Annotated in this window: 25 protein-coding genes and 4 pseudogenes; 11 read left to right on the plus strand and 18 right to left on the minus strand. The window is 72.8% G+C overall.

What is annotated here, in order from left to right; genetic code table 11:
- Nucleotides 1–198 precede the first annotated feature (198 nt).
- Nucleotides 199–479 (minus strand): annotated as a pseudogene (locus ACHZ99_RS30380) (IS5/IS1182 family transposase); the annotation flags it as partial.
- A 53-nt stretch (nt 480–532) separates the two neighbouring features.
- Nucleotides 533–3,820 carry a BTAD domain-containing putative transcriptional regulator gene (locus ACHZ99_RS30385; RefSeq protein ID WP_420308039.1) on the minus strand — a complete coding sequence of 1,096 codons (3,288 nt, stop codon included), beginning with the start codon at nt 3,818–3,820 and terminating at the stop codon, nt 533–535.
- 144 nt (nt 3,821–3,964) lie between these two features.
- Here ACHZ99_RS30385 and ACHZ99_RS30390 point away from each other — a divergent pair, with 144 nt between their 5' ends.
- Nucleotides 3,965–5,281 (plus strand): FAD-binding oxidoreductase, encoded by a 1,317-nt coding sequence (locus ACHZ99_RS30390; protein ID WP_420308040.1) that lies wholly within the window; start codon nt 3,965–3,967, stop codon nt 5,279–5,281.
- Nucleotides 5,282–5,588: 307 nt separating this feature from the next.
- Here the strand turns inward: ACHZ99_RS30390 and ACHZ99_RS30395 are convergent.
- From ACHZ99_RS30395 to ACHZ99_RS30415, 5 genes and pseudogenes are all read right to left on the minus strand, one after another.
- Nucleotides 5,589–5,782, minus strand: a pseudogene (locus ACHZ99_RS30395) (IS3 family transposase); the annotation flags it as partial.
- Between the two features lie 108 nt (nt 5,783–5,890).
- Entirely contained in the window at nt 5,891–6,361 is a 471-nt protein-coding gene (locus ACHZ99_RS30400) for a hypothetical protein (protein ID WP_420308041.1), read from the minus strand.
- Nucleotides 6,358–11,055: an RHS repeat-associated core domain-containing protein gene (locus tag ACHZ99_RS30405; protein ID WP_420308042.1), complete on the minus strand. Its 4,698-nt coding sequence runs from the start codon at nt 11,053–11,055 to the stop codon at nt 6,358–6,360. The genes ACHZ99_RS30400 and ACHZ99_RS30405 overlap by 4 nt, the downstream gene beginning before the upstream one ends.
- 189 nt (nt 11,056–11,244) lie before the next feature.
- Complete coding sequence (locus tag ACHZ99_RS30410; protein ID WP_420308043.1) at nt 11,245–12,072, minus strand: helix-turn-helix domain-containing protein; 828 nt, start codon at nt 12,070–12,072, stop codon at nt 11,245–11,247.
- A complete protein-coding gene (locus ACHZ99_RS30415; protein WP_420308117.1) occupies nt 12,069–12,806 on the minus strand; it encodes a peptidoglycan-binding protein in 738 nt (245 codons plus the stop codon). Before ACHZ99_RS30415 ends, ACHZ99_RS30410 begins: the two co-directional genes overlap by 4 nt.
- A gap of 303 nt (nt 12,807–13,109) precedes the next feature.
- Between ACHZ99_RS30415 and ACHZ99_RS30420 the strand changes: the two genes are divergently transcribed.
- Complete coding sequence (locus ACHZ99_RS30420) at nt 13,110–13,553, plus strand: peptidoglycan-binding domain-containing protein (protein ID WP_420308044.1); 444 nt, start codon at nt 13,110–13,112, stop codon at nt 13,551–13,553.
- Nucleotides 13,554–13,653: 100 nt separating this feature from the next.
- Here the strand turns inward: ACHZ99_RS30420 and ACHZ99_RS30425 are convergent, their stop codons facing one another.
- The 4 genes from ACHZ99_RS30425 to ACHZ99_RS30440 form a co-directional block, all read right to left on the minus strand.
- Entirely contained in the window at nt 13,654–14,277 is a 624-nt protein-coding gene (locus tag ACHZ99_RS30425; protein WP_420308045.1) for a hypothetical protein, read from the minus strand.
- Between the two features lie 175 nt (nt 14,278–14,452).
- A complete protein-coding gene (locus ACHZ99_RS30430; protein WP_420308046.1) occupies nt 14,453–15,850 on the minus strand; it encodes an FAD-dependent oxidoreductase in 1,398 nt (465 codons plus the stop codon).
- A gap of 284 nt (nt 15,851–16,134) precedes the next feature.
- Nucleotides 16,135–17,625: an MFS transporter gene (locus ACHZ99_RS30435; protein ID WP_420308047.1), complete on the minus strand. Its 1,491-nt coding sequence runs from the start codon at nt 17,623–17,625 to the stop codon at nt 16,135–16,137.
- A 204-nt stretch (nt 17,626–17,829) separates the two neighbouring features.
- Nucleotides 17,830–18,753, minus strand: coding sequence for an NADP-dependent oxidoreductase (locus ACHZ99_RS30440; protein ID WP_420308048.1), 924 nt, complete (start codon nt 18,751–18,753; stop codon nt 17,830–17,832).
- Between the two features lie 199 nt (nt 18,754–18,952).
- Between ACHZ99_RS30440 and ACHZ99_RS30445 the strand changes: the two are divergent.
- From ACHZ99_RS30445 to ACHZ99_RS30465, 5 genes and pseudogenes are all read left to right on the plus strand, one after another.
- Nucleotides 18,953–24,317: pseudogene (locus tag ACHZ99_RS30445) on the plus strand (type I polyketide synthase).
- A 47-nt stretch (nt 24,318–24,364) separates the two neighbouring features.
- Nucleotides 24,365–27,151 (plus strand): annotated as a pseudogene (locus ACHZ99_RS30450) (type I polyketide synthase); the annotation flags it as partial.
- 7 nt (nt 27,152–27,158) lie between these two features.
- Nucleotides 27,159–27,479, plus strand: coding sequence for an acyl carrier protein (locus ACHZ99_RS30455; protein ID WP_420308049.1), 321 nt, complete (start codon nt 27,159–27,161; stop codon nt 27,477–27,479).
- A gap of 11 nt (nt 27,480–27,490) precedes the next feature.
- On the plus strand, nt 27,491–28,279 hold the full coding sequence (locus ACHZ99_RS30460) for an arylamine N-acetyltransferase family protein (protein ID WP_420308050.1): 789 nt from the start codon (nt 27,491–27,493) through the stop codon (nt 28,277–28,279).
- Nucleotides 28,279–29,895, plus strand: a complete 1,617-nt coding sequence (locus ACHZ99_RS30465) for a bifunctional 3-(3-hydroxy-phenyl)propionate/3-hydroxycinnamic acid hydroxylase (RefSeq protein ID WP_420308051.1) — start codon at nt 28,279–28,281, stop codon at nt 29,893–29,895. The genes ACHZ99_RS30460 and ACHZ99_RS30465 overlap by 1 nt, the downstream gene beginning before the upstream one ends.
- A 39-nt stretch (nt 29,896–29,934) precedes the next feature.
- On the opposite strand, the gene ACHZ99_RS30470 is transcribed toward ACHZ99_RS30465, so the two are convergent.
- The 6 genes from ACHZ99_RS30470 to ACHZ99_RS30495 all read right to left on the minus strand — a co-directional run bounded on the left by ACHZ99_RS30470 (nt 29,935) and on the right by ACHZ99_RS30495 (nt 48,736).
- The gene (locus tag ACHZ99_RS30470; protein WP_420308052.1) at nt 29,935–30,333 is read right to left on the minus strand and encodes a winged helix-turn-helix transcriptional regulator; all 399 of its coding nucleotides are present in this window, start codon (nt 30,331–30,333) and stop codon (nt 29,935–29,937) included.
- A 126-nt stretch (nt 30,334–30,459) separates the two neighbouring features.
- On the minus strand, nt 30,460–30,693 hold the full coding sequence (locus ACHZ99_RS30475) for a ferredoxin (protein ID WP_420308053.1): 234 nt from the start codon (nt 30,691–30,693) through the stop codon (nt 30,460–30,462).
- Between the two features lie 2 nt (nt 30,694–30,695).
- On the minus strand, nt 30,696–31,958 hold the full coding sequence (locus ACHZ99_RS30480) for a cytochrome P450 (RefSeq protein WP_420308054.1): 1,263 nt from the start codon (nt 31,956–31,958) through the stop codon (nt 30,696–30,698).
- A gap of 39 nt (nt 31,959–31,997) precedes the next feature.
- Complete coding sequence (locus tag ACHZ99_RS30485) at nt 31,998–33,134, minus strand: acyltransferase family protein (RefSeq protein ID WP_420308055.1); 1,137 nt, start codon at nt 33,132–33,134, stop codon at nt 31,998–32,000.
- Nucleotides 33,135–33,271: 137 nt separating this feature from the next.
- Nucleotides 33,272–33,676: an SRPBCC family protein gene (locus tag ACHZ99_RS30490; protein WP_420308056.1), complete on the minus strand. Its 405-nt coding sequence runs from the start codon at nt 33,674–33,676 to the stop codon at nt 33,272–33,274.
- A 144-nt stretch (nt 33,677–33,820) separates the two neighbouring features.
- On the minus strand, nt 33,821–48,736 hold the full coding sequence (locus ACHZ99_RS30495; RefSeq protein ID WP_420308118.1) for an SDR family NAD(P)-dependent oxidoreductase: 14,916 nt from the start codon (nt 48,734–48,736) through the stop codon (nt 33,821–33,823).
- Nucleotides 48,737–48,913: 177 nt separating this feature from the next.
- On the opposite strand from ACHZ99_RS30495, the gene ACHZ99_RS30500 reads away from it, so the two are divergent.
- Entirely contained in the window at nt 48,914–50,032 is a 1,119-nt protein-coding gene (locus ACHZ99_RS30500; RefSeq protein ID WP_420308057.1) for a 3-dehydroquinate synthase family protein, read from the plus strand.
- The gene (locus tag ACHZ99_RS30505) at nt 49,977–50,411 is read left to right on the plus strand and encodes a type II 3-dehydroquinate dehydratase (RefSeq protein WP_420308058.1); all 435 of its coding nucleotides are present in this window, start codon (nt 49,977–49,979) and stop codon (nt 50,409–50,411) included. The genes ACHZ99_RS30500 and ACHZ99_RS30505 overlap by 56 nt, the downstream gene beginning before the upstream one ends.
- A 20-nt stretch (nt 50,412–50,431) precedes the next feature.
- Here the strand turns inward: ACHZ99_RS30505 and ACHZ99_RS30510 are convergent, their stop codons facing one another.
- Nucleotides 50,432–51,340, minus strand: a complete 909-nt coding sequence (locus ACHZ99_RS30510) for an ROK family protein (protein ID WP_420308059.1) — start codon at nt 51,338–51,340, stop codon at nt 50,432–50,434.
- 426 nt (nt 51,341–51,766) lie between these two features.
- Between ACHZ99_RS30510 and ACHZ99_RS30515 the strand changes: the two genes are divergently transcribed.
- A complete protein-coding gene (locus ACHZ99_RS30515; protein ID WP_420308060.1) occupies nt 51,767–54,406 on the plus strand; it encodes a BTAD domain-containing putative transcriptional regulator in 2,640 nt (879 codons plus the stop codon).
- A 360-nt stretch (nt 54,407–54,766) separates the two neighbouring features.
- Nucleotides 54,767–57,538, plus strand: coding sequence for a helix-turn-helix transcriptional regulator (locus ACHZ99_RS30520; RefSeq protein ID WP_420308061.1), 2,772 nt, complete (start codon nt 54,767–54,769; stop codon nt 57,536–57,538).
- The last annotated feature ends 133 nt before the right edge of the window (nt 57,539–57,671 follow it).

Raw genomic sequence — 57,671 nt, forward strand, 5'->3', positions numbered from 1 at the left:
CACTGTCACCCCCCGAGACCGTGTGACCTCTGCGACAATTCCGCTGCAGAGGTCGCCGATGCGGATTCCTGCCAGGAACTCCCGAGAATCCTGATCGTCCGACGCCGCCCCCATGCCGTCCAGCCTCTCATGGAGAGCCGTGCGCCGGCTCGGGGATGGTGTTGTCAGGCTGCGGCCTTGAGGATGCGCCCGCCCCCGAGTCCGGCCCAGGTTCGCAAGAGTAGTCTCGCCCAATGTACTGGGGTTCAGGCGCAGACGTAGAAGCAACCGGCCGCCGGGCTCGGTGACCATCCGGACGTTCACGCCGTGGCGCCGGTGCTTTGGGAGTAGTCGGCCCGGCCGTCGCCGACCTGGTCGCGCTCGGCGAGGGTCCCGTCCAGGAGGACGAAGTCAGGATCGTGGTTTTGCAGCGTCTTCGGCAGGCCCGGTGCACGTGCGGCGGTGGACTCGCTGATGCCGAAACCGGCAGCGGTCTTCGCCGGCTTCGCTTCGAAAGTGGGGGCGTCCGATGCCTGGGGAGCGGACGCCGGTGTCAGGGGCGCTCGTACCCGGCGGCGGGAGAGGGGCCCAGCCCGCGGTGGGCTTCGGCGGCCGCGTGGGTGTGGTGGCGGGCCAGGTCGTCGCGGCCGAGGCGGGCGGCCAGCTGGGCGAGGACGGTGTGGGTGGATCCCCAGGCTGCGGTGGACACGCCGGCGACGATGAACTGGTCGGCGTGCGGGGCCAGTTGGTTGTAGAGGTGCTGTGGGTCCGGCATGCCGAGGCGGGCCGCGACGAGTCCCCAGACGGGCAGCAGGAAGTCGGCGGCCCAGTCGTCCGCGACGTCCGTACCCCAGCGGGCGATCAGCTCGCGGGCCTGGTCGGTACGTCCGGTCTCGGCGAGGGCCAGGATGGCGACCGGGCGCAGCGGCGTCGTGTCCGGCTCCGTGGCGGCCGCCACGAGGTCGTCGATGATCTCGGCGACCCGGCCCTGGGCGCGGCGGCAGGTGTAGAGGGTGACCAGGGTCCGCCAGCGCGCGCCCCAGGGCGTAGCGGCGAATCGCGGCGTGGAGTGAGCGCCGACCAGTTCCTCTGCCTCGGCCCAGCGGCCGTCCAGGGTGGCGCGGGCGGTCTGGGCGACCTTGACGATCGACTCCAGCTCGGGGCGGGGGGCCTCCTTCAGCAACCGTCGGCAGTGGTCAAGCTGTTGTTCCCAGGCGGGCAGGTCCCCGGCGCGCAGCAGACAGGCCATCAGGAAGGCGCGGGCGATCAGCTCGGTGGAGCGAGGCAGGCCGGGCAGTGCCGCCATCTCCTGTGCGGCGCGCAGGCGTACGGCGTTGCGGCCGGGGGCGAAGCTGGCGAGCAAATAATTGCCGAGGACGCGGGCGAGCAGCACCGGGTCGTCGAGGGTTCGGGCCAGGCGAACCGCCTCGGCGGCGTGTCGTTCGCCCTCGGCGCGGCGCGGTCCGTAGTGCAGCTCGACGCCGAGCGCGCCGAGCAGAACGGCCCGGTCGCGGTCCTCGAGCGGCCCGTCGAGCAGCTCCTCGATCGCCTCGACGACCGGCAGCTTGACCGTGCCGTACGGGCGCCAGTTCCACAGCGTCGGGGCGGCGAAGGCGGTGAGGATGCCGAGCAGAGCCTGGCGGTCGCCCGATTCGCGGGCGAGGTCGAAGGCCGCGTCCAGGCCCCGGCCGGCGCCGGTGGCGTCGCCGACGGCGCGGCGGGCCTGGCCGAGCTCGGTGAGCAGCCGAGCGCGTCGCGCCGCTCCCTCGGCCGGCGGCAGTACGGACAGCGCCAGCTCCCAGAACTGCACCGCCTCCGCATAGGCCTGCTGCGCGGTGGCCTGCCGGGCTGCCTTCGAGGCGTGCGTCACCGCCTGGGACGCGCCGCCGATGCGGGCGGCCGCGGCGAAGTGCTGGGCCAGGGTGGCTGCTTCGGCCGCAGGCAGCACCGGCTCCAGGGCCTCGCCGATGCGCAGGTGCAGGCGGGCGCGGTCCAGGCGGGGCAGTCCGGCGTAGAGGGCGTCGCGTACGAGGGCGTGGCCGAAGCGGTAGTCGGGGCCGTTGGGCGGCTCGGCGATCAGGCCGGTGACGACGGCCGGTTCGAGGCCGTTCAGCACCTCCTCGATGGGCAGGCCGGTGGCGGCGGCGAGTAGGTCGGCGTCCGCTTCGGCGCCGGCCACCGCGGCGGCGCGCAGCAGCCGGGCGGTCTCCTCGGGCATGCGGGCGACGCGCCGCGCGATGACGTCCCGGACGCCGGCGGGAAGCGCGTCCGCCAGCACGTCGTCGGCGCCGTCGGCCGGCGGGCCGGCCTCGCGGCCGGCCTCGCTCTCCTGTAGCCGCAGCACCTCGCCCAGGTAGAAGGGGTTGCCGCCGGTGCGGCGCAGCAGTGGCTGTGCCAGGTCTTCCTCGGCCCCGCGGGCGCGCAGGTACCACGCCACGTCGGCCTCCGTGAACGGCTTCAGCTCCACCCGGGAAGCGCCCTCCAGGCGGGCCAGTGCGCCGAGGGTGTCGCGCAGCGGGCCGGGATGGTCGCCGGGCTCGGGGCGACGGGCGACGAGAACAAGCACCCGCCGGCGGGTGACGGCGCCGGCGACGTGGGACAGCAGCCGCAGCGAGGAGATGTCGGCCCACTGCAGGTCGTCGAGGACGATCAGCAGCGGCTCATCGGTGGCGGTCAGCGCCGATACGACGCGCTCGTACCGCTCGTACAGCGCCGCGTCCGGATCCGCCGCGGGCACCTCGTCCGTCAGCAGGGCACCGGCGGCGTCGCCCGCCGCCTCGCGCAGGACCTGGACCCAGGGCCAGAAGGCGGGTGCGGTGCCGTCGACGCAGCCGCCGCGGGCGACGGTGAAGCCACGCGCAGCGGCCCGCTCGGCCACCTCGTCGGCGTAGCGGGTCTTGCCGATGCCCGCCTCTCCGGACACCAGCAGCACGCCGCCGCCGCTCCGCCGCGCCGCGGCCAGCCGTCGGTCGGCCAGCGCCAGCTCGGCGTCCCGGGCGATGAGCCCGTCGGCGGGCCACGCCGGTGCAGCGGGGGCGGGGGCGGGCTGCGGCAGGGCCGGGAGTCGCAGCTCGGGCGCCTGGTCGAAGACCGCCTGCTCCAGTTGCCGCAGCTCGGGCCCCGGCTGCAGCCCCAGGTCGTCATCGAGCCGGGCACGCACTCGGCGCAGCGCCGCGAGCGCATCGGCCTGGCGGCCGGTGCGATACAGCGCGAGCACCAGCAGCGCCCAGCCGCGCTCGCGGTACGGCCGCAGTTCCGTCAGCGCCTCCAGGCCGGGCACACACGCGGCCGCCTCGTCGAGGGCCAGCCGGGCCTCGTACCGGTCTTCCTCCGCGGCCGCCCGCACCTCGGCCAGCCGCACGGCCGCCGGCCGGGCGAACCGCTCCTCGGCGAACTCGCCCAGCGGGTCCCCGCGCCACAGTTCCAGCGCCCGACCCAACACCCGTGCCGCCTCGGCATGATCGCTACGCGCCAGCGCCGCGCGGCCCTCGTCCGCGCCTGCGGTGAAGCGCTCCAGGTCGATCTGGCCGGGGGCGACGGCGAGCAGGTAGCCGGGCTCGCGGGTGAGCAGCAGCCGCGGCGGGGTACGCGGCGGGCGGTCCGGTTCGAGCACCTTGCGCAGGTGGGCGACGTACGCCTGCATGGTGCGGGTGGCCTGCGCAGGCGGCTCGCCGGTCCACAGCTCATCGATCAGCCGATCCAGGGACACTACCCGGCCGGGCTCCAGCGCCAGCATCGCGATCAGGGCGCGCTGCTTTCGGGTGCCCAGGTCCAGCGGCCGCCCGGCGGCGTCGGCGACCTCCACGGCCCCGAAGAGCCGGAACCGAAGGCTCACAGCCACGGCTCGCACTCCTCTCCTCACCGATCCCGTACGGCACCCGTGCGGGCCACAGCTCGCGACCTCAGCTCGATCCCAGCTCGACCCCAGACGTGCGGGCCGAAGGTTGCAGCGTCGGACAGCGGGACGGACGAGAGGGAAACAGCAATGACCATAGGAAACGATCTGCGCGCCGCCGTCAAGGGCAATATTCTCACTCAGGGTGACGAAGGCTTCGACGTTGCCCGCCGCCCGTGGAACCTCGCGGTGGACCAGCGGGTGGCGGCCGTGGTGGACGCGGCGGACGCCGCCGACGTCGCGGCCGTGGTCCGCCAGGCCCGCCTCGCCGGGCTGGCGGTGCTGGCCCAGCCCAGCGGGCACGGAGCCAGCGGGGACACCGACGGCGCAATCCTGCTGCGCACGGGCGGACTGAGCGGCGTCGAGATCCGTCCGCAGGAGCGGATGGCCCGGGTGGGCGCGGGCGTGAAGTGGGGCGAGGTCCTCACCGCAGCCGGCCCGCACGGGCTGACCGGCCTCGCCGGCAGCTCACCGGCGGTCAGCGTCACCGGCTACACCCTGGGTGGCGGGCTGAGCTGGTTCAGCCGCGCACACGGCTTCGCGGCGAACAGCGTCCACGCCTTCGACGTGGTCGACGCGGACGGCGTCCAGCGACGGGTGACCGCACAGTCGGACCCGGAGTTGTTCTGGGCGCTGCGCGGAGGCAGCGGCGAGTTCGCCGTCGTCACCGCCGTCGAGTTCGGCCTGTACCCGGCGCCCGAGCTGTACGGCGGGCGGATGGTGTGGCCGGCGTCCGCAGCGCCCGCAGTGCTTGAGGCCTACCGCGAGGTGACGGCCACCGCGCCGGACGAGCTCACCGTCTGGTACGACCTGCTGCAGTTCCCCGGCGCCCCGGCCATGGTTGCCGTCGACACCACCTACCTGGGCCCGGCCGGGGAGGCCGAGGCCCTGCTGCGCCGCTTCGACAAGATCGACGGCCGGATGAGCGACTCCCGCGGCCCGCTGCCAGTCGCCGAGCTGGGCACCATCACCGCCGAGCCGACCGACCCGGGCCCCGGCACGTCCCGCGCCGAGCTGCTGACCGAGCTGACGGACGACGTCGCCGAGGCCCTGCTGGCCGAGCCGATCGACCCGCTGCTGAGCGTGCAACTGCGCCACCTCGGCGGAGCACTGGCCGGCCTCCCGGCGAACGCCGGGGCCTGCGGGGAACTCACCGAGCAACACCTGCTCTACACCTTCGGCATCCCGGCCACACCCGAGAAGGCCGCAGCCGTCCACGAGCGGCAGCGCGACCTTGCCGCCGCCCTCACCCCGTACACCAGCGGCCGCAAGCCCTACACCTTCCTGGCCCCCGGTGAGCGGGCCGCGAACGCCTTCACCCCGGCGGCGCTGAGCCGGCTGCGCGCCCTGAAGCGCGAGCGCGACCCCCGCGGCATCTTCCGCACCAACTATCCCGTCCTGGGCTGACCCGGCTCCTGCACAACACCAGGACATCTGCAAAGGGAACCAAGAAGGATGACCACCGCCCGTCGCCATACCGGCTGGACGCTGCCCCTCCCCGGCCTTCGCCCAACTGGTCCTCCCCGAGGTCGGTTCCGCCCCCGGCTTCTCCTCCCACAGCCTGCAGTGGGTGATCAGCGGCTACGCTGTCCCCTTCGGCGACTCCCTGCTGCTCGGCGGCCGGACGAACGACCTGTTCGGTCCGCTCCGGATGTTCGCCCTCGGCCCATCCCTGTACGCCGCCCCGTCACTGGCCGGCGACCTCGCCTGGGATCCCTGGGTGCTCGTCGATGAAGCTCACGAACGTGCGTGTGACCGGTCGGGCTCGGCCGCGAAGAAAGCCGACACCGCCTTGAGGATCTTGTTCACCCGCTTCAGCTCCGCGTTTGCCTTGCGTGGCCGCTTGATCTCGGCCGACTCCTCTGTCGTCGTCCCCGGCCGGGTGCCGGCGTCGACCTGGCCGGGGCGGGCCACGTCCACGCGGCCGGCCCCTGGTGCGGGCTCGCGGCGCCGCCGCGGGCGGCGATGATCAGGTCGGCCATACGGCCGATTCTGCCGTCCAGCGGTGGGTGCCGCTCAGCCGACGATCGCCTCGACGAGCACCGGGAGGTCGCTGTCCTGCTGGATGGCGCCGATGAGGAGAGTACGGTCCCCCAGCCGCCAGGCGCTGTGGTGGAGGTAGTCGAGCCCGCCGGTCTGATCCCCCTCCGCCGGTGCCAGCCGGCCGCCGAGCGGCCCCTGCTCCACCTCCGCCGCCAGCCGGCGCGACTCCGCCTCCGCCTCCTCGTACAGGGCTTCGAGGGCCTCGAAGCCCTCGTCGTCCTCGTCCACTTCCCGCAGCCACAGCGTCACCGCGAGATGGATTCCGGGCGGATCGCCCTGGATGCCCGCTGTCAGACCGTCCTTCTGCCAGACCCGCTGAAAGGGCGCGCCCGGCCTCGCGCGCGGCACGGACCAGCCTTCCTCCTCAAGCGCCGCCGCCAGCAGCTCGCCCGTGAGCTGCGGCGCGGAGGCCAGGCGCTGGACGAGAGCGATGAGTTCGTTCATGTGCTGATCATCCCGTTCGCCGGTACGTGGAACACCTGCAGTCTGCCATCACTCATGGCGTCCGCCACCGACTGGCTGACCGAGCTGTCGGAGAACAGTTCGCGCAGGTGGTCGGCGCCCTGCGGGCTGGAGGTGGCGTAGCGGACGCCGTTGGCGCCGAGTTCGTCGTTGAGGGTCACCAGGCGCTCCGCCTGGTCGATGATGCGGTCCTGGTTGTAGTGGCGGTGCTCCGGGTTGTACTGGGACGACGACCACTGGTTCTCGTTGCCTGTCCACTTCGCCTCGACGAGGAAGTTGTCGGCGGTCGGCCCGCCGTCCACGTGCACCTGGCGGCCGTTCTGCAGCTTGAAGACCTGTTCGTAGTCGGTGTGCGTGACGAACCGCTGGTACTGGTACGAGACCCGCTTCAGCAGCTTGTCCGTCAGCCAGTCGATCCGCAGGAACTGCGGGCACATCTGCAGACCCAGCGGGTCGGACCAGGTCAGCGGGTTCGGCGCGTACGCGTAGTTGTCCGGTGCGGCGGCGAGGCCGAGGGGGTCGGGGGTGAGGAACCGGGTGCTGCGCGGGTCGTAGTAGCGGTGGCGGTTGTAGTGGAGACCGCTCTCCTGGTCCGCGTACTGGCCGGGGAAGCGCAGGGGGCAGGCGGCGGGGGCGGCGGGGTGCGGGCCGGCCGGACCGCCCCACACCGTGGCGCGGTGGCGCCAGACGACCTCGCCTTCCGGGGTGATCAGGTCGGTGGGCGCGCCGACGAGGTCGGTGGCGATGGCGTAGAAGCGCCGGTCGATCTCCTCCTGCGGCGCGTCGCGCAGCGAGCGGCGTTCGCTCTGGGCCACGGGCCGGTGGCTGCCCGGTTCGTAGTCCCAGGTGACGGAGTGGCTGCCGCCGTCGTCGGTGAGCGTCGACTGTTCCGCGAGACGGTCGCCGTCCCAGGCGAAGTCCACGCGCCGGGCCACGCTCCCGTCGGCGCCGAGGAGTTCCTTGGCGAGCCGGCGGCCCATGGGGTCGTAGCGGTAGCGCCACCGGCTGCCGCCGGGGGTGACGACCTCGGTGAGCTGGTCGTCCGCGTCCCAGGTGAACCGCCAGGTGCGGCGGGTACCGGAGAGCGTGCGGCGGGTGATGCTCGTGCAGCGCCCCTGGTCGTCGTAGTCGTAGCGGGACCTGCCGGCGTGCCGGAGGCGGTTGCCCGTGTACGTGTACGCCTCCGGCTCCGCGGCCGTGGCGGGGCCGGCGGCGCCCGCCCCGGCCGTCGTGCCCGCCGCCGCGGACGACACGTTGCCCGCGGCGTCGTAGGCGTAGTGCTCGCTCCAGCCTTCGGCGCGTACCGCCGTGATCCGTCCCTCGGCGTCCAGTTCGAGGGTGCGGGAGCCGGCGTGCAGGTCGTCCAGTCCGACGAGCCGGCCGGCGGGGTCGTAGCGGTAGTCGGTGCGGCCCACGGTGCGGAACTTCGCGAGCGGGTCGTGCGCCGCGGACTCGCCGGGGGCCGTCAGCTCGCGGCCGGTGAGCCGGTGGCTGTCGTCCCACCGCTGGCCGATGCGGAGCTTGTCGCCGAAGACCCGCTCCGTCTCGCGGCCGATCCCGTCGTACGCGAACGTGACCTCGTGTCCGTCGGCGACCAGCCGCACCGGCAGGCCGTTGTCCGCGTAGTCCCACTCGCTGACCGCCCCGGAGGGCGTGCTGCGCCGGCGCCGCCGGCCCAGTTCGTCGTACGCGTAGCCGGTGGTGCGCCCGTTGACGGTCTCGCGCAGCAGCCGCCCGGCGCCGTCCCTCTCGACCTCCAGGACGGCGTCGGCGTTCTGCGCGCGGACCAGGCGGCCGTCGCTCCCGTACGCGTACGTGGTGGCCGCGGCGCCGCTGAGCTTCTCCACGATCCGGCCGCGGGAGTCACGCCGGTACGTCGTCGTCTGCCCGGCGCCGTTGGTGCGCGCGCTCAGCCCGCCGGCGGCGTCGCGGGCGTAGCGCAGGACGCGGTCGTTGAAGTCGGACTCGGCGACGAGCCGGCCGGCGGCGTCGAAGTCGTAGGTCCAGGTGGCGCCGCGGGCGTCGGTGACGGTGGTGAGGCGCAGCTCGGTGTCGTAGGCGAAGAGCCGGCGCGCTCCGTCCGCGCCCGTCTGGGCGGCGAGCAGGTCGAAGTGCGTGTACTCGAAGCGCGTCGTGGCGCCGGTGGGGTCGGTGTGGGCGACGAGGTTGCCCTCGGCGTCCCAGTGCCAGGTCTCGGCCGTGCCGTCCGGGTGGGTGCGGGTGACGGGCTTGCCCTCCGTGGTCCAGGTGACGTGCGTTGCATGGCCGAGGGCGTCGACGGTGGCGGCGATCCGGCCGAAGGCGTCGCGGCGGCGCTCGATGGCGGCGCCGTGCTGGTCGACGGTGCGCACCGGCAGCCCGCGGGGGTCGCACTCGACGCGGGTGGTGACGCCGAGGGGGTCCGTGAGGGCGGTGAGGCCGCCGGCGTTGTCGTACGCGAAGGTGGTCGTCGCGCCGAGGGGGTCGGTGACCGAGGTGCGGTTGCCGCGCTCGTCGTAGGTGTAGCTCCAGCGGGTGCCGTCGGCGCCGTGGAGGACGAGAGGCAGGTGGATGTCGTTGAACTCGGCGGTGGCGCGGGTCTCGTCCGGGGAGACGACGGCGGTGAGGTTGCCGGCCTCGTCGTACTCGTAGCGGGTGGTGTGGCCGAGGGCGTCGGTGTGGGAGCGGAGACGGTTGCGCTCGTCGTAGGTCCAGTGGTCGGTGTTGCCGAGCGGGTCGGTGACGGAGGTGCGCTGGAGCAGCTCGTTGTGGTGGTGGACCGTGGTGTGGCCGAGGGAGTCGGTGTACGCGGTGGTCCGGGCCGTGGCGTCGTAGGCGATGGTGCAGTCGAGGAAGCCGCCGGGGCCGCTCCCGCGCACGCAGCGGTCCTCGGTGTCGTACGCGAACTCGTACCAGCTTCCGTTGCGGTCGATCCAGGCGGTGACGCGGCTGTGGTCGTCGTAGGTGTAGCGGAACGGTTCTCCCGAGGAGTTGACGACCTCGGCGAGGTTGCCTTCGGGGTCGTATCCGTACGACACGAGGACGGTGCTGTCCTCCCCCTCCCGCAGGGCGAGGGCGGTGATGTTGCCCTCCTCGTCCGTGCGGACGTCCACGTGGTAGCCACCGCTGTGCCGGATCGCCTCCGGCAGGCCGTCCGCCGCGTAGTCGAAGTCGATCCGCTGCCCGTTGCGGTCGGAGACGGCGCGTACGGGCAGCACGAGCGGGCCGCCGTCGTCCTGCGCGCCGCCGGTGGCGAAGTGCCGTGTCAGACCACTGGCCGGATCGGTGACCCGGATCTCGCCACCGGCCGTGCCGTCCCAGACGAGCGGCCAGGCCGGCCCCTCCTGCGGCAGCACGGGCACGCCGGGCCGGGGAACGGGGTACGCCAGCAGCATGCCGTCCTCGGTGGCGAGGGCGGCGCCGTCCGCGTCGATCTCCAGCCGCTGGTCGAAGGTGGAGGCCCACGACGCACCGAACCAACGGCCGTAGCGGTACGTGGACAGATGCGTCCGCGTGCACGTCAGCGCGAGCAGTCCGGGCAGGCGGACGTCGGTCTCGATCATGATCATCTCGCCGGAGACCATGTCCACCGGGTCACCGCCGGGGCACCGGCCCACGGCCGCCTTGCCCTTGGCGACGAGGTTGTCCATGCCGCTGCGCAGGCTGTTGGCGGCGCCGCGGAGCTTGTTGAGGCCCTTGGTCCCGAGGCCGCGGACCGCGGCGGCCATGCCCTTGAGGCCCCCCTTGGCGAGGGCTTTGAGGCCGCCGGCGAGCCTGCCGAGGGAGGTGAGGCCCTTCATGCCGGGGATGCAGTCGAGGGCGGCGAGGGCGACGTCCCAGAGGGAGGCTTGGCCGTTCATGTACTTGTAGAGGGTGTCGGCGAGGACGACGAGGGCGGCGGCCAGCACCACCCAGGCCAGCGGCCCGCCGATGATCAGGACGACGATGCCGAGGACGGCGACGATCACCTTGCACACGGAGACGATGGTGTCCCAGTTGTCCTTGACCCAGTCGACCGCGTTCTCCCACCACTTGCGGTTCTGGATCCCCGCGTCGGAGGCGTCCTCCAGCTTGTCCTTGGCCTCGGACGCGGCGTCCTCACGCATCTTCTTCGCGTCCGCGGCCATCTTCTTGGCCGCTTCGAGGCCGCCCTGGGCGTTGTCGACGGCCGTCTGGGCGCTGGACTGGGCCGACTTGGCGTCGGTGGCGTTGCGGGTCGCGGCCCGCACCTCGGAGTCGTCGGGCTTCTCCTTGCCCTCCGCCTCGTCGTACTTCTCCGTCTTCTCCGTCGCCCGCTCGACCCAGGAGTTCGCCGAGTCCAGACGCCCGTTGGCGGCGGTCAGGTCGTTGCGGGCCTCCCGGCCCTTGGCGAGCGCCTTGTCGGCGAGGGACTGGGCGCGTTCCAGCTTCGGCCAGTACGCGGCCAGCGCGTCGCCGGCGAGGTCGTAGGAGCGCTGAAGCTTCTTCAGGTTCTTGGGGACCTCGTCGAACTCGTCCTGGAACGCCTTCGCCGTCTTCCCAGCCCACCGCAGGAGGGCGTCCTCACCGGCCATGCCCTTGATCTGCCGCAGCGCGTCCGCGACGTCGTCGGCGAAGTCGTGCAGCTCACGGGCGAGTTGCTTGACCCGGTCCGGATCCCCCGGCGTCGGGTCCTCATCGAGGTCGAGTACGTGCCAGTCCGTCGGACGATTCCCCACTGCTCCCGACCTCCGAAGTCCCCTGCCACACAGCCCTATCGGTGCCCGGACAACGCTCATCGCTACCCACGCGTGCATGCAAAGACGACAGATGGTGGCGAACCGGTTTCAGGCAGGCGGGAGAGCAGGTTCGAGCCCGGCCGGTGAGGAGCACCGGGTGCTGCTCACCGACCGGGGTGCCCGGGCGGGTCACCCGGCCGGGGAAGCCGGACCGCCCACGCGGGCCTCGACGCACTCGCGGGCCCCGTGCCCTGCGGGGCGGAAGCACGCCCGAACGGTGCTGCCGGGGCGGGCCGCGGCCATGTCGGTGTAGATGTAGGTTTCCGTGTCGTCCCTGGTTCTGACGCGCACGCCGTGGGCCGGTCCTCCCACCCTCATCTCCAGCCGGTCGCCGATCTCCGTCCCCCAGGCACGGGCCCAGCTCGCACCGCACTTCTCGCTGTGGCGCAGTTCGACGTGGGCGCCGGTGGCGGTGCTGTGCACGCTGAGCGTTTCGGGGCCGACGCCGCAGATCAGGCGCATCGGGTCCCGCCCCTCGCAGTCGGCTCCGCGGCATCCCGGGACGGGGGACGGAGCGGAGGCGAGCGCCGGGTCGTCCTCCGCCGCACCGAATACCGGCAACGGGAGGAGCACGAGCGCCGTGGTGCCGACGGCGACGAGTGTCCAGGCCGCGGCCAGCGCCAGCATGACCCGCCCCCCTCTCCCCCACGGCCGTGGGGGAGAGGGCTCCGGCGGTGACGGCGTCCGCTCGCCGGCGCCGGGCGGACCGACCGCCGTACGTCCGCGCCAGTGCGCCTCGGCTATCTCCCACAGGCCCAGCAGGCGCCCGGCCGGTTCCCCCGCGACCGAGCAGATGTCCCGCACCGCCTGCCGGGGAGGCAGGCTCTTGCCGTTGAGATAGCGCTCCCACGAACTCTTGCTGTAGGCGGTCCGCTCCGCCAGCGCCGCCAGGCTCACACCCGTGCGCTCCTTCAGCTCCCGCATCGCCTCGACCAACGGGGCGTGTTCCGGACTCACTCGGGCGCCTCCCGCAGTGCCGCCCAGGTGTGCGGGCCCACGACACCGTCCACGACCAGGCTCTCCCGCTTCTGGATGCGCTCCACGGCACGCTGCGTCCTCGGCCCGAAGACGCCGTCGATGTCTCCCGGCGGGATGCCCGCCCGCCGCAACAGGCACTGCGCCTCGGCCACGTCGGGACCGACGTGGGTGTACGCCAGGATCATGTCCGAGGTCCGGCTCAGGCCCGCGTACCAGCGGTTGCCGATCCGCTCCGGTCGGCAGGTATACGCGACCGGCACCAGGGACTCCGTGACCGTTGCCGGAGTCGCGGCCGCGGGCTGTGTGCGGTTGCGGGCGAGCTGCGCGCGGGCGTCCGCGAGCTGCATCGCAAGAACGAGGACGGCCGAGGTTGCCAGCGCCAGCGCGATCGCTCCTGAGGTGATGACGACCCGCAGGGAGCGGCTGTACGGGCCGGGCGCCACGCCGGGGCGGGTCTCCGCCGGAGCGGGGCGCTCGGTGCCGCCGGTGACGGCAGCGCCTCCGTGCGTCCAGAACGGGGCGGCGACCTCGTACAGGGCGAGCAACCGGTGCGGATCCCCCGCACCAAAACGGGCTACCGCCTCGACTGCCGCCCGGGGCGGCAGCGACCTCCCCGTCAGGTAGCGCTGCCACGATCTCGCGCTGTAACCGGTCTTCGCCGCGAGTTGGCGGGTACTCAGTTCGTGGTGGTCCTTCAGCACCCGCAGCTGCACGATCAACCGGCGGACATGCGGGTGCAGTTCAGCCGGTAGCTCTTTCCAGCGCGACATCTTCCCCCCGCTCGCGTCCCTCAGCGGAACAGCGCCCCCGAGCCTTCCGTGTCAGCCTACCTGGCCGGCAATCGTCCCGCCGTTGCGCCAGTCACCCGGCTCCCCCGCAGGTCAGGGGGTGGGACGTCCCGGAACGAGGTCACCTTTGAGCCAGTCGTGGCCGGTGACCCGCTCAGGCACCAGGCTCGTGAGGGAGTCGCGCCAGGACCGGCCGGCTCCTGCATCGCACAGCTGAAGGGGAACCTCATGCGAGCTCTTACGAAGGCGCTCATCGGCGCCACCACGGCCGTCGGGATCGCGGCGGGTGGTCTGGCCACGGCGGGCACGGCCGTGGCCGCTCCCTCCCCCGCGCAGCAGGTGGCGGACTCCCAGGTCGCACCGCTCGCCGTGAAGAACCTCGGCCTCAGCCGGGACCAGGCCCGAAACGCTCAGCGCTTCCTGGCGAAGCACTGGAACTACAACGGCCGGATCGACGGATACCTCGGCACCGGCAGCTGGAAGGCGTTCCAGCGCCTCTTCAAGAAGCACTGGAAGTACGGCGGCCGGATCGACGGCATCGTCGGCCCGGGGACGATCAAGGGGCTGCAGCGCATGCTGGCCAGCAACGGCTTCTACGAGGGCCGGATCGACGGTATCGCCGGAACCGGGACCAGGGCGGCATTCAAGCAGTGGGCCAACGGCATCTCCTGACCTGCCGGCGCCCGATGTCTCTGCCGCCCGGATACGGGCGGCAGAGACGCGCTGTCTTCCTGTGCGCACGCGCTCGGTGAATTCGGAGACCCGAGCGTCTTCAACCGGTGAGGAGGGCGTTCAGGGCGCCGGTGGCAAGGGCGGTGACGACGAGGCCGCCGACCAGCGCGCTCGCGCCGATGCCCATCGCCGCCAGGGGTTTGGTGTCCGGTTTCAGCAGCGTTCTGCCCGTGGAGTGCCGGGCGGCGGCGACAGCGGCGAAGCCGCCGGCAACAAACAGGAGCGAGGTCAGGAAGAGAAATCCGGCGAAGCGACGGCCCGGTTCCTGTGCGGAGATCTCCCGCCGGCCTTGAAAAGCGACCTCGACTATCCGGCCGTCCCAGTAGGTGGCGGTGACCGTGTCGCCGGGCTGGGCGGTGTCGAAGACCGGGTGACTCCCTCCGCCCATCCGCACCCACTGCGACGACCGGCCGTCGCGGGACAACAGCATGTAGTGGGGACGGCCCTTGCCCTTCCGGCGTTCCTTGTCGGTGAGCGTGACCGGTGTCTGTGATCGGCAGCCCGGTGCGGGCTCCGCGGTGGGACAGCTGGGGGCCGAATCGTAGGCCCGCCGCTTCTCCAACTCGCCGGGCAGCAGAAGGGCGGCGAGTGCGAGGCCGACGAGCAGGAGTACGCCGGCGATCGTCGCCGACAGTACGGGTCTGGGCTTGTGCTCGGCAGCCAACCTGGTCCCCTCATCGCCTGGTGTTCAGGGGACATGATCTTCATATTGCGGTTCGGGGAGGTCAACGATCGTCCCTGGGGAGACGCGTCGCGGGCCGAGATCCGGGGCCCCGTGGAGACCATGCGGGGAATCCCGGCTGCCACGCGCTCCCCCACCGCCGAGGCGCCGCCCGGCGTCAGCTGCCGATGCTCTGCGGGTGGCGGAAGAAGTCCGGGGCGTCGTACCTCTTCTTCACGTCGAGGAGACGGGGGTAGTTCTCGGCGTAGTATGCCTGCCGCCAGTCGGAGCGCTCGGGGTTGGGGAAGTTGAGGTACGTCTCGCCGGTCGAGACCGGGTCGACGACGCCGAATCCACGGTTCGGCCAGACCTCGGCCGCGTGGGCTTCCTCCTCCGTCGGGGTCGGGTCGTTGAGCAGCGTGGCCATGGCGACGAAGAACTCGGCGTTGCGGTGCACGTAGCCGGTCTCTGTGCGGGGCACCTGGTTGGCGACGCCGCCGAGGGCCTGGATGTAGAGGTTCCTGGCCTGGCCCGGCCTGCGGTCGGCTTCGAAGGCGGTGAGCAGGTCGGCCGCCGCGATGGCGCCGGTGGGGCGGTCCAGCAGCCGGGTCAGCTCGCGCATGTAGGCCTGGCGCGGGAGCTTGGCGTCGGGGTTCGTCCCGGTGCGGTGGCACTCCTGGACGGTGAGTTCCGCGCAGCCGTAGATGGCCTTCATCGACTCGGCGTACGTTCCTTCGGTGACGGTCCGGGTGGTCGGAGCGACCCCGGCCTGGGCGGCCAACTCGTCGAGGGCGCCGTCGACTTCGGACGCCGGGCCCAGATACCCGCCCATGATCCGTACGATCGGGACCGTGCCCTCGGCGCCGTCGGGCAGGAAGACGGTCAGGACGGAGCCGAGGGCGTCGGAGCCGGTGTACGTCCATTCCTGCCACGTGGTGAGGAGGTCCTGGACCTTGTCGTACGGCCACGTGGTGTCGAAGTAGACCATGGTCGGCGCGGATATCGGACGTACCTCGAAGTCGACGACGACGCCGAAGTTGTTGCCGCCGCCGCCGCGTATCGCCCAGTAGAGGTCCGGGTGGCGGGATTCGCAGGCGCGTACGTACCGCCCGTCGGACAGGACGAGTCCCGCCGAGACGACGCGGTCGCTGCCGATGCCGAACTTGCGGGTCTGCAGCCCTATTCCGCCGCCGGAGAGGAAACCGCCGGCGCAGACGGTGGCGCAGGTGCCGGTGATCACCTGCTGGTCGAGCGGCGAGAGGGCGGTCAGGACGTCGATGGCCTGCGCGCCGGGGCCCATGCGTATGGTGCCGAAGCGGGGCGAGACGTGGTCGATCCGTCCCACGTCGAGGACCATGCCCTCGCTGGTCGACCAGCCGGCGAGGTTGTGGCCGCCGCTGCGGGTGCGTGTCGCGATGCCGTTGTCCCGGGCGAACCTGATGGCGGTGCTGACGTCCTGCGGAGTCTCGCAGTAGACGATTCCCTGCGGGTGAACCGAGTCGAACTCCTGGAGAATCCCCTGCTTGGAGAATTCATAGGCGTTGTCGCCGGGAAGGACGACATCTCCCTGAATCATGCCGCGGAGTCTCTCCCAGTCCGTTCCCGACCCGAAGACCGGCGACGAGGGAAGCCCCACGGTGGCGGATGCCAGAGCGACGGCGCTGCCGCCACGGAGAATGGTCCGTCTGCTGAGCATCGTTCCTCCGTAAGTTGTCGGGTGGCCCGGGAGGGCCGGATGTGGCTGATCGCTCCTTGCGGTTCGTGGCTCTCCCGGAGTGGCCGTCCGGCTCTCCGGGCCAAAGACCCCAGGAGAAGAAGCCCGGCAGTCTCGACTGCCGGGCTCCGCCGGGGGTGGTGGTCTCAGGGCTTTACGCCGTCCTCCGTGGCGGCGACGTCCTTGACCTCGTCCGCGGTCTCCGGCTCCGCGGCCGGTGCACCGCCCGGGCTGCGAAGAACGATGATGGCGATGACGAAACCGAGCAGGACGATGCCCGCGGCGACGGTGAAGGCCAGGTTGTAGCCCGCGGTCAGCGCCTCGGGGAGGGTGTCGCCCTCGTCGGTCGCGCTCTCGATGCGGGACGCCGACAACGTGGCCAGGATGGCCAGACCGACCGCGCCGCCGACCTGCTGGGTGGTGTTGTTGATGCCCGACGCGAGGCCGGAGTCCTCCGGCTTGGCGCCGGACATGGCCATGCCGACCAGGGCCGGGAAGGCGAGACCGCCACCGGTGCCGAGGAGCAGCAGCGCGGGCAGGACGTCGACCGCGTACTGGCCGTCGGCCGGGGCCTGGCCGAGGAGAGCGAGGCCCGCGGCGATAAACAGCAGGCTCGGCAGCAGTACGGCCTTCATCCCGAACTTCATGTTCAGGCGCGGCGACACGGTCATGGAGAGGATGCCGATGGTGCCGGCGACCGGCAGGAACGCCAGGCCGATGCTGATCGGCTCGAACCCCAGGACCCGCTGGAGGTAGAGCGCGCCGAGGAAGAGGTGGGCGAACATGCCGGCCAGCATGAGCGCGAGCACCAGGTTGGCGCCCGCCAGGTTGGGCACCCTGAAGATCTTGAGCGAGAGGATCGGGGTCTTCGCCGTGGCCTGACGCCAGATGAACGCGCCGAGGAGGGCCAGGGAGAGCGCGCCGAAGCCCAGCGTGTGCGCCGAACCCCAGCCGTACTGCTCGATCTTGAGAATCGTGTACACGCCCAACATCAGGGTGCCGGTGACCAGGACGGCGCCGAGGACGTCGGCTCCCTTGTCGAGGCCGATGCCGGTCTCCCGATCCAGCACCTTCACGCCGAAGAAGGCGATGAGGATGCCGATCGGTACGTTGACGTAGAAGATCCAGTGCCAGTTGATCCACTCGGTGAGCAGACCGCCCGCCAGCAGGCCGGCGGCGGCGCCGCCCGCGCCGACGAAGCTGTAGACGCCGATGGCCCTGGCCTGGCCCGCCGGTTCCTTGAAGAGCGTCACCACCATGCCGAGGATGACGGAGGAGGAGATGGCACCGCCCATGCCCTGAACGAACCGGGCGGCGATGAGCATCTCCTGGGAGTTGGCCGCGCCGCACAACACCGAGGCGGCGGTGAAGACGCCCACGCCGGTGATGAAGACGTTCTTGCGTCCGAGGAGGTCACCCAGGCGTCCGGCGAGCAGCAGGAAGCCGCCGAAGGCGATCAGATAGGCGTTGACGACCCATGCGAGGTCGGTCGAGGAGAAGCCGAGGTCGCTCTGAATCGACGGCAGCGCCACATTAACGATCGTTTGATCAAGGATGATCATCAAGAATCCGGTGCACAGCACGATAAGTGCCGCCCAGGGACTCTTCGGCGGAGCTGTTGCAGCTGCCGATGACATGGGTAAACCTCCGCGGGATACTACTTCGGGGATGGCATTTCTGCCGCGTGCCACGAAGCGGTTCTTGAGACTTCAGGGACCGTACCAAGGTGCTGGAAGCCCGGGAGTTGCACAAGAAGGAACATTCTTGTTTCACCGGAACATCTATGTACCCACGCAGGCCAGGCGGGTCCGCTGCGGAAGAATTCATACGGTCGGCGGCGGTCAGAGCGTGATGACCACCTTGCCGGTCACCCGGCCGGTCTCAACCAATTCGTGCGCCTGTACCAGTTCTGTCAAGGGGAAGGTGCGCTCGATGTGCGGCCGCACGTGCCCGGCACTCACCAGCGCCGAGATTCTGTCCAGCTCCCGGCCCTCGGTTCCGAGCGACACCCACGTGTAGCGGCGGCCGCGATCCCGGGCGTCCTGTTCGGTGACTCCGGGGTGGAGAGTGGCCCCGAGCAGCAGGCCGCCGGGACGGAGCGACTCCAGAGACCGCTTGCCGTAGTCGCCGCCGACCAGGTCGAAGACCACGTCGACATCGCGGGCCACCTGCGTGAAGTCGTGGGTGGTGTAGTCGATCGGCTCGTCCACGCCGAGCCCCCGCAGGAAGTCGTGCTTGTCGGCGCGGGCCGTGGCCAGGACATGGGCGCCCCGCAGCTTGGCGAGCTGCACCGCGAGGTGACCGACGCCGCCCGCGGCGGCGTGGATCAGGATGCGCCGGCCCCGGAGGTCCCCGGCCGTCTCGGCCGCCCGCAGCGCGGTGAGCGCGGCCACGGGCAGGGCCGCGGCCTGTACGTGATCGATGCCGGCGGGCTTTCGGGCCAGGTTGACGGCGGGTACGGCGACGTAGTCGGCGTAGGTGCCGATGAGGAACACGCCGTACACCTGGTCGCCGGGGGCGAAGTCACCGACGCCGGCGCCCACCTGCTCCACGACCCCCGACAGGTCGGAGCCGAGCGTGAACGGCGGCGGGCCGACCTCGGCGACACCGGAACGGACCTTGGTCTCACCGAAGTTGACGGAGGCCGCCCGGACGTGGACCAGCACCTCGCCGGCCCGCGGCTCCGGCCGGTCCGCTTCGACGATCCGGATTACCTCCGGACCGCCGAGTTCGTACTGGATGGCGGTGCGCATGCGATGTCCCATCGTCGCTCCTTCGGTTGACTGGCCACGATGTCGTTCGGCGCTCTCAGGTTCTCCTGCGCGGCACCGTGAAACGCACATCATGATTCGGAAGTAAGGGAGGTCTTAGGGGGGCACTCAGGGGTGGTGATGCGCAGCGGCGAAGCCACACTGAGACAGCAGGAGGACTCGAAAGGATTCCCGTATGTCCGGTGACGACAAGCTGCGTGACTACCTCAAGCGTGCACTTACTGATCTGCGGCAGGCAAACAGCAGGCTGAGCGATATGGAAGCAAAGTCATCCGAGCCGGTTGCGATTGTGGGGATGGGGTGCCGGCTGCCCGGTGGCGTGGATTCTCCGGACGCGTTGTGGCGGCTGGTGGACGAGGGCCGGGACGGCATTACGGGCTTTCCGTCGGACCGCGGGTGGGATCTGGACGCCCTGTACGACCCGGATCCGGATCACTCGGGAACATCCTACACGCGGGAGGGTGGCTTCCTGCATGATGCCGGCGGATTCGACGCGGAGTTCTTCGAGATATCCCCGCGGGAAGCCCTCGGCATGAATCCGCAGCAGCGGCTGCTGCTGGAAGTGTCGTGGGAGACCCTCGAACGGGCCGGGATGGCCCCGGAGTCCCTCAAGGGCAGCGACGTCGGCGTCTACGCCGGGGTGATGTACCACGACTACGCGCCGGAGATCGAGCGCGTGCCCGAGGAGGTCGAAGGCTTCCTGGGCATCGGAAACTCCGGCAGCGCCACGACCGGCCGCATTTCGTACACGTACGGCTTCGAGGGACCGTCGGTCACGGTCGAGACCGCGTGTTCGTCGTCGTTGGTGGCGGTGCATCTCGCGGTGCAGGCGTTACGGTCCGGGGAGTGCTCGATGGCGCTGGCCGGCGGGGTGGCGGTGATGGCGACGCCGGCGACGTTCATCGAGTTCTCACGGCAGCGCGGGCTGGCCCCGGACGGACGCTGCAAACCCTACGCCGCCGCCGCGGACGGCACCGGCTGGTCCGAAGGCGCCGGACTCGTCCTCCTTGAGCGCCTGTCCGACGCCCGACGCCACGGCCACCACATCCACGCCGTCATCCGCGGCAGCGCCGTCAACCAGGACGGCGCCTCCAACGGACTGACCGCACCCAACGGCCCCTCCCAGCAACGGGTCATCCAGCAGGCACTGAACAACGCACGCCTCGCCCCCGCAGACATCGACGCGGTGGAAGGACACGGCACCGGCACCACACTGGGCGACCCCATCGAGGCCCAGGCCGTCATCAACACCTACGGCCGGCACCGCACCGACAAAGAACCCCTCTACCTGGGTTCACTGAAGTCCAACATCGGACACACCCAGGCAGCCGCCGGCGTCGCAGCCGTGATCAAGATGGTCGAAGCCCTGCGGCACGGCCGTCTGCCCCAAACCCTTCACCTCGACGAACCCACCCCCCAGGTCGACTGGAGCGACGGCACCGTCGAACTCCTCACCCAGGCACAGCCATGGCCCAAGCGGGACCGGCCGAAACGGGCCGCCGTCTCCTCCTTCGGCGTCTCCGGCACCAACGCCCACCTCATCCTCGAAGAACCCCCCGGCGAACTCCCCGCGTCCAGCGGTGAGGAGCAGTCCGACGCCACGCCGCTGTTCGCACCCGAGGCGGCGGCTCCGGTCCTCCTGCCCCTGTCGGCGAGGTCACCGGCGGCTCTGGCGGCCACTGCCCGGGGTCTGGTCGAGCATGTGGACCGGCATCCGGATCTGGACCTGGCCGGGCTCGCCGGCACCCTCACCCGGCGCACGCACCACCCCCACCGGGCCGTCGTCCTGGCCACCGACCCCACCGGCGCCCGCGAAGCCCTCACCGCCCTGACCCGGCACACCCCCCACCCCGACCTCATCACCGGCCACGCCACCACCAACGGCAAAACAGCCCTCGTCTTCCCCGGCCAGGGCAGCCAATGGACCGGCATGGGCGCACAACTCCTCACCACCAGCCCCGCCTTCGCCGAACACCTCCACCACACCGCCGACGCCCTCGCCCCCTACACCGACTGGAACCTCATCGACGTCCTCAACCAACACCCCCACGCCCCCACCCTCGAACGCGCCGACGTCCTCCAACCCGCCACCTTCGCCCTCATGACCGCCCTCGCCCACCTCCACACCACCCAAAACATCCACGCCGACACCCACATCGGCCACTCCCAAGGCGAAATCGCCGCCGCCCACACCGCCGGCGCCCTCACCCTCGACGACGCCGCCCGCATCGTCACCCTCCGCTCCCAAGCCATCGCCGAACACCTCGCCGGCCACGGCGGCATGCTCTCCCTCAACCAAACCCCCCACGACACCACCACCCTCATCAAACCCTGGCACCCCCACATCAACATCGCCGCCACCAACGGACCCACCTTCACCGTCGTCGCCGGAGACCCCCACGCCCTCCAAGAACTCCAACACCACTGCACCACCCACCACATCACCCACCGCACCATCCCCGTCGACTACGCCTCACACACCCACCACGTCGAAAAAATACAAACCCACCTCGCGAAACTCCTCAAAAACATCACCCCCACCAAGCACACACCCCTTCTACAGCACACTCCACAACCGCTACATCCACGACACCACCACCCTCACCCACGAATACTGGTACCAAAACCTCCGCCACCCCGTCCAATTCCACCAATCCATCAACACCCTCATCCAAAAACACCACCACCACACCTTCATCGAAACCAGCCCCCACCCCGTCCTCACCCTCACCCTCCAAGAAACCCTCGACGCACACCAACCACCCACCCACACCACCGAAACCCTCCGCCGCCACCACGACACCCCCACCAAATACTCACCACCACAGCAAAACTCCACACCCACACCACCACCCACACCCTCCCCACACCCCCACACCACCCCACCCCCACCACCCCACACCCCCACCTACCCCTTCCAACACACCAACTACTGGCTCGAAGCCAAGCGGAACGGAACGGCCGACGTCATCTCCGCGGGAATCGAAACCGCGCATCATCCGCTGCTCGGCTCGGTCATCGACGTACCGGAAACAGGCGGCCTCATAGCCACCGGTCAGATTTCCCTCCGGTCGCACCCCTGGCTGGCCGATCACGCGGTTTCCGGAGTTCCGCTGGTTCCCGGAAGCGGTCTCGTTGAATTCGTGGTACGGGCCGGGGACGAAGTGGGTGCGAACGTACTCGAAGAACTGGTCATCGAATCGCCGATGCCGATCCCGGCGCACGGGGCGCTGCGCATCCGGGTCGTGGTCGACGATCCCGACACGTCGGACCGCCGCCCGGTCGGCGTGTTCTCGGCCGCCGTCGAACCCGACGGGAGCGCGGGCCCCTGGAGGCGTCACGCCACCGGCGTCCTCGGCGCCACCGCGCCCCCGCGAGGTGCCCCGCTGGAGGTCTGGCCCCCGGACGGCGCCGTACCGGTCCCGCTCGACGACTTCTACGAGCGCAGGTCCGGCGACGGCTACGGATACGGCCCGGCGTTCCAGGGTCTGCGCAAGGTGTGGACGCGCGGGGACGAGACCTACGCCGAGGTCGACCTGCCCGACGGGCTCCACCCGGACGCGGATCTGTTCGGCCTGCACCCGGCGCTGCTCGACGCCGCGCTCCACCCGAGCTCCGTCGGCGCGGACAGCGGCGGCACGCTGATGCTGCCCTTCGCGTGGAACAGGGTCGTGCTGCACGCCGCCGGCGCCGTCTCCCTCCGCGTGCGCCTCGTGCGCAGCGCCCCCGACGCGGTCTCGCTCGACCTCGCCGACCCGACCGGAGCGCCGGTGGCGTCCGTCGGTTCGCTCACCTTCCGGCCGGTCGCGGCCGAGCAGCTGACCGCAAGCCCGGTGGGCGACTCGCTCTACGCCGTCGACTGGGTGCCCGTCGCGCTCCCGGACCCGTCCGGCGATCCGGTCCACGCGGTAGAGGTCGTCGACACGACCGCCGAGACGGCGGCCGACGGCACGGTCACCGACCGGGTCCGCGCGGAAACCTCCCGGCTGCTGAAAGCACTTCAGGAGTGGGACGCACGAGCGGAGTCCGACGACGCGCGACTCGTCGTGGTGACCCGGGGCGCGGTGGCGGCCGACGGCGGCGAGGCCCTCGATCCGGTCGCCTCCGCCCTGTGGGGCCTGCTCCGCACCGCGCAGGCGGAGCTTCCCGGGAAGCTCGTCGTGGTCGACGCCGCCGGCCCGGTCGATCGCTCCCGGCTGCTGCGCCTGCCCGAGCTCGGCGAACCGCAGCTGGCGATACGCGCCGGAAAGGCCGCGGCCCCCCGGCTGGTACGGGCCTCCGACCCCCCGGCGTCCGGGCCGGGGCGACGGCTCGATCCCGAGGGCACCGTACTGATCACCGGCGGCACCGGCACCCTGGGGCGGCTGACGGCCCGGCACCTCGTCACCGTCCACGGTGTCCGGAACCTGGTACTGACCAGCCGCAGCGGGCCCGACGCCGAAGGGGCCGACGAGCTACGGAGTGAGCTGACCGCGCTGGGCGCCCGGCCGACGATCGCCGCGTGCGACGCGTCGGACCGTACGGCACTGGCCCGGCTCCTCGCCGATATCCCCGCCGCCCATCCGCTGACGGCGGTGGTGCACACGGCCGGCACCCTCGACGACGGGATGCTCGCGGACCTGACGCCGGAGCGGTTCGACGCCGTGCTGCGGTCCAAGGCCGACGCGGCCTGGTGGCTGCACGAGCTGACCAGGGACACGGACCTGGCGGCGTTCGTCCTGTTCTCCTCGGCGGCCGGGCTGCTCGGCAGCCCCGGCCAGGCCAACTACGCGGCGGCCAACGGCTTCCTCGACGGTCTCGCGCACCTGCGGAGCGCCCAGGGGCTGCCCGGGGTCTCCCTGGCCTGGGGCCTGTGGGCGGAGGCGTCGGGGCTGACCACGCACCTGGGCGCCAGGGACCGCGGCCGGCTGTCGCGCCGCGGCGCGGTGGCGCTGAGCACCGAGGAGGGGATGGCCCTGCTCGACGCCGGCATGCGCTCCGGATCCCGGGTGCTGATGCCGGCCAGGCTCGACTTCCCGGCGCTGCGCACCCAGGCGGCCTCGGGCCGGTTCTCGCCGCTGCTGCGTGGTCTCGTACGGCCGCCGCGGCGGTCGGCACGGCAGGGCGAGGCCACGGGTGACTCGCTGACCCGGAGGCTGGCCGCGCTCGATCCGGCCGACCAGCGCGAGGCGCTGCTCGACCTGGTGCGCGAGCAGGTCGCGAGCGTACTCGGCAGGCCCGGGGCCCAGGAGATCGAAACGGACCAGGCGTTCAAGGAGGCCGGCTTCGACTCGATGCTGGCGGTGGAGCTCCGCAACCGGCTCCGGGCGGACACCGGTACCCGGCTGCCGGTCACGCTGGTCTTCGACTACCCGACGCCCGCGGTGCTCGCGGCGCACCTCCACTCCCTCCTCTTCCCGGACGACGCCGCCGAGGACGCGGGGGCGGACGCCCCGGCGCCCCTGACCGAGGAGTCCGCCCGCAACCTGGAGCGCATCGCCGCCATGGACGTCGACGACCTCGTCACCCGGGCGCTCAGCACCGCACCGCAGAACCCGGACACCGCTAGGGGAGCCTGATGACCACGCCCGACACAAAGATCGTCGAAGCACTGCGAACGGCGCTGTTGGAGAACGAGCGGCTGCTCTCGGAGAACGGTCGTCTCACCGCCGCCGCGTCCGAGCCGGTGGCGATTGTGGGGATGGGGTGCCGGCTGCCCGGTGGCGTGGATTCTCCGGATGCGTTGTGGCGGCTGGTGGACGAGGGCCGGGACGGCATTACGGGCTTTCCGTCGGACCGCGGGTGGGATCTGGACGCCCTGTACGACCCGGATCCGGACCATTCGGGGACGTCGTACACGCGGGAGGGTGGTTTCCTGCACGATGCGGGCGGGTTCGACGCGGAGTTCTTCGGGATATCGCCGCGGGAAGCCCTCGGGATGAATCCGCAGCAGCGGCTGCTGCTGGAAGTGTCGTGGGAGACCCTCGAACGGGCCGGGATGGCCCCGGAGTCCCTCAAGGGCAGCGACGTCGGCGTCTACGCCGGGGTGATGTACCACGACTACGCGCCGCGAACCGAGATCCCCAGGGAACTGGAAGCAACCCTGGGGGTGGGCAACAGCGGGAGCGTCGCGTCGGGGCGCATCTCCTACATGTTCGGCTTCGAGGGGCCCGCGGTCACCGTGGATACCGCGTGTTCGTCGTCGTTGGTGGCGGTGCATCTCGCGGTGCAGGCGTTACGGTCCGGGGAGTGCTCGATGGCGCTGGCCGGCGGGGTGGCGGTGATGGCGACGCCGGCGACGTTCATCGAGTTCTCACGGCAGCGCGGGCTGGCCCCGGACGGACGCTGCAAACCCTACGCCGCCGCCGCGGACGGCACCGGCTGGTCCGAAGGCGCCGGACTCGTCCTCCTTGAGCGCCTGTCCGACGCCCGACGCCACGGCCACCACATCCACGCCGTCATCCGCGGCAGCGCCGTCAACCAGGACGGCGCCTCCAACGGACTGACCGCACCCAACGGCCCCTCCCAGCAACGGGTCATCCAGCAGGCACTGAACAACGCACGCCTGGCGCCCGGAGACGTCGACGCGGTGGAAGGACACGGCACCGGCACCACACTGGGCGACCCCATCGAGGCCCAGGCCGTCATCAACACCTACGGCCGGCACCGCACCGACAAAGAACCCCTGTACCTGGGCTCGCTGAAGTCCAACATCGGACACACCCAGGCAGCCGCCGGCGTCGCAGCCGTGATCAAGATGGTCGAAGCCCTGCGGCACGGCCGTCTGCCCCAAACCCTTCACCTCGACGAACCCACCCCCCAGGTCGACTGGAGCGACGGCACCGTCGAACTCCTCACCCAGGCACAGCCATGGCCCAAACGGGACCGGCCGAAGCGGGCCGCCGTCTCCTCCTTCGGCGTCTCCGGCACCAACGCCCACCTCATCCTCGAAGAACCCCCCGGCACCGCACCGGACACCACGCCCGTGAACGATCCGGAACAGCCCACTGCCACACCTGTCTTCGCCGCCGGTGCGGCTCCCGTGGCGATCCCGCTGTCCGGAAAGACCCCGACCGCGCTGTCCGCCGCCGCGCAACGCCTGGCCGAGCATGTGGACCGGCATCCGGATCTGGATCTGGCCGGGCTCGCCGGCACCCTCACCCGGCGTACCCACCACCCCCACCGGGCCGTCGTCCTGGCCACCGACCCCACCGGCGCCCGCGAAGCCCTCACCGCCCTGACCCGGCACACCCCCCACCCCGACCTCATCACCGGCCACGCCACCACCAACGGCAAAACAGCCCTCGTCTTCCCCGGCCAGGGCAGCCAATGGACCGGCATGGGCGCACAACTCCTCACCACCAGCCCCGCCTTCGCCGAACACCTCCACCACACCGCCGACGCCCTCGCCCCCTACACCGACTGGAACCTCATCGACGTCCTCAACCAACACCCCCACGCCCCCACCCTCGAACGCGTCGACGTCCTCCAACCCGCCACCTTCGCCCTCATGACCGCCCTCGCCCACCTCCACACCACCCAAAACATCCACGCCGACACCCACATCGGCCACTCCCAAGGCGAAATCGCCGCCGCCCACACCGCCGGCGCCCTCACCCTCGACGACGCCGCCCGCATCGTCACCCTCCGCTCCCAAGCCATCGCCGAACACCTCGCCGGCCACGGCGGCATGCTCTCCCTCAACCAAACCCCCACGACACCACCACCCTCATCAAACCCTGGCACCCCCACATCAACATCGCCGCCACCAACGGACCCACCTTCACCGTCGTCGCCGGAGACCCCCACGCCCTCCAAGAACTCCAACACCACTGCACCACCCACCACATCACCCACCGCACCATCCCCGTCGACTACGCCTCACACACCCACCACGTCGAAAAAATACAAACCCACCTCGCGAAACTCCTCAAAAACATCACCCCCCACCAAGCACACACCCCCTTCTACAGCACACTCCACAACCGCTACATCCACGACACCACCACCCTCACCCACGAATACTGGTACCAAAACCTCCGCCACCCCGTCCAATTCCACCAATCCATCAACACCCTCATCCAAAAACACCACCACCACACCTTCATCGAAACCAGCCCCCACCCCGTCCTCACCCTCACCCTCCAAGAAACCCTCGACGCACACCAACCACCCACCCACACCACCGAAACCCTCCGCCGCCACCACGACACCCCCCACCAAATCCTCACCACCACAGCAAAACTCCACACCCACACCACCACCCACACCCTCCCCCACACCCCCACACCACCCCACCCCCACCACCCCACACCCCCACCTACCCCTTCCAACACACCAACTACTGGCTCAAAACAAAGGGGGCCTCAGTGAGTTCGGCGAGCCCAACGGAAGCGGGAACGTCCGACGCGGATGAGCCCGTGCCGCTCAAGGAGCGTCTCGACGGCCTCTCAGAAGAGCAGCGGAGGAAAGTGCTGATCGAACTCGTCTGCGCCGAGGCCGCCTCCTCCGTGGGGCGCACCGGCGAGCCCTTCGCGGCGGACGAGGCGTTCTTCGAAGCGGAATTCACCTCGCTGGCCGCGGTCGAAATGCGTAACCGCATGCAGGACGCGACGGGGCTGCGGCTTCCGGTGACGCTGCTCTTCGACCATCCGACTCCGGGAATCCTCGCCGACCATCTCCTCGACAAGCTCGCCGCCGCCCCTGCCGGCGAGGACAGCTCCCAGAACACCGAGAAGTAGGAGAGCCAGACATGTTCCGTACCGATGCTTATCTCGCCGCCCTCGGCCACACCGGGCCGACGGAGCCGGTTCCGGAGACGCTGCGGGTGCTGCAGAAGCGCCACCTGATGTCGATCCCGTTCGACAACTCGCGGCGTACGGATCAGGGAACGTCCTCGCTCACCGACGCCGACATCGACCTGGATGCGGCGTTCGGCCCGGTCGTCGCCGAACGCCGCGGCGGTGTGTGCTTCGAGCTCAACGGGCTGTTCCGCAGGCTGCTGATCGAGCTCGGCTTCACGGTCGACCACCTCGCGGCCGGAGTGCGCGGCCCCGGCGGCACGTTCGGCCCGGACCTGGAGCACATGTTCCTCGGGGTGCGGCTGGACGGCGTGCTCTGGCTGGTGGACGTGGGCTTCGCCGGTCCCGGGTTCCTGGAGCCGCTGCGCGTGGACGATGCGATACAGACCCAGTACGGCTGTGACTACCGGGTGGTCCGGGAGGATCCGTACTACGTGGTGGAACGCCGGCCGCAGGAGCGCGAGTGGCAGCCGGTCTACCGTTTCCGGGACCAGGCGCGCAGCCTCGCCGAGTGGAGTACGGCGGGCGGCCCCGAGGACGGCGACGACGCCTGGAACTGGGAGGGCGAGCTGGTCGCCGCGGACACCGTCATCCAGGCGCGGTCGTTCGACGCCGGCCAGATGGTGCTGGTGGGGCGGCGCTTCCTCAAGGTCGACGGCGGCCACGAGACGGTGAAGGTGCTCGTCGACCAGGTCGACCTCAAGGACACGGCGGCGCTCATCCTGGGCCGGGACCGCTGATGCCGGACCCGACGGAGACAGGCCGGCCGGGACGGGCGAGTGTCCTGATCGTCGGGTACGGTCCGGTCGGCCAGCTGCTCTCCGTGCTGCTCGCGCAGTACGGACACCGGGTGACGGTCGTCGAGCGGTGGCCGCAGGCGTACGCCATGCCGCGTGCGGTGGCTTTCGACGGGGAGTCCGCGCGGATACTGGCGGCGGCCGGAGTCGGCGACCACATAAAGTCGTTCGCCGAGCCGTCGGGGGACTACAGCTGGCTCAGCGCGGACGGCCGGGAGCTCATCCACTACGAGGCGCACGAGACCCGGGGGCTCTCGGGCTGGCCCGACTCGACCTCGATGTACCAGCCCGGCCTGGAGGCGGCGCTCATCGCCCGCGGCGCCGAGCTGCCGAACCTGCGGGTGGTGCGTGGCCGCCGGGCCGTGGACCTGACGGAGTTCAGTGACCCGTCGGGGCCCGGTGTGGAACTGGTCGCCGAGGACGACGCGGGCGCGCGGTCGACGTTCACGGCGGACTGGGTCGTCGGCTGCGACGGTGCGAACAGTTTCGTCAGGGACCGGATCGGTACGGACTTCACCGACCTGGGGTTCCGGCACGACTGGCTGATCTGCGACGTGGTGCCGCGCCCGGCACGGGAGTTCCGGCCGAACAACCTCCAGATATGCGACCCGGCCCGTCCGCGTACCTCGGTGTCGGCGGGACCCGGTCACCGCCGCTGGGAGTTCATGCGGGTGGCGGGCGAGACGGTGGCGGAGCTGGAGACGCCGGAGGCCGCCTGGCGGCTCCTGGAGGAGTTCGGCGTCGGGCCGGACAATGCCACGCTGGAGCGTTACGCGGTGTACACCTTCGAGGCCCGCCACGCACATCGCTGGCGGGCCGGGCGGCTCCTGATCGCCGGGGACGCGGCGCATCTGATGCCGCCGTTTGCGGCGCAGGGCATGTCGTCGGGTTTCCGGGACGCCGCCAACCTGGCGTGGAAGCTGCATCTGGTGCTGACCGGGCTGGCGGACGAGCGGCTGCTGGACACGTACACCGAGGAGCGCAGAAAGCACGTGGAGCACGCGATCGACATGTCGGTGAGTCTGGGCCGGGTCATCTGCCAGACGGATCCCGAGGCGGCCCGGGAACGGGACGAGCTGATGCTGGCGATGCGGCACCGGGCACCCGCCCGGGCGGCACAGCCGTCGGCGGTGGCGCAGCTGACGGACGGCCTCCTGCCGGACCCGGCCGGGGCGGGATCCGACGCTCTCGCCGGCACGCTCAGCCCGCAGGCGCGGGTGGTGCGGGGAGGTGAGGACGGCCTCTTCGACTCCGTGGCCGGCACCGGATTCACCCTGCTGGCGGCGAAGCCCGTGCACGAGCTGCTGGACCGGACGCGGCTGGACGTGCTGCGGCGGCTCGGGGTACGGGCGGTCCGGCTGCTGGCGGCGGGGACCCCGGCCGCGGCGGCCGACGGGGCGTCGGTGGTCGACGCCGACGACGTCTATCTCCCGTACCTGTCACAGCACGGGGTGGTGGCCGCGCTGATCCGGCCGGACTTCTACGTCTTCGGCGCGGCGGCCGACGCGTCCCGGCTGGCCGCCCTCGTGGACGACCTGAGGGCACGGCTCACCGGCTGAGCAACGCGCCGAGGGGGCCCGGCCGTTCGGCCGGGCCCCTCAGCCGTCGGCGCGGAAGGCGTCGTCGGCGCAGGACTCCGCGTCCCGCCGGGCCGCGATCGTGCTCTGGTGACGCCGGGCCCAGTCGGTGAGGGCGGTCAGGGCCTCGTACAGCTCGCGGGCCATCTCGGTGACGGTGTACTCGACCCGGGGCGGGACCGTCGCGTACGCGGTGCGCTCAAGGAGTCCGTCGCGTTCCAGGTTGCGCAGGGTCAGGGTGAGCATGCGGCGGCTGATGCCGTTGAGGGCGCGTTCGAGTTCGGTGAACCGGACCGGTCCCTCCATCGCCACGAGCAGAACCCCGATGCTCCACTTGCCGCTGACCCTGTTCAGGACGTCCAGGACGGTGCAGGCGTTCGCCCGGTCGTGAGGTGCTTTTGTCATCGCGGTGTTCGACATGTCCACGCCTTTCCCCCGAGCGGTTTCGGTAACATCACCGCACCCTTGTTACAACCAATGCACTCAGGGTCGCACCTTGCGGGGAACGGTTTCGGCCACGGGCCCGGGACGGGGTTCGGTGCCGGTTCAGTCGTCGGGGACGACGGCTGTACCGGTGGCCCGGTCGGTGACCGTGATGGCGCCCATCGGGCAGAGGTCCACGGCATCGAGCAGTTCTTCGTGGGGGAGGCTCTCCCCCGCGCGCGGTCGGGACTTCCCCTCGGTGATCACGAAGTGCTGAGGGAAGACGCTCGCGCAGACCCCTGTGCCCAGGCAGACGGTGCGGTCGACCGCGACCAGCCAGGTGCTGTCGGCCGGCATCGTCACCACTTCACCGGCAGCCGGCGCACACCGCGGGCGACGGACTCCTTGCGCCAGGGGACCTCGTCGGCGGGGACGGCCAGCTCCAGGCCGGGGAGCCGGGTGACCAGCGCGGTGAGGGCGAGCTGAAGTTCCATCCGGGCCAGCGGGGCGCCCAGGCAGTGGTGGAGTCCGTGGCCGAAGGCGACGTGCGGGTTGCTCTCGCGGTGGAAGTCGAGCCGGTCGGGCTCGGGGAAGACGTCCGGGTCGCGGTTGGCGGACGCGTAATTGATCATCACGGCTTCGCCGGCCTTGACGAGTACGTCGCCGAGCTGGACGTCCTCCAGCGCGATCCGGGTGTTGTCGGAGGCCGGCGCCAGCGGCGCGTACCGCAGCAGCTCCTCCACGGCCGCGGGCACCAGGGACGGGTCGGCGACCAGCTCCTCCCAGCGGCCGCGGTCCTCCAGCAGCGCGAAGACGTGGCTGCTGAGCTGGTTGGCGGTGGTCTTGTGGCCGGCCGCGAGGAGGGTGATGCCGAGCATGACCAGCTCCTGCTCGCTGAGCTTGTCACCGCCGTCGCGGGCGGCGACCAGCGCGGAGAGCAGGTCGTCCCGGGGTTCGGCCCGGCGCTTGTCCAGCAGGTCCGACATGTAGCCCATCAGCTCCTCCAGCGCCGCGGACACCTCGTCGAGTGGCCGCTCGTCGCCGGTGGTGAGCCAGACGTCGACGAGGGCCCGGAAGGTGGCCTGGTCGGCGGCCGGTACGCCGAGCAGCTCGCAGATGACGGTGACGGGCAGCGGCCACGCGACGTTCTCCGCGAGGTCGGCGTTCGGGCCGAGCGCGATGAACTCGTCGACGAGGCGGTCGACGATCGCCTCGACTCCGGGCCGCAGCTGTTCGACCCGCCTGTTGGTGAACGCCTTGGTGACGAGTTTGCGCAGCCGGGTGTGCTCCGGCGGGTCGAGGGCCACGATGATCGGGTCCTCGAAGGCCTGGCGGGAGCGGGGCACGTCCTTGCCGATGGTGGCGGCGCGGCTGAAGCGGGGGTCGGCCATCACCGTCTTGCTGTCCTCGTACCGGGTGGCCAGCCACGCCTCGCCGCCGTAGGGCATCGTGACCCGCTTGACGGGCTCCTCGCGGCGGTACCGGGCGTAGTTGGGGTGCATGTCGAGTCGCTGGTACGGGCCGAAGGGGTAGGGCTCCGGCCCGGCGCTCGACGCGCCGGCGTGCGGAGTACCTGCGTCCACGGTCTCGTCGGTCGAACCCTCGGGGTGCGAAGCCGTCATCGCGGAAACCTCTCTCAGATGTCTCGGGTGCCGGGTGGCTCAGGCGGAGCTGCTGGGCGGGGCCGGGGCCGATTCCCGGGCGGGGCGCGGGATCCCCACCGGACCGCCCGCCGCCGTCCCGGTACGGGCCCGGGCGCGGCCCCAGCGGCGCATCACCGGCATCTCGACGATGGCGCTGAGCATCCAGCCGAGCAGCAGGGTGGCCGCGAGGAGCAGGAACAGGAGCGCGGTGGCGGTGAAGGTGTCGTACGTGCGGCCACCGAAGATCTCCAGGCGCCCGTAGAAGATCGGGACGACCTGGATGATGTAGAAGCCGAAGGAGACGGTGCCGAGCCACACCGTGAACGGCCGGTTCAGCAGTGTCCGTTCGCCGCGGATGTCGCTGGCGGCGGCCGTGCAGATGATCGCGGCGATCGGTACCACGGTGGTGAGTGCGAAGTTGTACGGCGCGGGGACCTCGACCGCGGCGACGTAGCCGGCGAGTGCCAGGGCGGCCACCGGAACGGCTCCGATGCGCGGCCAGCGGCCGGACATCACGATCCGGGCGAGCAGCACGCCGAGGACGAACTCGAACATCCTGCTCGGCGGGAAGAGGTAGCCGAACCACATCTGCGTCAGGGGCAGCGGCGCCAGCGGGGAGTGGGTCCCGGCCGGCACCACGTACTTGGCGAGGACCGCGACGGCCGCCACGCCGGCCACCATCGCGCCCGCCGCGTGCCACAGCCGTCGCTGGGGAATGCGCAGCAGGGGCCGGATGATGAAGGGGAAGGCCAGGTAGAAGAGCAGCTCGGAGCAGAGCGACCAGGCCGGTACGTTCACGCTGCTGGAGGTGTCGTCCAGCGGTATGAACGAGTGGACCAGGAACAGGTTCGGCAGCCAGGCGTGCATCGGCGTGTACGCCGCCGCGAAAAGCACCATGACGACGGCCCAGGCGACCAGGTGGCTCGGGAAGATCTTGAGCAGCCGGCGCCGCCAGAACGCTCCGGTCCGGTCCCCGTCGCGCCTGGACCAGGTGAGGACGAACCCGCTCAGCACGAAGAAGAACGACACCCCGACGAATCCGGCCGGCGCGAACACGTGCGCCATGCCTTCCGCCACATCCTGGTCGGCGTAGAAATTGATGGGGACGGCCAGATCGATCGGATTGTTGAGCAGCGAGGCGTGTGCGAAGAACACGAGAAGCGCGGCGACGATCCGCAGACCGGTCAGGGAAGGGAGATCGGAAACGCGCTTGCCGTTGCGCCCGGCGGGGACCGCGGGCGCTGCTCCCGGAGTTCCGGAGGATTCCGGCGATCCTGGCGCTCCCGGCTCCATTACGTCACCGCCGCGAGTGACTGCTTCATCGATTCGACCGCCCCGTCCATGCCGGTGGCGATTTCTTCGGCGAGAGAGTCCGGCTTCAGGTCGACCAGCCACCGCACCCGGGAGCCGACCGCGCCCTCCTCGGGGGGAAGGATCTCCATCACGGAGTGGTGGTGAACGAAGTTCCAGGGCGACTTCCGCACGCTGTAGGACATGCGACGGGGCTCGTCGTCGACGCTGACGATCAGCTCCTCAATCGTCCCGTACTCGCCCATGTCGACGGTGCGCACGTCTCCGTCGAGGGTGACGGGGCCGAGGAAGGTGATGAGTTTGTTCACCGCGCCGACATCCACCAAAGCCGCCCATGCGGTTTCCTCGTCCGCGTCCACGGCGAATTCACGAATTATCGATGCCATGTGTTGATGATGGAACATGAACACCCCCGACCAACACCCCTTACCATCCCCTATCTACCTCGTTTCCTATTCGCCGGCCGGGGGTGTGCGCCCGCAAAGGCGGGGGCGTTTCCCGCGCTCATGTCCGGCCGCTTGCCCGGGGCCTCAGGGCAGGCCGAGTTCCCGGTCCGCGAGTGCGAAGAGGTCCGCGTCGGTGGCCGTGTCCAGCTCGACGGTCTCGGCCCCGGGCCGGTCCCACCGGGACAGCAGGCCGCGCAGGCGGGCTGTCACCCGGGCCCTGGTCTCCTCGTCCGGCTCGCCCTCCGACAGGGCCCGCGCGGTCCTCTCCAGGTTCTCCATCTCCGCCAGCAGGGCCTGGCCGGGGGCGGCGTCGGCGGGGCCGAGGAGCTCGCCGAGGTGGCCGGCGAGCGCGGCGGGGGTCGGGAAGTCGAAGATCACCGTGGCGGGCAGCCGCAGGCCGGCCGCCGCGGCGAGCCGGTTGCGCAGATCGACGGCGGCCAGCGAGTCGAAGCCGACGTCCTTGAACGACTGTTCCGGCCTGACCGCATCCGCCGCGCCGCGCCCCAGGGAGGCCGCCGCCGAGGTGCGTACGAGGTCGAGGAGCAGCGCCTCCCGGTCGGCCTCGGAGAGCGGGGCCAGCCGGTCGGAGAGGTCGCCCCCCGCGGCCGCCGCCCCCTGGGCCGCGGTCTGGCGCACCGGCCGCACCAGGGAGCGGAACAGCGCGGGCACCCCGGAGGTGCGGGCCTCCTCGCGGACGGCGGCCAGGTCGAGACGGGCCGGCACCAGGTGTCCCCCGTCCCCGGTGAGCGCCCTGTCGAACAGGGCGAGGCCCTCTTCCGCGGTGAGCGCGGGGAGCGCGGCCCGCCGGCCCGAGGGGGCGTGCGCGCCTTCGAGGTGGGCGGTGAGTTCGCTGGTCACCCCCCACAGGCCCCAGGACAGCGAGGTCGCGGGCAGCCGCTGCCCGCGCCGGAAGCCCGCGAGGCCGTCGAGGAAGGCGTTGGCGGCCGCATAGTTGGCCTGCCCGGGATTGCCGAGGACGCCCGCCGCCGAGGAGAACATCACGAAGGCGGCCAGGTCGAGCCCTTCGGTGAGCTCGTGCAGCTGCCAGGCCGCGTCCGCTTTGGGGCGCAGGACGCGCTCCAGGCGTCCGGCGTCCTGTGCGGCGACCACACCGTCGTCGACGGTGCCCGAGGCGTGCACCACCGCGGTCAGCGGGTGCCCGGCCGGGACGGCGTCGAGCACGGCCTTCAGGGCGTCGCGGTCGGCCGCATCGGCCGCGACCAGGGACACCTCGGCGCCCAGTGCCGTGAGTCCGGCCGCCAGCTCCCGGGCACCGGGAGCGTCGGGGCCGCGCCTGCTGAGGAGCAGGAGGTGCCGTACGCCGTGGGCGGTGACCAGGCGGCGGGCGACCAGACCGCCCAGGGTGCCGGTGCCGCCGGTCACCAGGACCGTGCCGTCGGGGTCGAGATCCGCGAGTCCGGTGGGCGTCGTGGCGGTCTCCCTGACGAGGCGGGGCACGTGGATGCGGCCCGCCCGTACCGCGGTCTGCGGCTCGCCGCTGCGGAGGACGGCGGGCAGCGCCTCGAACGCGGACTCGTCGTCCAGGTCCAGGAGCAGGACGCGGTCGGGGTTCTCCGACTGCACGGTGCGCACCAGGCCCCAGACCGCGGCTGCAGCCGGGTCGCACAGTTCCCCGTCGCGGCTGGCCACGGCCATGCGGGTGACGACGACCAGCGGGGTGGCGTCCAGGCGGGGTTCGGCGAGCCAGTCCTGTACGAGGCCGAGGACCCGGGTGGTGAGGGCGCGGGTCCGCGCGGGGGCGTCGGTGCAGCCGCCGTCGACGGCCCCCACCAGGACCGCGCCGGGTGCGGTCGCGCCGGCCGCCAGGGCGTCGGCGAGGGCGCCGGCGCCGGAGTAGGCGGCGGCCCGGGCGGGTACGGGGCCGGTGTCCTCGCCGCCGAGCACGGCGAGTTCGAGGGCGGTGCCGCCGGCGCCGTCCGCCTGGCCGGGCAGCGCCGTCCAGTCCAGCCGGTACAGGGTGTCGGCGCCGCCGGCCGTACCGCCGGCGAGCGCCGTGCCGTCCACGGGGCGCAGCACCAGGGAGTCGACGGTGATGACCGGCCGGCCCGTTTCGTCGGTCGCCCGCAGCGAGAAGGCGTCGGATCCGGTGGGTTCGACGCGCACCCGCAACGCCGTGGCACCGGAGGCGTGCAGGTGGACCCCGCTCCAGACGAACGGCAGCGCCACGGTTCCCTCGCCGCTCGCGGCGACCGCGCCGAACGCGGCGGACTGGAGGGCGGCGTCGAGCAGCGCGGGGTGCAGCCCGAACCGGCCGGCGTCCCGGTGCAGTTCCTCAGGCAGCGCGACGTCGGCGAAGACCCCGCCGTCCACGCCGGTCCACACGGTGCGCAGGCCCTGGAAGACGGGCCCGTACGCATATCCCTCGGCCTCCTTGCGGGCGTAGAAGCCGCCGGTGTCGACGGCGGCCGCTCCGGGCGGCGGCCAGGCGCCCGGGTCCGTCGCGGGGGCGGCCGGGTCGTCGGTGAGCACCCCTTCGGCGTGCCTGGTCCAGGGGACGGCGGCGTCGCCGGCCGGGCGCGCGTGGATGCCGACCGTGCGCTGTCCGCGGCCGTCGGGTTCGCCGACGGCCACCTGCACCTGGACGGCGCCGTGCTCCGGCAGCACCAGCGGGGCCTGGACCACGAGTTCGGCCAGGCGGCCGGCGCCGGCTTCGTCCCCCGCCCGTACGGCGAGCTCGACCAGGGCCGTGCCCGGGACGAGGACCGCGCCGGAGACCCGGTGGTCGGCCAGCCAGGGGTGGGACTGGACGGAGAGCCGCCCGGTGAGGACCAGGCCGCCGCCGTCCGCCATCTCCAGGGCGCCGCCGAGCAGCGGGTGACCGGCCTCGGCGAGGCCGAGGCCCGCGGCGTCCAGGGTGCCGGCGGAACGGGCGGGCCAGTACCGCCGGCGGCGGAAGGCGTAGGTGGGCAGGTCGGCGCGGCCCGTGGGGGTGCCGTCGAAGAACCGGGCCCAGTCGACCGCGACACCGCTCACGTGCGCTTCGGCGAGCGCGCCGAGCAGCGTCCTGGCCTCGGGGCGGTTGCGGCGGAGGACGGCCGCGGCGACCGGGACGGTGTCCTGCGCTTCGAACGCCTCCCGCGCCATGGTGGTGAGCACGGCGTCGGGGCCGAGCTCCAGGAAGGCGGTGGTTCCCCGCGTACGCAGGGTGCGTACGGCGTCGAGGAAGCGCACGGGACGCCGTACGTGGTCGATCCAGTAGTCGGCGGAGCCCAGCTCCCGCCCGTCCAGGAGCGCGCCGGTGATGCCGGAGACGAGGGGGATCGTCGGTTCGCGGTACGTCACCTGCTGCGCGACGGCGCGGAACTCGTCGAGCATCGGGTCCATGAGCGGCGAGTGGAAGGCGTGGCTGACCCGCAGCCGCTTGGTCTCCCAGCCGGCCGCCACGCAGGTGCCGGCGATCCGGTCGACGGCGGCGGCCTCCCCGGAGACCACCACGGCCCTCGGGCCGTTGACGGCGGCGAGGCCGGCCCGGTCGGCGAGACCGTCGAGCAGCGGCAGCACGTCCTCCTCGGCCGCCTGGACGGCGAGCATCGCGCCGCCCTCGGGCAGCGCCTGGATGAGCCGGCCGCGCGCCGCGACCAGCGCGCAGGCGTCCGTGAGGCTCAGGACGTCCGCGACGTGGGCGGCGGCGAGTTCGCCGATGGAGTGGCCGACGAGGTGGCCGGGGCGCAGGCCCCAGGAGTCGAGGAGCCGGAACAGCGCCACTTCCACGGCGAACAGCGCCGGCTGGGTGAACTCCGTACGGGCCAGGACGTCCGCGTCCGTGCCGAGGACGAGGTCGCGGAGCGGGCGGGGAAGGTGCGGTTCGAAGGCCGCGCAGACCTCGTCGAAGGCCCGGGTGTACGCCGGGAACCGGTCGTACAGCTCCCGGCCCATGCCGGGGCGCTGGCTGCCCTGCCCGGTGAACAGGTACGCGAGGTCCGCCCCGTCGCCGCCCGCGACCGGGGTCCCCTGGACGGCCCCCGGCGCGTCCTGTCCGCGGGCAAGTGCGGTGAGGGACGCGAGGAGGTCGTCGCGGTCGTCGGCGACGACCACGGCGCGGTGGGCCAGGACCGCCCGGGTCGAGGCCAGCGCGCGGGCGAGATCGGGCAGCGGCGCACCGGGCCCGGCCTGCTCCAGGTGGGCGGCGAGCCGGGCCGCCTGGGCGGGGAGCGCGTCGGCGCCCGCGGCGGAGAGCAGCACCGGCAGGGTTCCGGGGGCCGGTGCGCCGGCGGCCGGCGGGGCGTCGTCCCGGTCCGGAGCGTCGGCGCCCGGCGCCTCGGGAGCCTGCTCCAGCACGACGTGCGCGTTGGTGCCGCTCACGCCGAACGAGGAGACCGCGGAGCGCAGCGGCCCGCCGTCGTCGTCCGCCCAGGGGCGGTTCTCCTCGACCAGCGCGACGGCGCCCGACGACCAGTCGATGTGTGGCGACGGGGCGTCCACGTGCAGGGTCCGGGGCAGGACGCCGTGCCGCATCGCCTGCACCATCTTGATGACGCCCGCGACTCCGGCGGCGCCCTGGGTGTGGCCGATGTTGGACTTCACCGACCCCAGCCACAGGGGCCGTTCGGCGCTTCTGGCCCTGCCGTACGTGGCCAGCAGCGCCTGCGCTTCGATGGGGTCGCCGAGCGCGGTACCGGTGCCGTGCGCCTCGACGGCGTGCACGTCGGCGGGGGTCAGTCCGCCGTCGGCGAGGGCTTGCAGGATGACGCGCTGCTGGGCGGGCCCGTTCGGGGCGGTGAGCCCGTTCGAGGCGCCGTCCTGGTTGACGGCGGCGCCCCGGACGAGGGCGAGGACCCGGTGGCCGCGCCGGCGGGCCTCGGAGAGCCGCTCCACCAGCAGGAGTCCGGCACCCTCCGCCCAGACGGTGCCGTCGGCCCCGGCGCCGAAGGCCTTGCACCTGCCGTCGGCCGCGAGGCCGCGCTGCCGGGAGAACTCGATGAAGTTGTCCGGCGTCGCCATCACCGTGACGCCGCCCGCGAGCGCCATCGAGCACTCGCCCCGTTGCAGCGCCCGCACCGCGAGGTGCAGCGCGACCAGCGAGGACGAGCAGGCGGTGTCGACGGAGAGCGCGGGCCCCTCCAGGCCGAGCGCGTAGGAGACGCGGCCGGCGGCGACGCTGCCGGAGACGCCGGTCAGCCGGTAGCCCTCCAGCTCGGCCGGGGCGCTCTGGAGGTGCTGGGCGTAGTCGTGGTTGATGACACCGGTGAAGACTCCGACGTCCTTGCCGCGCAGCGACGCCGGGTCGATTCCGGCGCGTTCGACGGTCTCCCACGCGACTTCGAGGAGAAGCCGCTGCTGCGGGTCCATGGCCAGGGCCTCGCGCGGTGAGATGCCGAAGAACTCCGCGTCGAAGGCGGCCGCGTCGATGAACGCGCCCCGGTCCGCGTACGAGGTGCCCGGGTGATCGGGGTCCGGGTCGAAGAGCGCGTCGAGGTCCCAGCCCCGGTCGGTGGGGAATCCGGTGACGGCGTCCGTGCCCTCCTCGACGAGCCGCCAGAACTCCTCGGGGGTGTCCGCGCCGCCCGGGAACCGGCAGCCCATCGAGACGATGGCGACGGGGTCGTCGGCGCCTTCCCCTCCCGGCGGTGCGGCGGCGCCCTGCGCGGCGGCGGAATCGGGGAGTCCGGTGCCGCCGGCGACTTCGGCGTCGAGGTAACGGGCGACGGAGAGCGGTGTCGGGTGGTCGAAGACCAGGGTGGTCGGCAGCCGCAGCGCGCTCGCGGCGGTCAGCCGGTTGCGCAGTTCGACGGCGGTCAGCGAGTCGAACCCGGCGTCCTTGAAGGCCCGCTCGGGCAGCACGGCGTCCGCGCTCGCGTGTCCGAGCACGGTCGCCGCCTCGCTCCGTACGAGATCGAGGAGCTTGCGCAGCCGGGCGTCGCCGGAGAGCCCGGCCAGGGCGTCGGCGAGGCCCTGGCCACCGGCCGCGGTCGCGGCCGCGCCGTGGGCGGCCCGGCGCGCGGGGCGTACCAGGCCGCGCAGCAGCGCGGGGACCGGGTCGGTGGCGGTCCGCCGGGCGTCGAGTACCAGGCCCGCGGGCACCAGGACCGGGTCCGCGGCCCGCAGCCCGGCGTCGAACAGGGCCAGGCCCTCCTCGGCGGTCAGCGCCCGCATGCCGTCCCTGCGGGTGCGGGCGGCGGCGGTTTCGCCGAGCGCGGCGGTCATGCCGCTGGCCGGCGCCCACAGCCCCCACGACAGGGAGACCGCCGGCAGCCCGGCCGCCCGGCGCCGCTGGGCGAGCGCGTCCAGGAAGGCGTTGGCGGCGGCGTAGTTGGCCTGCCCCAGGTTGCCCAGGGTGCCGGCCGCCGAGGAGAACAGGACGAACGCGGCGAGGTCGGCGTCCCGGGTCAGCTCGTCCAGGTGGAGCGCCGCGTCCGCCTTGGCCCGCAGCACGGTGTCGAACCGGTCGGGTGTGAGCGCCGAGAGGACCCCGTCGTCGAGGACGCCGGCGGTGTGCACCACGGCCGTGAGCGGGTGCGCGGCCGGCACGGCGGCCAGCAGCCCGGCGACCTCCGCGCGGACGGAGACGTCGCAGGCGGCCCAGGTCACCCGGGCGCCGAGCGCCCGCAGCTCCTCGGTCAGCGCGGCGGCGCCGGGGGCGGCTTCGCCGCGGCGGCCGGCGAGCAGCAGGTGGCGGACGCCGTGGGCGGTGGCCAGGTGGCGGGCGACCAGGCCGCCGAGGGTGCCGGTGGCCCCGGTGACCAGGACGGTGCCTTCCGGGTCGAGGGCCCTGGGCACGGTCAGGACGACCTTGCCCACATGCCGGGCCTGGCTCATGTGCCGGAACGCCTCGGGGGCGCGGCGCACGTCCCAGGACGTGACCGGGGGCGGGCTGATCGCGCCGGACGCGAACAGGGCGGCCAGGTCGGTGAGCATCTCCCGGATGCGGTCGGGTCCGGCGTCGCGGATGTCGTACGCCCGGTACCGCACGCCGGGGTGGGCGGCCGCGACCGCGTCGGCGTCGCGGACGTCGGTCTTGCCGAGTTCGAGGAAGCTGCCGCCGCGTGGCATCAGCGCCAGGGTCGCGTCGGCGAGGTCGCCGGACAGCGAGTTGAGGACCACGTCCATGCCCCGGCCGCCGGTGGCGGCGTGGAACCGGTCCCGGAAACCGCTGTCGCGGGACGAGGCCACGTGATCGTCGTCCAGGCCGAGTCCGGCCAGCGCGGCCCGTTTGCCGGGGCCCGCGGTGCCGTACACCTCGGCGCCGAAGTGCGCGGCGAGCTGGACGGCCGCCGTGCCGACGCCGCCGGCCGCCGCGTGCACCAGGACGGACTGGCCGGGCCGCAGGCCGGCGAGGTCGCGCAGGCCGTGGTACGCGGTGAGGTAGGCGATCGGCACGGCGGCCGCCGTCTCGTACGTCCAGCCGTCCGGAATCGGCACCAGCATCCGGTGATCGGTGACCGCGGCCGGGCCGAAGCCACCGAAGTCGCCGATCATGCCCATGACGCGGTCGCCGGGGGCGAGCCCGGAGACCCCGGGCCCGGTCTCCAGGACGACGCCCGCGGCTTCCCCGCCGAGGCCGCTCTGGCCGGGCACCATGCCCAGCGAGACCAGCACGTCGCGGAAGTTGACCCCCGCGGCGCGCACCGCGACGCGCACCTGGCCGGGCGCGAGCGGCTCCGGGGACCCGGGGGCGGCTTCGAGGGCGAGGTCCTTCAGGGTGCCGGTCGCGGAGGTGGTGGCGAGGTGCCAGCCGGGCGCTCCGGCGGGCTCCGGGAGCGGCGGACGGGCGGCGGCCCGGTCCAGCCGGGGCACGTACAGGGCCCCGGCGCGTACGGCGGCCTGCGGCTCGCCGCAGGCGACGAGGTCCGGCAGCCGGGCCGCGGAGCGCTCGTCCCCGTCCGTGTCCACGAGGACGACGCGGCCGGGGTGTTCGGCCTGTGCGGCACGCACCAGGCCCCAGACGGCGCCCGCGGCCGGGCTGTGCACCTCGTCGGCGCTGTGCACGGCGGCGGCGCCCCGGGTGACGACCAGGACGCGGGTGGCGTCGAGGCCGGGGTGCCCCAGGCACTCCTGAAACCGCTCCAGTACGTACGTGGTGGCGGCCCGGACCTGCGCCGCCTCGGCGCCCGGGGACTCCGGTACCCGGACCACCAGCACCTCGGGTGCCCCGGACCGGACGAGCGCGTCCGCGTCCTGCCCGGTGGACGGCTCGGTCCAGGTGCCCCGCGGGGCGCCGGCGGGCGCTTCCAGCGGCCGCCACTCGGTACGGAACAGCAGATCGTGCGTCGCGTCCGGGGCGGCGCCCGCTCCCTGCGCGGCGAGCGGGCGCAGGGAGAGCTCCCCGACGGAAGCGACCGGCTGCCCGGCCGGGTCGGCCATCGCGACGGTCTTCGCCCCGCCGGGTCCGGTCGTGACGTGGACGCGGAGCGCCTCCGCGCCGGAGGCGTGCAGGGCGACCCGGCCGAAGGCGAAGGGGAGTTCGGGCGCGGCGCCGGGAGGGTCGAGGAGGGTCGCGGAGTGCAGCGCCGCGTCCAGGAGCGCCGGGTGCAGGAAGAATCGGGCCGCTTCGGACGCCCGGTCCTCGGGGAGTGCGACCTCGGCGTAGAAGTCGTCGCCGTCCCGCCAGGCTGCGCGCAGCCCCTGGAAGAGCGGGCCGTAGTCGAACCCGGCGGCGGCCCGCGCCGCGTAGAAGCCGTCGACGTCGAGCGGCTCCGCGCCGGCCGGCGGCCACGCGGTGAGCGCAGACGGGGCCGTGGGCGGGTCCTGGGTCACGGACCCGCTGGCGTGCAGGGTCCACGCGGTGTGCGTACCACCGCCGTCCGGGCGGGAGTGCACGGTGACCGGGCGGCGCCCGGTGGCGTCGGCGGCCGAGACGCCGACGCGGATCTGGACGCCGCCGCGCGGGGGCAGCAGCAGGGGTGCTTCGAGGACGAGTTCGTCGACGGCGACGGCGCCCGCTTCGTCGGCCGCGCGCAGCACGAGTTCGAGCAGGGCCGCGCCGGGGACGACGGCGTCGCCGGCCACCACGTGCTCGGCGAGCCAGGGGTGGGTGGCACGGGAGAGCCGCGCCGTGCACAGCACGCCGTCGCCGTCCGGGACGCCGATGACGGCGCCGATCAGGGGGTGTTCGGCGGCGGCGAGGCCGGCGGCGGACACGTCCGCCGTGTCGTCGGCCGGGAGCCAGTAGCGGGTGCGCTGGAAGGGGTACGGAGGAAGGGCGACCCGGCGGGCGCCGGTGCCGGTGAACAGGTCCTGCCAGTCGACTCGGACGCCCCGGACGTGGAGGTGGGCGAGGGCGGTGAGCAGGGAGTGCGGTTCGGGCCGGCCCCGGCGGAGCGCCGGCACCGCGGCGACCGTATCGACCGCGTCGACCGCATCGACCGCATCGACCGCATCGACCGCATCGACCGGCTGGTCGGCGAGGCACTCCTCGACCATCGCCGTCAGGGCGCCGCCGGGCCCGACCTCCAGGAAGGTGGTGGCGCCCGCGCGGCGCAGGCCGGTGACGGCGTCGGCGAAGCGGACGCCGCCGCGCACGTGCCGTACCCAGTAGTCCGGGTCGGTCACCTCGCCCGGCCCGGCCACCGCCCCGGTGAGGTCGGAGACGAGCGGGATGGACGGCTCGGCGTAGTCGAGGGTCGCGGCGACGGCGCGGAAGTCGTCGAGCATCGGGTCCATGAGCGGCGAGTGGAAGGCGTGGCTGACGCGCAGCCGCTTGGTGCGGCGGCCGCGCTCGGCGAAGGCGGCGGCCACGGCGTCGACCTCCCCGGCGGTGCCCGAGACCACGACGGCCCGGGGCCCGTTGACGGCGGCCAGGTCCACCCCGGCGGTGAGCAGGGGGGCGACCTCCTCCTCGGTGGCCTCGACGGCGGCCATGGCACCGTCCCCGGGGAGCGCCTGCATGAGCCGGCCGCGCGCCGCGACCAGCGCCGCCGCGTCGGCGAGGGAGAAGACGCCGGCCGCGTGCGCGGCCGCCAGTTCGCCGATGGAGTGCCCCGCCAGGACGGCGGGCCGTACGCCCAGCGCCTCGACGAGCCGGAAGAGGGCCACCTCGATGGCGAACAGCGCGGGCTGGGTGAACTCCGTACGGTCCAGGAGGTCGGCGTCGCCGCCGAAGACCACCTCGCGCAGCGGCAGCCGCAGCCGGCCGTCGAAGGCGTCGCAGACCGCGTCGAAGGCCCGCCGGAAGACGGGCACGGTGTCGTAGAGCTCCCGGCCCATGCCGAGGCGCTGGCTGCCCTGGCCGGTGAAGACCAGGGCGAGCCGGCCTCCCACCGGGGCGCCGGTGACCAGCCCGGGCGCGGTCTGTCCGGCGGCCAGCGCCTCGGCCCCGGCCACCATCCCGGCCCGGTCGCCGGCGACGACGACCGCGCGCTGCTCCAGCAGGGCCCGGGTCGTGGCCAGGGAGAAGGCGACGTCCAGCGGCCGGGCCGGCGCCGGCTCGCGCAGCTCGTCCGCGATCCGGTGGGCCTGCGCCGCGAGGGCGGGTCCGGTCCGGGCCGACAGCACCAGGGGGAGGGCGGGGAGCCGGGTGCCCTCGGTGGTGGCCGCGGGACGGGGCGGTGCGTCGGGTGCCTGCTCCAGGACGACGTGGGCGTTGGTGCCGGAGACGCCGAACGAGGAGACGGCGGCCCGCCGGGGCCGGTTCAGATCGGGCCACTCGCGGTTCTCGGTGAGCAGCTCGACCGCGCCGGAGGTCCAGTCGACCTTGGTGGAGGCGCGGTCGACGTGCAGGGTCCGGGGCAGCGTGCCGCGTTGCAGCGCGAGGACGGTCTTGATGACGCCCGCGACCCCGGCGGCGGCCTGGGTGTGGCCGATGTTGGACTTCAGCGAGCCGAGGTACAGGGGGTGCCCCTCGGGCCGGCCCTGGCCGTAGGTGGCGAGGACCGCCCCCGCCTCGATGGGGTCGCCGAGGGTGGTCCCGGTGCCGTGCGCCTCGACCGCGTCGACGTCGGCGCCGGTCAGCCCGGCCTGCGCGAGGGCCTGGCGGATGACCCGTTCCTGGGCCGGCCCGCTGGGTGCGGTGAGCCCGTTCGAGGCGCCGTCCTGGTTGACGGCGGAGCCGCGCAGCACGGCGAGGACCGGGTGGCCGTTGCGCCGGGCGTCGCGGAGCCGCTCGACGAGGACCAGGGCCACGCCCTCGGACCAGCTGGTGCCGTCCGCGGCGTCCGCGAAGGCCTTGCTGCGGCCGTCCGGGGCAAGACCCTGCTGGCGGGAGAACTCCACGAACGGCGACGGCTTGGACATGACGGCGACGCCACCGGCCAGCGCCATCGAGCACTCGCCGAGCCGCAGCGACTGGGCGGCGAGGTGGAGGGCGACCAGAGAGGACGAGCAGGCGGTGTCGACGGTGACCGCGGGCCCGGCCAGCCCCAGGGTGTAGGCGACCCGGCCGGTGACGACGCTGCCCGCCGAGCCGATGCCGAGGTAGCCTTCGGTGCCTTCCGGCGCGCGCCGCAGATGGGCCGCGTAGTCGTGGTACATGAGGCCGCTGAAGACGCCGACGGGACGGCCGCGCAGCGAGGTGGGGGCGATGCCGGAGCGCTCCAGGGTCTCCCAGGCGGCTTCCAGCAGCAGCCGCTGCTGCGGGTCCATGGCGAGGGCCTCGCGGGGCGAGACGCCGAAGAGCTCGGCGTCGAACTCGCCCGCGTCGTAGAGGAATCCGCCTTCGCGGGCGTACGAGGTGCCGGGCGCGGCGGGATCGTCGGAGAAGAGCTCGCCGAGGTTCCAGCCGCGGTCCTCAGGAAACGGCGAGATGGCGTCACCACCGGACTCGACCAGCCGCCACAGGTCCTCCGGGGAGTCGACGCCACCGGGCAGGCGGCAGGTCATGCCGACGATCGCGAGGGGCTCGTCGAGGACGGGCGCGGCGGCCGGATCCGCGGCGCGGACCGGCCGCTCCTCCCAGAGTCCGGCCCGCAGGTGGCGGGCGAGGGCGGCCGGCGTGGGGTGGTCGAACGCGACCGTCGCGGCGAGCGGCAGGCCGGTGGCCTCCGTGAGCGCGGTGCGCAGCGCGACCGCGTCGGCGGAGCTGAACCCGATGTCCTTGAAGGCCCGTTCGGCCGGGGCCGGACCGTCGTCCGTACGGCCGCGGACCTTCGCCGTCTCGGCGGCGACGAGGTCGGTCAGCTCGGCGAGCCTGGCGTCCTCGGGCAGCCGGTCGAGGCGGGCGCGCAGCGCGTCGGCGACCGCCTCGGCCGGGGCCGCGGCGGTCGGGGCGGTGGTGTCGAGGAGTCCACGCAGGAGGACCGGCACCTGCCGGGTGTGCGTGGCCGCCGCGTCGACCCGGGAGACGGCGAGGAAGGGCCGGCCGACCGTACGGGCACCGTCGAACATGGCGAGCCCCTCGCGCACGGTGAGGTCCGAGCCGGGCTCCCAGGCGAGCGCGGTCGCGGGCAGTCCCTGTGCCGCGCGCAGCCCGGCCAGCCCTTCGAGGAAGCCCGCCTCGGCGGCCTCGGCCGCCCGGCCGCCGGTGCCGAGCACGCCCGCCGTCGACGCGAGCAGCACGAACCCCGACAGCGGCGCGGCGCGGGTGAGTTCATGCAGGTTCCAGGCGCCGTCGACGGCGGCCGGGCGCAGGATGCCGGGCGGTCCGCCGGCCGCGGCGGCCGTGTGCACGACCTCGGCGAGCGGCCTCTTCAGCGAGTTCAGCACCTTGGCGAGGGTGCGCCGGTCGGCCGGGTCGCAGGCGACGAGCCTGGTGGTGGCGCCCAACGCGGTCAGCTCGGACTTGAGGGCGGCCGCGGCGGGGTCGGCACGGCCCCGGGGGCTGATCAGGAGCAGGTCACGGGCCGGGTGCACGGCGGCCAGGTGGCGGGCGACGACGGCCGCCGCGGGGGTGTCGGCGCCGGTGATCAGGACCGTGCCGTCGGCCGTGACGCCGGTCTGCCCGTCGTCGGGCGTGGGCGTCCTGGCCAGCCGGGGCATCACCGCAGTCCCGGAGCGCAGGGCGAGCTGGGGTTCGCGGGAGGCGAGGGCGGCGGGGAGCGCGGCGCCGGATCCCGGCTCGGCGTCGATGAGCAGGATGTGGTCGGGGTGCTCGCTCTGCACGGTACGCAGCCAGCCCCAGGCGGCGGCCTGGGCGAGGTCGTCGGCCCGCTCACCGGCCCCGGTCGCGACGGCGCCCCGGGTCACCACGGCGAGCCGGCCGGACGCCAGGTGCGGGTCGGCGAGCCAGGACTCCACCTGGTCGGCGATCCAGGCGAGCGCGGTGCGGGCCTCGTCCGTGGGGAAGACGCCGTCGGCGGCCGGTGAGCCGGGCCCCGGGCGCGCGAACAGCAGTGTCACCTCGGGGGCTTCGGCCCCGTCCGCAACCGCCCGCCGCAGCGCGGTGACATCCTCGTGGTGCGTCGCATCCGGGGTGTCACCGAGCAGTTCGGTGCGGGCGCGGGCGGATCCGGCGGTGGCGAGGCGGGGGGCGCCGGCGTCGGGGCCGCTTCCCGGCACGGAGAGCAGCGGGAGCCAGTCCATTCCCCACAGGGACTCGAAGTAGCCGCTGCCGACGGCCCGCAGCCGGGCGGGGCGGTCGAACAGCGCGTGCCGGGTGATCTTGCCGGAGGCGGTGCGGGGCACCTGCTCGATCTCGTACAGCTCCTCGGGCACCTTGAAGTAGGAGAGTTCCGTCCGGCAGGCGGCGAGCAGCCGCTCCGGATCGAGACCCCCGGGGCCGGCGACCAGAAAGGCGACCGGCACCTCGCCGAGCACCTCGTGCGGCTTGCCGGCGACGGCGACGTCGGCGACGCCCGGCAGGGACCGCAGGACCTCCTCGACCTCGCCGGGGTGGATGTTCTCGCCGCCGCGGATGATGAGTTCCTTGATGCGGCCGGTGACGGTGAAGTAGCCCGCGTCGTCCCGCCTGGCCAGGTCGCCGGTGCGGTACCAGCCGTCGCGCAGCACCTCGGCGGTGGCCTCGGGCTGGTTGTGGTAGCCGGCCATGACGTTGGGGCCGCGTACCCACACCTCCCCCTCGGCTCCGTCGGCCACGTCCACGCCGGTCTCCGGGTCGACGAGGCGGACGCCGAGGCCGGGCACGGGCAGTCCGCAGGAGCCGTCGACGCGTTCGCCGGTGGGCCAGTTGATGGTGATGGAGCCGCAGGTCTCGGTGGATCCGTACGCGTCGAGGAGGGGGGCGCCGAACGCCTCCTCGAAGGAGCGGCGCAGCTCCGCGGTGGTGATGGCGCCGCCGACCAGGCACATGCGCAGCTCCGGCGCCCGGAAGCCGGAGTCGCGGGCCGCGCGGACCAGGTAGTGGTACATCGTGGGGACGCCCGCGAGGAAGGTGGCGTTCTCCTCCTGGACGGCCCGCAGCACGTCCTCGGCGGCGAAACCGTCGAGGAGGCGGGCGGTGGCGCCCACGGCGGTGACGCCGAGCACGCACACGATGTGGGCGAGGGAGTGGAACAGCGGCAGCGGCCACACCACCCGGTCCCCGGCCGAGAGGCCCGGGATCGGCACGTAGGAGGCGGCCACCGACCAGAGGCAGTTGCGCTGGGTGGACAGGACCCCCTTGGGCTTGCCGGTCGTGCCGGAGGTGTAGAGCATCCAGGCCAGGTCGTCGAGGCCGAGGTCGTCGCGGGCGGGGGCGGAGGGTTCCGTGGCGGCCAGCGCCGAGAAGGAGAGGGTGCCGCGCGGCGCCCCCGCCGGTACGCCGCCGCCGACGAGGACCAGGCGCACCTGCGGGCGGTCGGCGAGCACGTCCCGCAGCCGGGCGGCGTGGGCGGCATCGGTGACGAGGAGCCGGGCGCCGCTGTCGTCCAGCAGATAGGCCAGTTCGGCCTCGGTGGAACGGGGGTTGCAGGGCACTCCGATGGCGTTGGCCCGGGTGAGGGCGAGATAGGTCTCGATCGTCTCGACCCGGTTGCCGAGGCAGATCGCCGCCCGGTCGCCCGGCTGCAGCCGATAGTCTGCGAAGTGGCCGGCGAGGCGACCGGTGCGCAGCTCCAGATCGGCGTACGTCACCTCCCGGTGGGCGTCCCGGAACGCCGTCTTGCCGCCGTACCGATCCGCGTTGGCCCGCAGAAGTTCCGGAAGGGGCCGGATCAGATCGGTGCGGAGCAATGTCACCACATCCCTGGGTTCGGGCCTGCACGAGGTGTCCTGACGCTTTTCAGTCTTGCCGCGACCCCCGGCGCCGGACCCCCTGATGCGCCCCCTATGACGTCCCTGTCTTTGGTCCCGGGGGTGGGGCGGCGGCGCCGTCGCGGAAAGGATCCGTACCGGACGGGAGGGGTCTTCATGGCAACGCGGACGCACCGGCACATCGACGTCGGCCTGGCCGAACGGTCCTACCGGGTGTCGATCGGACCGGGGGTGCGCCACACGCTCCCCGAGGTGATCGCGAAGACCGGTGCGAGCCGGGTGGTGGTGGTGTCCGCCAGGCCGGCCGAGTGGGTGCCCGACCCGGGGGTGCCCGCCGTGATCGAGCCGGCCGGCGACGGCGAGGTGGACAAGACCCTCGCCACCGTGGAGCGCCTGTGCCGGCGGTTCGCCGAGGCCGGGCTGACCCGCGCCGACGCGGTGGTGTCGGTGGGCGGCGGGACCACCACGGACGTGGTGGGGCTGGCCGCCGCGCTGTACCACCGCGGCGTACCGGTGGTCCATCTGCCGACGTCGCTGCTCGCGCAGGTGGACGCCAGTGTGGGCGGCAAGACGGCGGTGAACCTGCCCGAGGGCAAGAACCTGGTGGGCGCCTACTGGCAGCCCCGTGCGGTGCTGTGCGACACCGACTACCTCGGCACGCTGCCCCACCGCGAACTGGTGGGAGGCTACGGGGAGATAGCCCGCTGCCACTTCATCGGCGCCCCCGACCTGCGGGGGCTGCCGCTGACGGAGCAGATCGCGGCGAGCGTGGCCCTCAAGGCGTCGGTGGTGGCGGCCGACGAGCGCGACGCGGGGCTGCGGCACATCCTCAACTACGGCCACACCCTGGGGCACGCCCTGGAACGGGCCACCGACTTCCGGTACTCGCACGGCGAGGCGGTGGCGGTGGGCACCGTCTTCGCGGGACGGCTCGCCGGGGCACTCGGCCGGATCTCCCGGGCGAGGGAGGCCGAGCACCTCGACGTCGTCTCCCACTACGGGCTGCCCACCGCGCTGCCCGCCGAGGTGGGCACGGACGCGCTCCTCACGCTGATGCGGCTCGACAAGAAGGCGACGGGCGGGCTCACCTTCGTCCTCGACGGGCCGTCCGGCGCCGAACTGGTGCCGGGCGTCCCGGAGCAGGTGGTGGCCGCGACGCTCGCCGCGATGCCCCGGACGACCAGCACGCACGATCCGTCGACGGCCGAGGGAGCCGACCATGCCCGAACTGCTGCTGCTGAACGGTCCCAACCTGGGCATCCTGGGCCGCCGTGAGCCCGAGGTGTACGGCACCGACACGCTCGCCGACATCGAGAAGGCGGTCGCCGCGGAGGTGGCGGCGCGCGACTGGCGGGTGCGGGCCTTCCAGAGCGACTCCGAGGGCGAACTGATCGGCGTGATCCAGGACAGCTACGACACGGTGGGCGCCATCGTCAATCCGGGCGCACTCATGATCGCGGGCTGGAGCCTGCGGGACGCACTGGCGAACTATCCGAGCCCCTGGATGGAGGTCCATCTCTCCAACGTGTGGGCGCGCGAGTCGTTCCGCCACGACTCGGTGATCGCCCCGCTGGCCGACGGCGTCATCGTCGGGCTCGGCGCCCTCGGCTACCGGCTGGCGGCGCGGGCCCTGGTGGCCCTTCCCGCCGCGTAGTCTCCGGCGGCCCCCGCCACTCAGCCGTCCCGGCGCGCGAGCAGCAGCGCACCCGCCAGCGAGGAGAGGCCGTCCAGCGCGGCGGGCCGCACCTCGGGGATCGGCACCCCCGTGCGCCGCAGCTCGTCCGCGCGGGCGGCGACCTCGGGCACCAGCTGCGGAATCCCGGTGGCGAAGCCGCCGCCGACGACGGCGAGGGCGGGGCGCAGCACCTCGCCGAGCGTGACCACGGCGGCGCCCAGCGCCGAGCAGGTCTCGGCCAGCGTCTCCCGCGCCCAGGGCTCGTCGTGCCCCACCGCCGCGGCCAGTTCGCCGTACGTCACCTCGCGGCCGCGCCGCCGCGCCGCCCTGCGCAGGGTCGCGGGCCCGGAGGCGACCGCCTGGAGGCAGCCCCGGCGGCCGCAGTCGCAGACCGGGCCCGAGCGGTCGACCAGCATGTGGCCGACCTCGCTGGAGCCCCGGGCACTACCGGGCACCGACCGCCCGCCGAGGACACAGCCCCCGCCGACGCCGGTGCCCACGCCGAGGTAGACGACGTCCGGGCAGCCGGCCTCGGCGGCCTCGGCGAGGGCGGCCAGGTCGCCGTCGTCGGCGAAGTGGACCCGTGCGTCCGGGAGCTGGCCGCGGGCCCACCGCGCGAGCGGGAAGCCGTTCCACGAGGGCCGGTTGGGCCAGGTCGTGACCCGGCCCTCGGCGTCGAGCGCGGCGGGCAGGGCCACCCCCACGGCGGCCGGCGGCGCCGGCCAGCGGGCGAGGAGCGTACGGACCTGGTCGGCGAGACGCCGGACGTCCGCTTCCACGGATCCGGGCCCGGGCCAGTGGAACACCGCCTCCCGGCGGGGCGGATCACCGCCCGCCGCCCCTTCGGCGCCTTCGAGCCGGAGTGCGACCTTGGTACCGCCCACGTCGATTCCCAGATAGCTGCGCACTCTTCGAGCCTAGGGATCGCCCGGCCGCGACCGCCCACCCGCCGACCACGGAGCGGTAATCCCGGGGTTGTGGCCTGTTTCACACGGTCCTGCCGCCGGAAGGTGCCGCCCGGCTCGAAAGCCCGTACGGTGCCGGTTCCCGCCGCTCAGCGCGCAGGCACGGAACTCGCGGCCGCCGTGCGCGGTTGACCGTCCCTGCCGGCCGGTCAATAATATACGGGTCCTCAATAGAACCAGCACAAACGGGCCGGAGAGCAAGGATTCTGCCCTACGGCCGTAAATCGTCCGCGCTGAATTTAGGACACCGGTGTGCAATTCAATCTTTTGGGTCCCCTGGAAGTCGTAGACGACGGCCGGCCGGTTGCCATCGGCGGTCTCCGACAGCGCGCGACCCTGGGGATTCTGCTGCTGCACGCCAATAAGACCGTGCCCACCGGCCGCCTGCTGACCGCCCTGTGGGGGGACGACCCGCCCCCGACGGCGCGCAAGGTACTCCAGAACGCGGTGGCTGGATTACGCCGCTCCTTACGTTCCCCCGACACCTCGATATCGCTGGACACCCAGGCATCCGGCTATCTGCTGCGGATCCCCGAGGACCACATCGACTGGTATCGCCACCAGGCACTGGTCGAGCACGGCAGGGCCGAAGTCGAATCCGGGGCCGGGGAGTCCGGGGCCCGGCGGCTGCGTGAGGCCATGCGGCTCTGGCGCGGCCCGGTCCTCGCCGACCTCGTCGAGGCCGGGATCGAATGGCCCGAGCTCGCGTCGATCCAGCGTACGCGCCTGGATGTCCTGGAGGACTGCGTCGAGGCGGAGCTGGCGGCCGGGCGGCACTACGAGATCGTCGGGGAGCTGGCGGCCGAGGTCCAGGCGGAGCCGACCCGGGAGCGGCTGTGCGGCCAGTTGATGCTGGCGCTGTACCGCTCCGGGCGGCACGCCGAGGCCCTCACCGTCTACCGGCGGGCCCGCGACACCCTGGTGGAGGAGCTGGGCCTGGACCCCGGGCGGGAGCTGCGCAGGCTCGAACAGGCCATCCTCAACCATGAGGAAACGCTCCTGCTGCCGCTCACGGACATGGCCCAGAACGAGCGCCCGGCGGACGGGCACGCCCAGGCGGGACCGCCCGCCGGAGCCGGCCCGACCCCGCCCGGCACGGCCGAGCGCAAGCTGGTCAGCGTGCTGATGATCCGTACGCATCTGGACCTGCGCACCGACCTGAAGGACCTGGAGTGTGTCTCCGAGGCCCTTCAGGCGGCCAACGCCGCCATCCGGCAGGAGGTCCAGCGGTTCGGCGGCGTCATCCACGGCGTCATCGGCTCGCTCTGGATCGCCATCTTCGGGGCGCCGGGCAGCCGCGAGGACGACGCGGAACGGGCGACGCAGGCAGCCCTGGCCGTACAGGAGCGGATGGCCGCCGGCATCCCGTTGGGTCCGACCGTCTCCCGGCTGTCCGCCGCCACGGCCGTGACCACGGGCGAGGCGATGATGACGCACCTGCCGAACGACCACTCCCCGCGGACGGAGTTACTGGGCGGCGTCTTCGACCGCTGCGCACAGCTCCTGACGTTCGTGTCGCCCGGCACGACCCGGGTCTGCGACGTCACCCTGGAGGCGAGCCGGCACTCCTTCGCCTACTCCCCCGCCCTCGACCAGCTGGGCGGCTGGCTGGTGACCGGCGACCTCGTGGGCGCCGGCCACCAGCAGCAGGCCGAGGCGCCCTTCGTCGGCCGGGAGAAGGAGCTGGATATGCTCCAGAGCCTCCTGGACACCGAGCAGCACCGGCACCGGCCCTGCCTGGTCACGGTGCTGGGCGAGCCGGGCATGGGCAAGAGCCGGCTGATGGCCGAGTTCGCGCGGCTGGTCGGTGAGCGGCCCGACGGGCCGCGGCTGGTGATCGGCTGCACCCGCTCCTTCGCCAGGGTCGGAGAGCCGGGCCCGCTCGGCGGGCTGGTGCGTTCGTACGCCGGGATCACCCATGCCGACTCCCCGGCCGCCGCGCGGAAGAAGCTCGACCTGGCGGTGCGCGGCCTCGTCGACAGTGAGCGGGTGGCCGAGTGGCTGCTGACCCACCTCACCCCGCTGGCACTGCCCGAGGAGGGCGTGGCGGCCGTGCTCTCACCGAGCCGCTCCTTTCCCGCCTGGCGGTTCCTGGAGGAGATCGCGAACAAGGCGCCGCTCGTGGTGGTCCTGGAGGACCTGCAGTGGGCCGACGACAGCCTGCTGGACTTCGTGGAGGAGGTGGTGAGTTCGGGGACGGTGCCGGTGCTGGTCGTCGCGACCGCGCGGCCGGAGCTCCAGGCCCGGCGGCCGAACTGGGGCCCGGGGCGGCTCAGCTCGCACGTCCTCACCGTCGATCCCCTGCCGGAGGCGGACGCCGCCGAACTCTTCGACGCCCAGCTGGGTCTGCCGTCGCAGGGCGACCGGCCGGGGGGCCACACCCGTACCGCCGATGTGCTGACGACCGAGCTGCTGACGGCCATCGGCGGCCACCCGCAGTTCGCCGTCGAGTACGCCCGCATCCTGCGCGAGGGCATCTCCCTGTGGTGGGAGCGCTCGGCGCCGGGGCTCAGTTCGTACCGTACGGGCCGCCCCGGGGGCGGGGAGACCGAACTGCCGGTGCCGCAGCGGGTGTACAACCTGGTCGCGGCGCGCCTGGATGCGCTGGCGGAACAGGACAAGAAGGTCCTCCAGGACGTCGCCATGTTCGACGCGGGCGTGGTCGCGGCCGCGGTGGCGGCGGTCGGCGAACTGCCCCTGGACGAGGTCCGGCGCAGGCTCGCGAAGCTGGAACGCGTCGGCCTGCTGGGCGAGACGCACTGCCAGGGGACCGAGGGTGAGCCGGTATACGCTTTCCGGAACTCCGTGATCTGCGGAATCACCCATTCCCAGATCCCCCGGGCAATTCGGGACGCCAAGCGGCAACGGGTCGCCGCGTGGCTGCGGCGGAATGAGAAAGACCGTCCTGAGTTCTATACGGAGAAGGAAGAGTTCACGGCGCCCGTACCCGGTGAATATCGCGTCCCGCCGGACGGCGACGCCTGGAACCTCACGTCCACTCACCGGTAATCGCCGCCGCCCGTTCCCTTCGCCCGGCCGGCGGCGTCCCCGCAGACCCTGTACCCGTGCGCGAGGTGACCCGCCCCGCCCCCGTACCCGGAAAGGGCAGGCAGGTGCAGCCGTGGTCGGCCAGGTGCCCGGCGGCGGAAGCCCGCGGTGGCGGCCGCGTCCGTGAGCGCGTGGGGGCGTCGGAGAGATCGCCCGGGCGGAGCGGCGGCAAGATCCCCGAACGGCCGGGGTAATCGGTTACGGCGCGATTGCCGATCGATGGGTGCGGCACAACGGGCAGGGAATGTCGGCATGCTAGTCTCCCCGAGGTTCCTGCTGCAGTCGATAGACACGAGCATTTGACGCTAATGGGGGGCTCACATGATTCTGGTTGAGCGTCATCAGCAGTTGTCCCGCCTCGAAGAGCTGGCTCGCAGATCCTCCTCCGGTCAGGGGCAGGTCGCCCTGCTGACGGGGCCGCACGCCACCGGCAGAACCGCCCTCCTGCAGGCTTTCGCCGACGACCAGAGCGAGCGCGGCGCTCTCGTGCTCAGCGCCATGTGTGACCGTTCCGAACGCGACCTCCCCCTGGGCATGCTCGGACAGCTGCTGCACGGGGCACCCCTGCCCGGTGCGCAGGCCGAGGAGATAGGACAGCTGCTCGCCGACGCCTCCGCCTCCACGGCGGAAGCGGCCGGCGCCGGCAGGCCGTCCACCCGGCTCACCTGCTTCTTCCACGACCTGTGCCTGCTGTTACGTGAAGTGGCACGCGACCGGCTGTTATTGATCACCGTCGACGACGTCGAGTACGCCGACGCCCTCTCCCTGGACTTCCTCGAACAGCTGATCCGGCGCAGCAGCACCGGCAAGATCATGGTCGTACTCACCGGCAACGACGAGCAGCAGACGCTGTGCTCGCCGTTCCACACCGAGCTGTCCCGCCAGCCCCATCTCCGCCATCTCCACGTCGCGCCGCTCTCCCCCGACGGGGTGCAGGAACTCGTCGCCCACCGGCTGGGAAGCGACGCCGCCGAACAGCTCTCGCCGGACCTGCACGCGGCGACCGGAGGCAACCCGCTGCTGGTCGAATCGCTCATCCATCACAACGGTGCGGCCCAGGGCGGTGTGGGCAGCTACGAACTCGCGGTGCTCAGCTACCTCCAGCGCGGCGACCGGTCCATGCTCGACGTGGCGCGGGCGCTGGCCGTCCTGGACCGGGACACCGACTGGGTGAAGCCGCACCAGCTCCTCGACGCCGACGTCAGGGAGGTCGAGAGCGTACGCCAGAAGCTCACCGAGGCCGGGGTCTTCGACGGCCACGGGTTCCGCCTGGACTCGGCGAAGGCCGCGGTCCTGGAGCAGATGCCGGCCGGGGAACGGTCCGCACTGCACCACCGGGCCGCCGAACTCCTCGCGGACGCGGCGGCACCGCCGGCCGTCGTCGCCGGCCACCTGCTCCGCGCGTGCACCACGCCGCCCGCCTGGGCGCTGCCCGCGCTGCAGGAGGCGGCGGAGCAGGCGCTGCGCGTCCACCACCCCGAGCGCGCCACCGGATACCTGGAGCTCGCCCTCGAAGGGCAGACGGAGCCCGGCACCGCGGCTCTGGTACGGGCCCGGCTCGCACACACCGAGTGGACCATCAACCCCGGTTCGGTGGGGCGCCACCTGCCCCGGCTCACCGAGGCGCTGCGCGCCGGCCACCTGGGGCTGCGGGAGGGGCTCAACCTCAGCAGGCACCTGCTGTGGCACGGCCGCAACGACGAGGCCACGGAGCTGCTCGGCCTGATCAGGTCGCACGCCGAGCGGTCCCCCGAGACCGCGGCCGAGATGCGCGATACGGAGCAATGGCTGGCGTTCACCTATCCCGCACTCGCCCGGCGCCGCCAACTGCCGTCCGGCCGGCCCGCCGGCGAAGGCCGGACGGTGCGGCCGACGGCCGACCCCTGGCTCCAGTCCTCGGCGATGCTGGCCTCGCTGATCTGCCACGGCCGGTCGGACGAAGCGGTGGCCCGGGCCGAGGGGACGCTGCGCGATCTGCACCTGGGGCAGCACACCTGCTGGGTCGACGAGGCCGCCCTGCTGTCGCTGGGGATCCTCACCAGCGCGGACCACCTGGACACCGTGATCGAGTGGTGCGACCGGCTGATCGACCGGGAGACCGGCGGGTGCACCCTGCCCTGGCGGGCGATCATCCTCGCCTCCCGGGCACAGGTGGCCATCCGCCGCGGCGACCTGACCGGAGCCGCCCGGCACGGCGAGGCGGCGCTGGCCGCGCTGCCGCTGCGGGGCTGGGGTGTCGGTGTCGGCATCCCGCTCGGCACCCTGCTGCTCGCCTACTCGCGGCTGGGCCGGTTCGACGAGGCCAGCTCGCTTCTCGCGCAGCCGGTGCCCGACGCCATGTTCCAGTCCCGGCACGGTCTGCACTATCTGTACGGCCGCGGCCATCTGCACCTGGCGACCCGCCACTACCACGCGGCTTTGGCCGACTTCCTCACCTGCGGCGAGCTGATCTCCGGCTGGGGGCTCGACCTGGCGGGCATCGTCGACTGGCGGGCCAGTGCGGCCGAGGCCTGGCTGCGGCTCGGCAACCAGGACCAGATGCGCCACCTGGTCAGCGACCAGCTGAGCTGGCCCGGCAGCGGCGGCGCCCGCTCCCGGGCGCTCGCGCTGCGCCTGACGGCGGCCATGAGTCCGGCCGCCCGCCGGCCCTCGCTCCTGTTAGAGGCCGTCGAGCTGCTGGAGCGCTGCGGCGACCGGTACGAGCAGGCACGTACCCTGGCCGACCTGAGCTCGGCGTACCACGCGCTGGACGAGAACCGCCGGGCCCGCATGATATTTCGCCGGGCACTGCACATGACCAAGATGTGCGAGGCCGAGCCGCTGAGCCGGGAGCTGCTCTCGGTGAGCGGCGAGCTGGCCGACCTCCTCTCCGCGGGCGGCGACACCGACAGGCTGGCGGTGCTGACCGGCTCCGAGCGGCGCGTCGCGGCGCTGGCCGCCATGGGGTACACCAACCGGGAGATAGCCGGGAAGCTCTACATCACGGCGAGCACGGTCGAGCAGCACCTCACCCGGGTGTACCGGAAGCTGAAGATCAATCGCCGCAAGGATCTGCCCAGCGATCTCACCTGGCACAGCGAGGTGGCGAGCTAGCGGACTCCGCCCGCTGGCTCGCCACCTCGCTGTTAGGGGGCGCGTTGGGGTGTCGGCCGGGACCGGGGGCGACAAGAATCAGGTCGGTAAGGGTAGTTGACGGCGAGATGATTCCCGGGAGTCCGCCTTGAAG

Origin of the sequence: Streptomyces sp. MAR4 CNX-425, assembly GCF_048656465.1 — a bacterium.
Classification (GTDB): domain Bacteria; phylum Actinomycetota; class Actinomycetes; order Streptomycetales; family Streptomycetaceae; genus Streptomyces.

Bases quoted from the DNA above. Each gene is read 5' to 3' on its own strand.
- ACHZ99_RS30390 (WP_420308040.1), top strand. From the start codon at position 3,965: ATGACCATAGGAAACGATCTGCGCGCCGCCGTCAAGGGCAATATTCTC.
- ACHZ99_RS30400 (WP_420308041.1), bottom strand. From the start codon at position 6,361: ATGAACGAACTCATCGCTCTCGTCCAGCGCCTGGCCTCCGCGCCGCAG.
- ACHZ99_RS30420 (WP_420308044.1), top strand. From the start codon at position 13,110: ATGCGAGCTCTTACGAAGGCGCTCATCGGCGCCACCACGGCCGTCGGG.
- ACHZ99_RS30430 (WP_420308046.1), bottom strand. From the start codon at position 15,850: ATGATTCAGGGAGATGTCGTCCTTCCCGGCGACAACGCCTATGAATTC.
- ACHZ99_RS30435 (WP_420308047.1), bottom strand. From the start codon at position 17,625: ATGTCATCGGCAGCTGCAACAGCTCCGCCGAAGAGTCCCTGGGCGGCA.
- ACHZ99_RS30440 (WP_420308048.1), bottom strand. From the start codon at position 18,753: ATGGGACATCGCATGCGCACCGCCATCCAGTACGAACTCGGCGGTCCG.
- ACHZ99_RS30460 (WP_420308050.1), top strand. From the start codon at position 27,491: ATGTTCCGTACCGATGCTTATCTCGCCGCCCTCGGCCACACCGGGCCG.
- ACHZ99_RS30465 (WP_420308051.1), top strand. From the start codon at position 28,279: ATGCCGGACCCGACGGAGACAGGCCGGCCGGGACGGGCGAGTGTCCTG.
- ACHZ99_RS30470 (WP_420308052.1), bottom strand. From the start codon at position 30,333: ATGTCGAACACCGCGATGACAAAAGCACCTCACGACCGGGCGAACGCC.
- ACHZ99_RS30475 (WP_420308053.1), bottom strand. From the start codon at position 30,693: ATGCCGGCCGACAGCACCTGGCTGGTCGCGGTCGACCGCACCGTCTGC.
- ACHZ99_RS30480 (WP_420308054.1), bottom strand. From the start codon at position 31,958: ATGACGGCTTCGCACCCCGAGGGTTCGACCGACGAGACCGTGGACGCA.
- ACHZ99_RS30490 (WP_420308056.1), bottom strand. From the start codon at position 33,676: ATGGCATCGATAATTCGTGAATTCGCCGTGGACGCGGACGAGGAAACC.
- ACHZ99_RS30500 (WP_420308057.1), top strand. From the start codon at position 48,914: ATGGCAACGCGGACGCACCGGCACATCGACGTCGGCCTGGCCGAACGG.
- ACHZ99_RS30505 (WP_420308058.1), top strand. From the start codon at position 49,977: ATGCCCGAACTGCTGCTGCTGAACGGTCCCAACCTGGGCATCCTGGGC.
- ACHZ99_RS30520 (WP_420308061.1), top strand. From the start codon at position 54,767: ATGATTCTGGTTGAGCGTCATCAGCAGTTGTCCCGCCTCGAAGAGCTG.